This window comes from Marinobacterium sp. NO-S09 (assembly GCF_059179545.1).
In genome coordinates, this window is record NZ_CP168954.1 from 1 (window position 1) to 57671 (window position 57671).

Annotated in this window: 55 protein-coding genes and 3 rRNA genes (1 of these 58 running past the window's edge); 22 read left to right on the forward strand and 36 right to left on the reverse strand. The window is 56.3% G+C overall.

Annotated elements, in window-relative coordinates:
- Nucleotides 1-5: 5 nt before the first annotated feature.
- The 8 genes from rrf to O3C79_RS00040 all read right to left on the reverse strand — a co-directional run bounded on the left by rrf (nt 6) and on the right by O3C79_RS00040 (nt 9283).
- Nucleotides 6-121, reverse strand: a 5S ribosomal RNA gene (rrf, locus tag O3C79_RS00005).
- 130 nt (nt 122-251) lie between these two features.
- A 23S ribosomal RNA gene (locus O3C79_RS00010) occupies nt 252-3136 on the reverse strand.
- A 241-nt stretch (nt 3137-3377) separates the two neighbouring features.
- Nucleotides 3378-4917 (reverse strand): 16S ribosomal RNA (locus tag O3C79_RS00015).
- The 16S, 23S and 5S rRNA genes sit together here, the layout of an rRNA operon.
- A gap of 597 nt (nt 4918-5514) precedes the next feature.
- Nucleotides 5515-6120, reverse strand: coding sequence for a Yip1 family protein (locus tag O3C79_RS00020; RefSeq protein WP_010321589.1), 606 nt, complete (start codon nt 6118-6120; stop codon nt 5515-5517).
- Nucleotides 6121-6222: 102 nt separating this feature from the next.
- Nucleotides 6223-7128, reverse strand: coding sequence for a heme o synthase (gene cyoE / locus O3C79_RS00025; protein WP_494384363.1), 906 nt, complete (start codon nt 7126-7128; stop codon nt 6223-6225).
- On the reverse strand, nt 7106-8110 hold the full coding sequence (locus O3C79_RS00030; protein ID WP_494384364.1) for a COX15/CtaA family protein: 1005 nt from the start codon (nt 8108-8110) through the stop codon (nt 7106-7108). The genes cyoE and O3C79_RS00030 overlap by 23 nt, the downstream gene beginning before the upstream one ends.
- Nucleotides 8110-8553 carry a redox-active disulfide-containing membrane protein gene (locus O3C79_RS00035; protein ID WP_494384365.1) on the reverse strand — a complete coding sequence of 148 codons (444 nt, stop codon included), beginning with the start codon at nt 8551-8553 and terminating at the stop codon, nt 8110-8112. The genes O3C79_RS00030 and O3C79_RS00035 overlap by 1 nt, the downstream gene beginning before the upstream one ends.
- Entirely contained in the window at nt 8546-9283 is a 738-nt protein-coding gene (locus O3C79_RS00040; RefSeq protein WP_494384366.1) for an SURF1 family protein, read from the reverse strand. The genes O3C79_RS00035 and O3C79_RS00040 overlap by 8 nt, the downstream gene beginning before the upstream one ends.
- Before the next feature lie 11 nt (nt 9284-9294).
- Here O3C79_RS00040 and O3C79_RS00045 point away from each other — a divergent pair, with 11 nt between their 5' ends.
- Nucleotides 9295-9498: a DUF2909 family protein gene (locus O3C79_RS00045; RefSeq protein ID WP_494384367.1), complete on the forward strand. Its 204-nt coding sequence runs from the start codon at nt 9295-9297 to the stop codon at nt 9496-9498.
- Between the two features lie 3 nt (nt 9499-9501).
- Here the strand turns inward: O3C79_RS00045 and O3C79_RS00050 are convergent, their stop codons facing one another.
- The 12 genes from O3C79_RS00050 to ilvC form a co-directional block, all read right to left on the reverse strand.
- Complete coding sequence (locus O3C79_RS00050; protein ID WP_494384368.1) at nt 9502-10386, reverse strand: cytochrome c oxidase subunit 3; 885 nt, start codon at nt 10384-10386, stop codon at nt 9502-9504.
- On the reverse strand, nt 10383-10946 hold the full coding sequence (locus O3C79_RS00055; protein WP_010321596.1) for a cytochrome c oxidase assembly protein: 564 nt from the start codon (nt 10944-10946) through the stop codon (nt 10383-10385). The genes O3C79_RS00050 and O3C79_RS00055 overlap by 4 nt, the downstream gene beginning before the upstream one ends.
- Nucleotides 10943-12544, reverse strand: a complete 1602-nt coding sequence (gene ctaD, locus O3C79_RS00060; RefSeq protein ID WP_494384369.1) for a cytochrome c oxidase subunit I — start codon at nt 12542-12544, stop codon at nt 10943-10945. The genes O3C79_RS00055 and ctaD overlap by 4 nt, the downstream gene beginning before the upstream one ends.
- Nucleotides 12541-13686, reverse strand: coding sequence for a cytochrome c oxidase subunit II (gene coxB, locus O3C79_RS00065; RefSeq protein WP_494384370.1), 1146 nt, complete (start codon nt 13684-13686; stop codon nt 12541-12543). The genes ctaD and coxB overlap by 4 nt, the downstream gene beginning before the upstream one ends.
- 113 nt (nt 13687-13799) lie before the next feature.
- Nucleotides 13800-14003, reverse strand: a complete 204-nt coding sequence (locus O3C79_RS00070; protein ID WP_010321600.1) for a DUF2970 domain-containing protein — start codon at nt 14001-14003, stop codon at nt 13800-13802.
- A gap of 5 nt (nt 14004-14008) precedes the next feature.
- On the reverse strand, nt 14009-14617 hold the full coding sequence (gene msrQ / locus O3C79_RS00075; RefSeq protein WP_494384371.1) for a protein-methionine-sulfoxide reductase heme-binding subunit MsrQ: 609 nt from the start codon (nt 14615-14617) through the stop codon (nt 14009-14011).
- Nucleotides 14608-15615 (reverse strand): protein-methionine-sulfoxide reductase catalytic subunit MsrP, encoded by a 1008-nt coding sequence (gene msrP / locus O3C79_RS00080; protein WP_494384372.1) that lies wholly within the window; start codon nt 15613-15615, stop codon nt 14608-14610. Before msrP ends, msrQ begins: the two co-directional genes overlap by 10 nt.
- Nucleotides 15616-15723: 108 nt before the next feature.
- A complete protein-coding gene (gene pssA, locus O3C79_RS00085) occupies nt 15724-16500 on the reverse strand; it encodes a CDP-diacylglycerol--serine O-phosphatidyltransferase (RefSeq protein WP_494384373.1) in 777 nt (258 codons plus the stop codon).
- A 65-nt stretch (nt 16501-16565) separates the two neighbouring features.
- Entirely contained in the window at nt 16566-17150 is a 585-nt protein-coding gene (locus tag O3C79_RS00090) for a protoglobin domain-containing protein (protein WP_494384374.1), read from the reverse strand.
- A 139-nt stretch (nt 17151-17289) separates the two neighbouring features.
- Nucleotides 17290-17862: a protoglobin domain-containing protein gene (locus tag O3C79_RS00095; protein ID WP_494384375.1), complete on the reverse strand. Its 573-nt coding sequence runs from the start codon at nt 17860-17862 to the stop codon at nt 17290-17292.
- A gap of 173 nt (nt 17863-18035) precedes the next feature.
- A complete protein-coding gene (locus O3C79_RS00100) occupies nt 18036-18605 on the reverse strand; it encodes a protoglobin domain-containing protein (protein ID WP_494384376.1) in 570 nt (189 codons plus the stop codon).
- A gap of 430 nt (nt 18606-19035) precedes the next feature.
- Nucleotides 19036-20061: a ketol-acid reductoisomerase gene (ilvC, locus tag O3C79_RS00105; RefSeq protein ID WP_417534792.1), complete on the reverse strand. Its 1026-nt coding sequence runs from the start codon at nt 20059-20061 to the stop codon at nt 19036-19038.
- 147 nt (nt 20062-20208) lie between these two features.
- Between ilvC and ilvY the strand changes: the two genes are divergently transcribed.
- Both ilvY and O3C79_RS00115 read left to right on the forward strand, forming a co-directional pair.
- On the forward strand, nt 20209-21105 hold the full coding sequence (gene ilvY, locus O3C79_RS00110) for an HTH-type transcriptional activator IlvY (RefSeq protein ID WP_494384377.1): 897 nt from the start codon (nt 20209-20211) through the stop codon (nt 21103-21105).
- Complete coding sequence (locus tag O3C79_RS00115) at nt 21102-22922, forward strand: SLC13 family permease (RefSeq protein WP_494384378.1); 1821 nt, start codon at nt 21102-21104, stop codon at nt 22920-22922. Before ilvY ends, O3C79_RS00115 begins: the two co-directional genes overlap by 4 nt.
- 14 nt (nt 22923-22936) lie before the next feature.
- Here O3C79_RS00115 and O3C79_RS00120 read toward each other — a convergent pair whose 3' ends face one another.
- On the reverse strand, nt 22937-23767 hold the full coding sequence (locus O3C79_RS00120) for a dienelactone hydrolase family protein (RefSeq protein WP_494384379.1): 831 nt from the start codon (nt 23765-23767) through the stop codon (nt 22937-22939).
- A 245-nt stretch (nt 23768-24012) separates the two neighbouring features.
- Here O3C79_RS00120 and O3C79_RS00125 point away from each other — a divergent pair, with 245 nt between their 5' ends.
- The 5 genes from O3C79_RS00125 (at nt 24013) to O3C79_RS00145 (ending at nt 29414) form a co-directional block, all read left to right on the forward strand.
- A complete protein-coding gene (locus O3C79_RS00125) occupies nt 24013-25104 on the forward strand; it encodes a polyamine ABC transporter substrate-binding protein (RefSeq protein WP_494384380.1) in 1092 nt (363 codons plus the stop codon).
- A 264-nt stretch (nt 25105-25368) separates the two neighbouring features.
- Nucleotides 25369-26469 carry a polyamine ABC transporter substrate-binding protein gene (locus tag O3C79_RS00130; protein ID WP_494384381.1) on the forward strand — a complete coding sequence of 367 codons (1101 nt, stop codon included), beginning with the start codon at nt 25369-25371 and terminating at the stop codon, nt 26467-26469.
- Nucleotides 26470-26560: 91 nt separating this feature from the next.
- The gene (locus O3C79_RS00135; protein WP_010321623.1) at nt 26561-27700 is read left to right on the forward strand and encodes an ABC transporter ATP-binding protein; all 1140 of its coding nucleotides are present in this window, start codon (nt 26561-26563) and stop codon (nt 27698-27700) included.
- On the forward strand, nt 27697-28599 hold the full coding sequence (locus tag O3C79_RS00140) for an ABC transporter permease subunit (RefSeq protein WP_494384382.1): 903 nt from the start codon (nt 27697-27699) through the stop codon (nt 28597-28599). Before O3C79_RS00135 ends, O3C79_RS00140 begins: the two co-directional genes overlap by 4 nt.
- Entirely contained in the window at nt 28596-29414 is an 819-nt protein-coding gene (locus O3C79_RS00145) for an ABC transporter permease subunit (protein ID WP_010321625.1), read from the forward strand. The genes O3C79_RS00140 and O3C79_RS00145 overlap by 4 nt, the downstream gene beginning before the upstream one ends.
- Before the next feature lie 209 nt (nt 29415-29623).
- Here O3C79_RS00145 and ilvN read toward each other — a convergent pair whose 3' ends face one another.
- Complete coding sequence (gene ilvN / locus O3C79_RS00150; protein ID WP_010321626.1) at nt 29624-30115, reverse strand: acetolactate synthase small subunit; 492 nt, start codon at nt 30113-30115, stop codon at nt 29624-29626.
- Between the two features lie 2 nt (nt 30116-30117).
- The gene (locus O3C79_RS00155; protein ID WP_494384383.1) at nt 30118-31839 is read right to left on the reverse strand and encodes an acetolactate synthase 3 large subunit; all 1722 of its coding nucleotides are present in this window, start codon (nt 31837-31839) and stop codon (nt 30118-30120) included.
- A 414-nt stretch (nt 31840-32253) separates the two neighbouring features.
- On the opposite strand from O3C79_RS00155, the gene O3C79_RS00160 reads away from it, so the two are divergent.
- The gene (locus tag O3C79_RS00160) at nt 32254-32520 is read left to right on the forward strand and encodes a hypothetical protein (RefSeq protein ID WP_010321628.1); all 267 of its coding nucleotides are present in this window, start codon (nt 32254-32256) and stop codon (nt 32518-32520) included.
- A gap of 28 nt (nt 32521-32548) precedes the next feature.
- Here O3C79_RS00160 and O3C79_RS00165 read toward each other — a convergent pair whose 3' ends face one another.
- From O3C79_RS00165 to O3C79_RS00190, 6 genes are all read right to left on the reverse strand, one after another.
- Nucleotides 32549-33388: a 23S rRNA (adenine(2030)-N(6))-methyltransferase RlmJ gene (locus O3C79_RS00165; protein ID WP_494384384.1), complete on the reverse strand. Its 840-nt coding sequence runs from the start codon at nt 33386-33388 to the stop codon at nt 32549-32551.
- A 17-nt stretch (nt 33389-33405) separates the two neighbouring features.
- Nucleotides 33406-34092, reverse strand: a complete 687-nt coding sequence (locus O3C79_RS00170) for a hypothetical protein (protein WP_494384385.1) — start codon at nt 34090-34092, stop codon at nt 33406-33408.
- Nucleotides 34092-34877, reverse strand: coding sequence for a response regulator (locus O3C79_RS00175; protein ID WP_010321631.1), 786 nt, complete (start codon nt 34875-34877; stop codon nt 34092-34094). The genes O3C79_RS00170 and O3C79_RS00175 overlap by 1 nt, the downstream gene beginning before the upstream one ends.
- A gap of 149 nt (nt 34878-35026) precedes the next feature.
- A complete protein-coding gene (locus O3C79_RS00180; RefSeq protein ID WP_494384386.1) occupies nt 35027-35341 on the reverse strand; it encodes a cupin domain-containing protein in 315 nt (104 codons plus the stop codon).
- Between the two features lie 60 nt (nt 35342-35401).
- Nucleotides 35402-36565: an AAA family ATPase gene (locus tag O3C79_RS00185; protein WP_494384387.1), complete on the reverse strand. Its 1164-nt coding sequence runs from the start codon at nt 36563-36565 to the stop codon at nt 35402-35404.
- 61 nt (nt 36566-36626) lie between these two features.
- Complete coding sequence (locus tag O3C79_RS00190) at nt 36627-36962, reverse strand: TfoX/Sxy family protein (RefSeq protein WP_494384388.1); 336 nt, start codon at nt 36960-36962, stop codon at nt 36627-36629.
- A 180-nt stretch (nt 36963-37142) separates the two neighbouring features.
- Here O3C79_RS00190 and O3C79_RS00195 point away from each other — a divergent pair, with 180 nt between their 5' ends.
- Both O3C79_RS00195 and O3C79_RS00200 read left to right on the forward strand, forming a co-directional pair.
- Nucleotides 37143-37559, forward strand: a complete 417-nt coding sequence (locus O3C79_RS00195) for a hypothetical protein (protein ID WP_494384389.1) — start codon at nt 37143-37145, stop codon at nt 37557-37559.
- A 20-nt stretch (nt 37560-37579) separates the two neighbouring features.
- On the forward strand, nt 37580-37870 hold the full coding sequence (locus O3C79_RS00200; RefSeq protein ID WP_494384390.1) for a hypothetical protein: 291 nt from the start codon (nt 37580-37582) through the stop codon (nt 37868-37870).
- On the opposite strand, the gene O3C79_RS00205 is transcribed toward O3C79_RS00200, so the two are convergent.
- From O3C79_RS00205 to O3C79_RS00215, 3 genes are read right to left on the reverse strand one after another with little or no spacing between them, the layout of a single operon-like run.
- Entirely contained in the window at nt 37867-38568 is a 702-nt protein-coding gene (locus O3C79_RS00205; RefSeq protein WP_494384391.1) for a response regulator transcription factor, read from the reverse strand. The genes O3C79_RS00200 and O3C79_RS00205 overlap by 4 nt on opposite strands.
- Nucleotides 38565-40379 carry a sensor histidine kinase gene (locus O3C79_RS00210; protein WP_494384392.1) on the reverse strand — a complete coding sequence of 605 codons (1815 nt, stop codon included), beginning with the start codon at nt 40377-40379 and terminating at the stop codon, nt 38565-38567. The genes O3C79_RS00205 and O3C79_RS00210 overlap by 4 nt, the downstream gene beginning before the upstream one ends.
- Before the next feature lie 56 nt (nt 40380-40435).
- Nucleotides 40436-41764, reverse strand: a complete 1329-nt coding sequence (locus tag O3C79_RS00215; RefSeq protein ID WP_494384393.1) for a vWA domain-containing protein — start codon at nt 41762-41764, stop codon at nt 40436-40438.
- A 255-nt stretch (nt 41765-42019) separates the two neighbouring features.
- On the opposite strand from O3C79_RS00215, the gene O3C79_RS00220 reads away from it, so the two are divergent.
- Nucleotides 42020-42265, forward strand: coding sequence for a hypothetical protein (locus O3C79_RS00220; RefSeq protein ID WP_010321638.1), 246 nt, complete (start codon nt 42020-42022; stop codon nt 42263-42265).
- A 76-nt stretch (nt 42266-42341) separates the two neighbouring features.
- Nucleotides 42342-42761: a YidB family protein gene (locus O3C79_RS00225; RefSeq protein ID WP_494384394.1), complete on the forward strand. Its 420-nt coding sequence runs from the start codon at nt 42342-42344 to the stop codon at nt 42759-42761.
- 61 nt (nt 42762-42822) lie between these two features.
- On the opposite strand, the gene O3C79_RS00230 is transcribed toward O3C79_RS00225, so the two are convergent.
- From O3C79_RS00230 to O3C79_RS00240, 3 genes are all read right to left on the reverse strand, one after another.
- Entirely contained in the window at nt 42823-43542 is a 720-nt protein-coding gene (locus O3C79_RS00230) for a spermidine synthase (RefSeq protein WP_494384395.1), read from the reverse strand.
- Between the two features lie 109 nt (nt 43543-43651).
- On the reverse strand, nt 43652-44422 hold the full coding sequence (locus tag O3C79_RS00235; RefSeq protein ID WP_494384396.1) for a class I SAM-dependent methyltransferase: 771 nt from the start codon (nt 44420-44422) through the stop codon (nt 43652-43654).
- Nucleotides 44423-44480: 58 nt separating this feature from the next.
- Nucleotides 44481-45788: a diguanylate cyclase domain-containing protein gene (locus O3C79_RS00240; protein WP_494384397.1), complete on the reverse strand. Its 1308-nt coding sequence runs from the start codon at nt 45786-45788 to the stop codon at nt 44481-44483.
- Nucleotides 45789-46342: 554 nt separating this feature from the next.
- On the opposite strand from O3C79_RS00240, the gene O3C79_RS00245 reads away from it, so the two are divergent.
- The 9 genes from O3C79_RS00245 (at nt 46343) to hisD (ending at nt 57244) form a co-directional block, all read left to right on the forward strand.
- On the forward strand, nt 46343-47335 hold the full coding sequence (locus tag O3C79_RS00245) for an ABC transporter substrate-binding protein (protein ID WP_494384398.1): 993 nt from the start codon (nt 46343-46345) through the stop codon (nt 47333-47335).
- A gap of 12 nt (nt 47336-47347) precedes the next feature.
- Nucleotides 47348-48151, forward strand: coding sequence for an ABC transporter permease (locus O3C79_RS00250; protein WP_494384399.1), 804 nt, complete (start codon nt 47348-47350; stop codon nt 48149-48151).
- Nucleotides 48152-48156: 5 nt separating this feature from the next.
- Nucleotides 48157-48990, forward strand: a complete 834-nt coding sequence (locus O3C79_RS00255; protein WP_494384400.1) for an ABC transporter ATP-binding protein — start codon at nt 48157-48159, stop codon at nt 48988-48990.
- A 24-nt stretch (nt 48991-49014) separates the two neighbouring features.
- On the forward strand, nt 49015-50691 hold the full coding sequence (locus tag O3C79_RS00260) for a GMC family oxidoreductase (protein WP_494384401.1): 1677 nt from the start codon (nt 49015-49017) through the stop codon (nt 50689-50691).
- Complete coding sequence (locus tag O3C79_RS00265; protein ID WP_494384402.1) at nt 50688-51359, forward strand: DUF1028 domain-containing protein; 672 nt, start codon at nt 50688-50690, stop codon at nt 51357-51359. Before O3C79_RS00260 ends, O3C79_RS00265 begins: the two co-directional genes overlap by 4 nt.
- Nucleotides 51360-51538: 179 nt before the next feature.
- Nucleotides 51539-52696: an acetylornithine deacetylase gene (gene argE, locus O3C79_RS00270; RefSeq protein ID WP_494384403.1), complete on the forward strand. Its 1158-nt coding sequence runs from the start codon at nt 51539-51541 to the stop codon at nt 52694-52696.
- A gap of 126 nt (nt 52697-52822) precedes the next feature.
- Nucleotides 52823-54250 (forward strand): APC family permease, encoded by a 1428-nt coding sequence (locus O3C79_RS00275; protein ID WP_494384404.1) that lies wholly within the window; start codon nt 52823-52825, stop codon nt 54248-54250.
- 194 nt (nt 54251-54444) lie between these two features.
- The gene (locus O3C79_RS00280; RefSeq protein ID WP_494384405.1) at nt 54445-55839 is read left to right on the forward strand and encodes an aminotransferase; all 1395 of its coding nucleotides are present in this window, start codon (nt 54445-54447) and stop codon (nt 55837-55839) included.
- Nucleotides 55840-55939: 100 nt separating this feature from the next.
- Entirely contained in the window at nt 55940-57244 is a 1305-nt protein-coding gene (gene hisD, locus O3C79_RS00285) for a histidinol dehydrogenase (protein WP_494384406.1), read from the forward strand.
- 79 nt (nt 57245-57323) lie between these two features.
- On the opposite strand, the gene O3C79_RS00290 is transcribed toward hisD, so the two are convergent.
- Nucleotides 57324-57671: the end of a molybdopterin-dependent oxidoreductase gene (locus O3C79_RS00290; protein ID WP_494384407.1), read on the reverse strand. 1734 nt of this gene lie beyond the right edge of the window; only the last 348 of its 2082 coding nucleotides appear in the window; its start codon lies off the right edge, out of view; the stop codon is at nt 57324-57326.

Here is a 57671-nt window from a genome sequence, read left to right on the forward strand (position 1 = left end):
TAAATGCTTGGCGATGACCTACTCTCACATGGGGAAGCCCCACACTACCATCGGCGATGACGCGTTTCACTGCTGAGTTCGGTATGGGATCAGGTGGTTCCACGGCTCTATGGTCGCCAAGCAAAACTGGAACAAACTGGATCTGAAATTCTTTCGACTGTCTGTTTTGTCGCTACAAGCGCTCAACCGGTGCTCTTGCGAGCCGATAATCTTTAACGTCTAACCATTCATCCAAACGCCTTGGGCGTTATATGGTCAAGCCTCACGAGCCATTAGTACAGGTTAGCTCAATGCCTTACAGCACTTACACACCCTGCCTATCAACGTCCTGGTCTCGGACGGCTCTACAGGGACCTCAAGGGTCCAGTGAGATCTCATCTTGAAGGGGGCTTCCCGCTTAGATGCTTTCAGCGGTTATCCCGTCCGAACGTAGCTACCCGGCAATGCCACTGGCGTGACAACCGGAACACCAGAGGTTCGTTCACTCCGGTCCTCTCGTACTAGGAGCAACTCTTCTCAAATCTCAAACGCCCACGGCAGATAGGGACCGAACTGTCTCACGACGTTCTAAACCCAGCTCGCGTACCACTTTAAATGGCGAACAGCCATACCCTTGGGACCGGCTTCAGCCCCAGGATGTGATGAGCCGACATCGAGGTGCCAAACACCGCCGTCGATGTGAACTCTTGGGCGGTATCAGCCTGTTATCCCCGGAGTACCTTTTATCCGTTGAGCGATGGCCCTTCCATACAGAACCACCGGATCACTAGAACCTACTTTCGTACCTGCTCGACGTGTCTGTCTCGCAGTCAAGCACCCTTCTACTCTTGCGCTCATTGGCTGATTTCCGACCAGCCTGAGGGTACCTTCGTGCTCCTCCGTTACACTTTGGGAGGAGACCGCCCCAGTCAAACTACCCACCACACAATGTCCTCGATCCCGATCAGGGACCTGAGTTAGAACCTCAACAGTACCAGGCTGGTATTTCAAGGACGGCTCCACACTGGCTAGCGCCAATGCTTCAAAGCCTCCCAGCTATCCTACACAAATAATGTCAAAGTCCACTGTGAAGCTATAGTAAAGGTTCACGGGGTCTTTCCGTCTAGCCGCGGGGACGCTGCATCTTCACAGCGAGTTCAATTTCACTGAGTCTCGGGTGGAGACAGTGTGGCCATCGTTACGCCATTCGTGCAGGTCGGAACTTACCCGACAAGGAATTTCGCTACCTTAGGACCGTTATAGTTACGGCCGCCGTTTACCGGGGCTTCGATCAAGAGCTTCGCCGAAGCTAACCCCATCAATTAACCTTCCGGCACCGGGCAGGCGTCACACCCTATACGTCCACTTTCGTGTTTGCAGAGTGCTGTGTTTTTAATAAACAGTCGCAGCCACCTGGTATCTTCGACCGACATCAGCTTAGGACGTAAAGTCCATCACCAACATCGGCGTGCCTTCTCCCGAAGTTACGGCACCATTTTGCCTAGTTCCTTCACCCGAGTTCTCTCAAGCGCCTTGGTATTCTCAACCTGACCACCTGTGTCGGTTTGGGGTACGGTCACACATAACCTGAAGCTTAGAGGATTTTCCTGGAAGCATGGCATCAACCACTTCACTCCATAAAGGAGCTCGTCATCAGGTCTCAGTCTTAAGAAGCCGGATTTGCCTAACTTCTCAACCTACACCCTTAAACACGGACAACCAACGCCGTGCTGGCCTAGCCTTCTCCGTCCCCCCGTCGCAGTTATGCGCGGTACAGGAATATTAACCTGTCTCCCATCGACTACGCTTTTCAGCCTCGCCTTAGGGGCCGACTCACCCTACCCTGATTAGCATTGGATAGGAACCCTTGGTCTTCCGGCGAGGGGGTTTTTCACCCCCTTTATCGTTACTCATGTCAGCATTCGCACTTCTGATACCTCCACGGTGCCTCCCGGCTTCCGCTTCAACGGCTTACAGAACGCTCCTCTACCATGCCCTAAGGCATCCGCAGCTTCGGTGTCTAGTTTGAGCCCCGTTATATCTTCCGCGCAGGCCGACTCGACTAGTGAGCTATTACGCTTTCTTTAAAGGATGGCTGCTTCTAAGCCAACCTCCTAGCTGTCTGAGCCTTCCCACATCGTTTCCCACTTAACTAGAACTTTGGGACCTTAGCTGGCGGTCTGGGTTGTTTCCCTTTCCACGACGGACGTTAGCACCCGCCGTGTGTCTCCCATGATTGCACTCTTGGGTATTCGGAGTTTGCATCGGGTTGGTAAGTCGGGATGACCCCCTAGCCGAAACAGTGCTCTACCCCCCAAGGTGAGACATGAGGCGCTACCTAAATAGCTTTCGAGGAGAACCAGCTATCTCCGGGCTTGATTAGCCTTTCACTCCGATCCACAGGTCATCCGCTGGCTTTTCAACGACAGTCGGTTCGGTCCTCCAATTGATGTTACTCAATCTTCAACCTGCCCATGGATAGATCGCCCGGTTTCGGGTCTACTCCCAGCGACTAAACGCCCTATTAAGACTCGGTTTCCCTACGCCTCCCCTAAACGGTTAAGCTTGCCACTGAAAGTAAGTCGCTGACCCATTATACAAAAGGTACGCAGTCACCGTCCGAAAACGGCTCCCACTGCTTGTACGTACACGGTTTCAGGGTCTATTTCACTCCCCTCACAGGGGTTCTTTTCGCCTTTCCCTCACGGTACTGGTTCACTATCGGTCAGTCAGGAGTATTTAGCCTTGGAGGATGGTCCCCCCATATTCAGACAGAATATCACGTGTTCCGTCCTACTCGATTTCACTGCGTATAGGTTTTCGTGTACGGGGCTATCACCCACTATGGCCACACTTTCCAGAGTGTTCCACTAACCACAACACAGCTTAAGGGCTGGTCCCCGTTCGCTCGCCGCTACTAAGGGAATCTCAATTGATTTCTTTTCCTCCGGGTACTTAGATGTTTCAGTTCCCCGGGTTCGCCTCTCAAAGCCTATGTATTCAGCTAAGAGATACCCGCAAGCGGGTGGGTTTCCCCATTCGGAAATGTTCGGATCAAAGCTCGTTTACCAGCTCCCCGAACCTTATCGCAGGTTACAACGTCCTTCATCGCCTCTGACTGCCAAGGCATCCACCGTGCACGCTTATTCACTTGACCATATAACCCGAAGGCGTCTGGCAAATGAATGGTTCGTAACGATTATCGCCGGTTGGCGCTTGTATCAAACAATACAAGACAATCTTTCAGATCCAATTTGTTAAAGAGCGTTTAAAGCGTTGAAGCTTTAAAAGATGAACTCGCGACCCGAGGGTACAAGCACAGTTTTTAAAGCTCACATCAGCTTCAACAGTTCGATCAGGTAATATGTGTGAACGCTTGCCAGAACTTCGCAATCGTTTAAGGAGGTGATCCAGCCCCAGGTTCCCCTAGGGCTACCTTGTTACGACTTCACCCCAGTCATGAATCACACCGTGGTAACCGTCCTCCCGAAGGTTAGACTAGCTACTTCTGGTGCAACCCACTCCCATGGTGTGACGGGCGGTGTGTACAAGGCCCGGGAACGTATTCACCGCGACATTCTGATTCGCGATTACTAGCGATTCCGACTTCACGCAGTCGAGTTGCAGACTGCGATCCGGACTACGACCGGTTTTCTGAGATTTGCTTACCCTCGCGAGTTCGCGGCCCTCTGTACCGGCCATTGTAGCACGTGTGTAGCCCTACTCGTAAGGGCCATGATGACTTGACGTCATCCCCACCTTCCTCCGGTTTGTCACCGGCAGTCTCCTTAGAGTTCCCACCCGAAGTGCTGGCAAATAAGGATAGGGGTTGCGCTCGTTACGGGACTTAACCCAACATTTCACAACACGAGCTGACGACAGCCATGCAGCACCTGTCACTGCGTTCCCGAAGGCACCAAGCTATCTCTAGCAAGTTCGCAGGATGTCAAGAGTAGGTAAGGTTCTTCGCGTTGCTTCGAATTAAACCACATGCTCCACCGCTTGTGCGGGCCCCCGTCAATTCATTTGAGTTTTAACCTTGCGGCCGTACTCCCCAGGCGGTCAACTTATCGCGTTAGCTGCGCCACTAAAGGATCAAGTCCCCCAACGGCTAGTTGACATCGTTTACGGCGTGGACTACCAGGGTATCTAATCCTGTTTGCTACCCACGCTTTCGCACCTCAGTGTCAGTATCGGTCCAGGCAGTCGCCTTCGCCACTGGTGTTCCTTCCGATCTCTACGCATTTCACCGCTACACCGGAAATTCCACTACCCTCTACCGTACTCTAGTCTGGCAGTATCAGGTGCAGTTCCCAGGTTGAGCCCGGGGCTTTCACATCTGACTGACCAAACCACCTACGTGCGCTTTACGCCCAGTAATTCCGATTAACGCTTGCACCCTCCGTATTACCGCGGCTGCTGGCACGGAGTTAGCCGGTGCTTCTTCTGATGTTAACGTCACAGTATGCGGGTATTAACCACACACCTTTCCTCACATCTGAAAGTGCTTTACAACCCGAAGGCCTTCTTCACACACGCGGCATGGCTGGATCAGGGTTGCCCCCATTGTCCAATATTCCCCACTGCTGCCTCCCGTAGGAGTCTGGGCCGTGTCTCAGTCCCAGTGTGGCTGATCATCCTCTCAGACCAGCTACGGATCATCGCCTTGGTGAGCTTTTACCTCACCAACAAGCTAATCCGACGCGGGCTCATCTGATAGCGTAAGGTCCGAAGATCCCCTACTTTCCCCCGAAGGGCGTATGCGGTATTAGCAGTCGTTTCCAACTGTTGTCCCCCACTACCAGGCAGATTCCCACGCGTTACTCACCCGTCCGCCGCTCGTCAGCAACTAGCAAGCTAGTTCTGTTACCGCTCGACTTGCATGTGTTAGGCCTGCCGCCAGCGTTCAATCTGAGCCATGATCAAACTCTTCAGTTCAAATCTTTGTGAGTCATATTAAGAGGGAGGAATGATCCCTCAGACTCGGCTCAAGGTATTACACAACGCTAAATGAATATTCAGTTAGGTTGCTTGCCTTGATTAAGCTTTGTGTGCTCAATCCTGACAAGCGCCCACACATATTACCTGATCAATTTGTTAAAGAGCGGGCTTGATCAACCTGCCGTGTGGCAGAACATGTTGTCTCAAGCGAGGCGCGTATCTTACCGCATCCTCATTCGGTGTCAACCGTTTTTTTCGTTTTTTGTTTCAGTGCCGAAGCACTCAAACAACGAAGCGGTTAAAACCAAGGAGGCAAATTCTACATCAGAAATCTAAGTGATTTCAAGAGCTTATCTCCTTCTCTCCCGAGCCGTTCAGTGTTGCGTGAACCCCGTCGTCTCAAGCGAGGAGGCGAATTCTACAGACATGAGATGGGGCGTCAACTGTTTTGTGTAAAATAATTTCAAAAAGGTGAACCAGACTTACAGTGTGGTTAAAAAGCCTGGATATAAGCGCCCTCTTCTTACCCTTCTCTTCTCGTAACAACGGGCACCCACAAGGGTGCCCGTCTATTCATGTTTACCAGCAATCGCGTCAGGCGCCGGTGTAGCTCAGCGGCACTAAAGTGCTCCACAGAATGACGGTTGTCGCAATCAAGCCAACCAGTACACACAAACCAACGGTCAGGATGGAGGTTGAGAAGAAGAATGCACGGTCTTCAGGAATCTGCATGATCTCCGGTACACCGGTGTATAGAAGATAGACGGTATAACTCAGAGCGATCATGCCCACGATCACGTTAAACCAGAGCATGGGGTAAAGACCGGCAAGGCCGGACAGGAAAAGAGGTGTTGCTGTAAAGGTCGTAAGCGCCAGGCACTCTTCATAGGTAACGTTGCCGCCGTAGGTTTTTTCCATCCAGTGGATCGACCAGGCAATGAACCCGACGGCTACCCACATGGCAACATAAAAGGCCAAAGCGGCTGGCAAGGCACTGGCAACACTCAATTGGACAAACTCGCCGCCCCCCAGGCTCCAGCCTATCTGTGTAGTACCAATAAAGAGTGATATGGCCGGAATTGCCGCAAGGACACTTATTTGGGCCAGAAAGATGTGCATTGCGGAATAGTGCTCATTTCGAATCGAGCGCCATTCCTGTTTTGGGTGATAGAACACACCCATCATGTGCTGCAGGAACATATTACTATCCTCCTTGCAGTCCGGACTCGCACCGGGCTACATGTTTATATTTATTTGGTCAGAGACCGAGTCCTTTCGTTGATTGTGTTTATCTCCGTTGGGTTATACGAACGCAGGCCAATAATGGTCTACAAGAAGTATGGCAAACAACACCATTATGTACACAATGCTGTAACGAAACATTTTCATCGGGATACTGGCGTCACTTGAGCGCTTTAGAATCAGTGCCCACTGCAGTAAACGCAGGTTAATCAGCGACACACCCACCAGATACAACCAGCCACTCATTCCCGTCAAGAACGGCAACAACGTCGCCAGAATGGTCAGCAGTGTGTACAGCAGTATTTGGGTGTGGGTATACGCCACCCCATGGGTGTTGGGCAGCATGGGCACACCTGCGCGGGCATAGTCATCCCGTCGGGCTATACACAGCGCCCAGAAATGAGGCGGGGTCCAGGCGAATATTATCAACATCAATAACAGACCCTGGAAATCCACACTCCCCGTCACTGCCGTCCACCCCAGCAAAGGAGGTGCAGCGCCTGCAACACCGCCAATGACAATATTCTGAGGCGTGGCCCGTTTGAGAATTGCTGTATAGATGCCGGCATATCCAATCAGTGATGCCAGTGTCAGCCATGCCGTGACTGCATTAACTGCCAGATTAAGCAGGGTGATCCCCAGGCATCCCAATACGGCAGCAAATATAAGGGCGTTTCGTTGGCTGACTCGTCCTTGAGGCAAGGGACGACGGGCCGTTCTGGCCATGCGGCTATCGATACTGGCATCCAGTACGTGATTAACCGCAGCGGCAGAGGCCGCCGCCAGCCCTACCCCAAGTGACGTCAGGGCAAGTAGCCAAGCATCCGGAGCAGCAGGCGTTGCCAGACAGAAACCAACCACCAGCGTAATCAACATTACGGCTACAACCCGTAATTTGCAAAGCGCCAGATAATCCCGCCAGGATGTAGAGCTTGCCCGGCCTTCAGTGAGCGATAGCGTAGTCATGTTTCACCTCCTGATGCGCAACTCGAGCCTGCGCATTCAACTGCAATAAGGCGAGCAGTACGGCAACTGCACCTGCATGGTGAGCCACCGCCAGCCCCAGCGGCAGCATCCAGATAACATTGGCAATACCCAGCAAGGCCTGGGTAATCAGTGCAAACCAATACAACGACAGTGTTTTTTTGAGCATTCTGTTCTGCCACAGCTGCCGGGTAGCCAAAACTGATATCAGTATGAGCAGCACTGCCCCGCCCCGGTGAGTGACTTGAATGGCTGCTCGAGCATCCGCGGGCAATAAGCCGCCCTCATAGTTGGGCCCCACCGCCATGACCGGATTCAGGCCACTGGCAAAGTCGTAGCCGGGATGATCACTCTGATGACAATACAGCCAGTCGCTGCATGCCCAGCCTGCGTAGTTGGTACTGGTCCAGCCACCCAGCGCCAGCTGCAGGAACAGTGCAGCCAGCATGATTCTTACCCAGGGATGGGGGACTGTCGGTACCTTCTCGCCAGCCACTACTCGCTTCAGCCTTTGCCGCAACACAACCAGCAACGACAAGGTTGTCAGCCCACCCAGTAGATGCAGCGTCACAATGATCGGCAGCAGCTGCAGTGTAACCGTCCACATGCCAAAGATGCCTTGAGCAACTACCAACACGAGCAGCCCCAGCGACAGACTGACCGGGTACCCGTGTTCACGCCGGTTCTTTATCGCCAGGGTCGCCAACGCCAGCACCAGTAGTCCCAGCAGACCTGCTGCATAGCGGTGAATCATTTCGATCCAGCCCTTGCGCAAATCAATGAGAGCGTCGGGGTGCGCGACAGCCAGCTCGGCATGATCATCAGGTAACACCCAGGTGCCATAACAGCCGGGCCAGTCCGGACACCCAAGCCCGGCATCATTGAGCCTTGTCCAACCACCCAGCAAGACAACGACCAGCGCAAGGCCAATGGCAAGATTGACGATTCGCATAGAGACTTTCATCAGCCCAACCTCGATGCTTTCAGCAGGCGCTTCATATCACCCAGCAAGGCCTTGCCCTCAAAACTCAGTGGATGGCGTAACACCAGATTACCCAAGGGATCGATCACCCAGATACCCGCGCCGATTTCCAGCTCTGCTGCCGGCATCACTCGCACACGATCCGACTCACGTCCCAGCGCATCATGTACACGCTTCAAAGCCTCCAGCTCTTCTTCGCAGACAGAGTCACAGATGCCTTGAGGCACCAGCAACAAGGACCAGTGCCCCGTATGCTGCTCAGGGTCACCGCCCCATTGCACCAAGGGCAATGCGGGATCAACCAGCTCACCCTTGTTTACCCGCCCATCAGGAATACCAATACCCGTCACCCACATCAGGATCGCCAGGATTACCGGCACCAGTGCTACCAGCCAAATGGACCAAAACACACTGCGGTTAGACATCAGCTGCTCTCCCTCTGCGTTCTTTCAGACCGGCCCATACCAGCCAGATGATCAGCGCCAGCGCCAGTCCGAACCACTGTACGGCGTAGCCGGTGTGGCGCTGGGGCGGGATACCGGTATAGATGTGTGCACGTGGCATAATCGAATCACTGACGGCCGTTTTCAGGTGCAGCACCAAGGGCTCAACCGACAATGCCAAGGAGCTGCGAATCTGTTCCATATCCAGTGACTGGATGCGTCTGGGCCACCCCTCTTCAAACTGAGTGCCGGTCAGCGTCAGCGACTCCAGTGGCCGTGACAGAACAGCTTCAGCCAATAACCACTGCCGCTTCAGGTTGATCTCAGGCAGATCATCCCGCCGTGGCGGGGCGGCTACCCACCCCAGACTGCCCAGCCAGAATGGTCCCTCATCGACGCGCACCGGAATAACGACCTCATACCCCGCCTTGCCTTCATGGGTTCGGTTATCCAGCAGGAACACCTTGAGAGGCATCAGCTCCAGATCAAAACGCACCGGGACCCAGTCACTGACTTCAAGTCGTTGCAATGCCACTTCAGGGGTAGTCGCCGGAGACTGCTTCAGTTGTTCCAGCCAAACCTGTTTTTGCTCAGCTCGCTGCAACTGCCAACTGCCCAGGGCCAGCAGCAAAGGAACACCCAAAAACCAAAGCCCAAGGCGCAGCCATTTGAATCGGCGCCGGCTATCCGCTTTACTGACCTTGTCAGTCAAGGAGACCTCCCATGCTGCGCATTCTGATTCTGGTACTGTTTATTGCGATTGTGATCGCCCTGTTCAGCAGTCTTTGGTCGCTGCTGAAATATCCCGCCGGTGACGGCCGCACCGCCAACCGGCTGCTTTGGCGTGTCATTCTCAGCGCGTTACTGATTTTGCTGCTGGTTTATGGTTTCAACACCGGTCAACTGCACTCTCATGCTCCCTGGTAGTAGCTAGAGGACATAGACAAACAGGAACAGGCCAATCCAAACCACATCTACAAAGTGCCAATACCAGGCAACTGCTTCAAAACCGAAATGCTGACGGGAGTCGAAATGCCCCAGCACGACACGCCCGAGGATGATGATCAGCATCAACGTCCCCAGCGTCACATGCAGACCATGAAACCCGGTCAGAATAAAGAAGGTGGCGCCATATATACCGGCTTCCAGAGTCAGGCCCAGATCATGGTAGGCCTCGACATATTCGTAGATCTGAAAGCCCAGAAAGATCAACCCCAGTACAATGGTCAGGAACATCCAGCGGCGCACCTGCATCAACTCATCTTTCAGCAGGGCCTTGTGGGCAAATGTCAGGGTGAAGCTGGAGGTAATCAGAAGACAGGTATTTAGCAGTGGAATATGCCAGGGGCTGATGACGGCATCCGGCCCAGGAAAGCGCTCGGCATCCGGCGGGTTGAACAAGGGCCACTGGGCGGTGAATTCAGGCCAGAGCATCTGGCTGACACCCTTGTCCCCTTCCCCGCCCAGCCAGGGCACGGCCAATACGCGCACATAGAACAGGGCTCCGAAGAATGCCGCGAAGAACATGATTTCGGAGAAGATGAACCAGCTCATCCCCCAACGGAAGGAACGGTCCATCTGCGAGGAATAGAGTCCGCCCCTGCTCTCACGAATGACATTGCCGAACCAGCCCACCAGAATCAGCCCCATCATCAAGGCACCGGCCAGCAACAGCGCCAGCCCCAGGCCGCCTCCGCCGTCCGCACTGAGGGCATTCATCAAGGTCCCCGCACCAAAGGCCAGCAGGAACAACGCAATTGACGCCAGAATCGGCCAGCGACTCTGTTCCGGTACGTAATAGGTTGAGCTGCTCATAAGCGTTGCTCCTTATTGGTCTGATCGGCTGCACTCACCTCGGGCGATATATCGAACAGGGTGTAGGACAGCGTCAGCGAGCGGATATGCTCGGGCAGTTTCTTGTCAATCACGAACAGCAACGGCATTTCGACCGACTCACCGGCCATCAACGGTTGTTGCTCGAAACAGAAACAGTTCACCTTGTGCAGGTACTCGGCGGCTTCAGCCGGGGCAACTGAGGGCACCGCCTGGGCCACCATTCGACGCCCAGTGGGGTTAGTTGCCATAAAAGCTGTCTGCTTCATTTCACCGGGGTTCACTCTAAGCACCCCATCCTTGGGACTGAACTCCCAGGGCATGCCTTCGTTATGAACGGCGATCAATCGTACTTTCACCGAGCGACTGGTATCCGCAGGGGCCACTGCCACCGGCCCGGTATTGGTGATTTTCCCGTTCAGTCCGGTCACTTCACAGAACACGTCATACAGGGGCACCATGGCAAAGCCGAAGCCAAACATCAGTACCGCGCCCATCACCAGGCGGCGCACCAGTCGACGATTGGCCTCTTGAGTGCTCATCGCAGTGACTCCGGCAGTTTGGGCGGCTCACTAAAGGTATGGTATGGCGCCGGTGAAGGCACTTCCCATTCCAGCCCTTCCGCGCCTTCCCAGGCACGCGCCTCAGCCTTGCGGCCACCTCGCACACAGGCAATCACATTCCACAGGAATACCAGCTGGGAAAGACCGAAAATAAATGCCCCGACGGTCGCCACCATATTGAAGTCGGCAAATTGCAGCGCATAGTCCGGTATGCGGCGCGGCATGCCCGCCAGGCCGATAAAGTGCATGGGGAAAAAGGTGATATTGACGCCAATAAAGCTGAGCCAGAAATGCAGCTTGCCCATGCGTTCATCCAGCATGTGTCCGGTCCACTTGGGCAGCCAGTAATAGGCACCGGCCATGATAGAGAACACCGCGCCCGGCACCAGTACATAATGGAAATGTGCCACCACGAAGTAGGTGTCGTGATACTGGAAGTCCACCGGCGCAATGGCCAGCATCAGGCCCGAGAAGCCGCCGATGGTAAAAAGCACCACGAACGCCAGTGCAAACAGCATCGGTGTTTCAAAGGTCATGGAGCCACGGAACATGGTCGCTACCCAGTTGAACACCTTCACCCCGGTGGGCACAGCGATCAGCATGGTGGCAAACATGAAGAACAGCTCACCGGCCAACGGAATGCCCACGGTGAACATGTGGTGTGCCCAGACCAGGAATGAAAGGATCGCAATGGATGCCGTCGCATACACCATGGAGGCATAGCCGAACAGGCGCTTGCGGGCAAAGGTGGGAATGATCTGACTGATAATGCCGAACGCCGGCAGAATCATGATGTACACCTCAGGATGACCAAAGAACCAGAACACATGCTGGAACAGTACCGGGTCACCACCACCACCGGCATCAAAGAAGCTGGTACCGAAGTGGATATCCATCAGCATCATTGTCACCACCCCCGCCAGCACCGGCATGACAGCAATCAGAAGAAACGCCGTGATCAGCCAGGTCCAGCAGAACAGCGGCAGTTTCATCATGGTCATGCCCGGCGCACGCAGGTTGAGGATGGTCGCGATAATGTTGATCGCCCCCATGATCGAGCTGATGCCCATCATATGAATGGCAAAAATAAAGTAGGTCACGCTGGGCGGCGCGTAGGTAGTGGAAAGGGGGGCATAAAAGGTCCAGCCGAAGTTGGGACCACCACCATCCATGAACAGGGTCGAGATCATCATGGCGAAGGCAAAGGGCAGAATCCAGAAGCTCCAGTTGTTCATCCTTGGCAATGCCATGTCCGGTGCGCCAATCATCATCGGCACCATCCAATTGGCCAAACCGACAAAAGCCGGCATCACCGCACCGAACACCATGATCAAGCCGTGCATGGTGGTCATCTGGTTAAAAAAGCCCGGCTCAACCAGCTGCAGCCCCGGCTGAAACAGCTCGGCGCGGATCATTAATGCCATGCAGCCGCCAATGAAGAACATCAACAGACTGAACCAGAGGTACATGGAGCCGATGTCTTTATGGTTGGTGGTAAACAACCAGCGTCCCAACCCCTTGGCTGGCCCATGGTGGGCATGCGTATCCTGCTCCAGAGTCGTATCCAGCGTGCTCATTGCTCAGCCTCCCCTGTTGACGGCTCCAGCAGCCGTGCGATCTGGGCCGGCGATAACGCCTCGCCCAAACTGTTGCCCCAGGCATTACGCTCATAGGTAATCACGGCAGCCAGCTCGGTGGCGCTGAGCTGATCACGGAAAGCCTGCATGGCTGTACCGCTCTTGCCGTTGAGGACAATGTCGATGTGCGCGGCCACATCCCCGGTGGCAACCGGGCTGCCCTTCAACGCCGGGAAGGCACCGGGTACACCCTCACCGTTGGGCAGGTGGCAGGCAGCACAGGCACGGACATACACCTGCTCGCCCTGCTGCATCAGTTCATCCAGCGTCCAGGTCCGTTCGGCAGCGGCGGCTTCAGCCTGTTTCTCCGCTTGAGCCTGTGCCAGCCATTGCTGGAACTCGTCCTTGCTGACTGCTTCCACTACCACTGGCATGAAGCCGTGATCCTTGCCGCACAGCTCGGCACACTGGCCACGGTAAATACCCGGCTCATTAATCACCGTCCAGGCTTCGTTGATGAACCCCGGAATGGCGTCCTTTTTCACCGCCAGTGCCGGCACCCACCAACTGTGGATAACATCATTGGAAGTGAGCAGGAAACGGATTTTGGTATCGATCGGCAGCACCAGGTGACGATCAACTTCCAGCAGGTAGTGTTCCTGCTTGTCGGCTTCGTTGCTGATCTGTTCACGGGGGGTCGACAGGTTACTGAAGAAGTTCAGGTCCTGATCAAGGTAGTCATAACGCCACTTCCACTGGTAGCCGGTGATTTGCACGTCCAGCTCGGCTTCATCGGTGTCGTACATTTCCACCAGCGTCGCTGTGGCTGGCACCGCCATGGCGACAAGAATCAGTATCGGGATGACCGTCCAGATCACTTCAACCAGCGTGTTTTCATGAAAGTGGTGTGCTTGAGCACCGCGTGATTTGCGGTGATGAAAGATGGACCAGAACATGACACCGAACACCACCAGGGCGATGGCAACGCAGATCCAGAAGATCGTCATGTGCAGGTCGAAAACCGAACGGCTTATATCCGTTACGCCAGGCGTCAGATTGACTTCCCACTCTGCGGACACAGCTCCCGAGTACAGTGCCAATGCTAACCCTGAAACGATGGTTTTTATTATTGTCCTTCCCATCCTCAGGCCTCCCCGTGTTAACCCCGAGGAAGGCTCATCGTGCTCCCTCACAGGTGATCCGGTTAAGTCGAGTATAGCAGGGGATCTGAAAGCGCAAGTTTGATTGCAGGCTGTCAGGCACCTGCCAGACTTAACGCCCAGCGCACCAGCAGAATCACCACAATGACGAACAGGGCCGCCATCAGCAGCCCCGTGAGGATGTAATGCAGAGGCCGGCCAGTGCGAAAATCGCGCTGCCGGTTGCGTTCGGATTGAACGCCAAGAAAACTGGCAAGCACACTCATCAGTGTCTGCCAGAACGTGGGTTTATCGGACATGATACTCACCTCATCTTGAGGTATAGGCGATACCCCAGCAGGAACGCCAGTATCAAGGCATAAATCAGTACTTCCAGATAACCGGCACGAATCAGCCAGGCGAAATGCAAAAGCACCAGCAGGGCGATCGGATATACCAGCCAATGCAGCTTTTTCCAGCGTTTGCCCAGCCGTTTCTGCCAGCCCTGCGTTGAGGTTACCCCCAGCGGCAGCAGCAGAAGCCAGGCGATAAAGCCAACGATGATATAGGGCCGTTCGGTCAACTCCCGAAGTAACAAGTCAGGCCGCCACCCCAGGATGAAGCTAGCGACCGCCAGCAGATGCAGGCTGGCATAAAACAGGGCATAAAGCCCCAGCATGCGCCGATATCGCTGCAACCAGTTAACACCCAACAAGCGCCTGGCCGGTGTCACTGCCAAGGTTATCCACAGATACCTGAGCGCCCATATACCCAAAAAGGTAACTACCACCTGAGCAGGGTCTGGCCCCAACTGCTGCTGAACCGCCTGCCAGCTGACCCAGCCCAGCGGTATCAGGCTGCCAAAAAACAACAAAGACCAGAAACACCAGCGCCCAACCGGATGACGATGGAGCGCCGCGATACTTAATACCATTTGCGCAGATCCATGCCCTTGTACAAGTGAGCCACCTGATCGGCGTAACCGTTAAACGGTTGCGTATCGATGATATTGGGACTGAACAGGGACGACGGCAGGCGGCGTTCGGTCGACTGGCTCCAGCGCGGGTGATCCACCGCCGGGTTCACATTGGCATAAAAACCGTATTCCTGAGGTGCTGTGCGATTCCAGCTGGTCGGTGGCATCTCTTCACTGAGGTGAATACGCACAATCGACTTGATGCTCTTGAAGCCATATTTCCAGGGCACTACCAAACGCAGGGGTGCACCGTTCTGAGGAGGCAGAGCGTCACCGTAGATGCCGACCGCGAGCAACGTCAGCGGGTGCATGGCTTCATCCACGCGCAGCCCCTCGACATAGGGCCAGTCGATGGTGCCGAAACGGGAACGTTGACCCGGCATCTGCTGAGGGTCTTCCAGGGTGGTGAACGCCACATAGCGCGCATTTCCCTTGGGATCGAAGCGCTTCAAAAGATCTGCCAGCGGAAACCCTACCCAGGGGATAACCATCGACCAGGCTTCCACGCAGCGCAGGCGATATATTCGCTCTTCCAGGTCGACACCTTTGAGAATATCTTCCAGCTGATAGGTGCCCGGCTTATGTACTTCGCCGCTGATTTCCACACTCCAGGGGTCTGTTTTCAAACCCTGAGCACGGGCCTTGGGATCCTCTTTGCCGAGGCCGAATTCGTAAAAGTTGTTATAGCCCGTGACATGCTCGTAGGGGGTGAGCTTTTCGGCTGTGGAAAACTCGCCGGACTTGCCTGCAGCCCGGAGCTTCTGTTGTAACCAGTCCGGTCCCGGGTAGCGCTGCTGCTCATCATCCAATGCATAACGGGCCAGGGCCGACGCCTGTCCACTCATAAGCATCGCACTGCCTGCCGCCAGCCCCTTGATGAACTGGCGACGCTGCCGGTAAATCGACTCCGGAGTAATTTCGGATGCGCGAACATCCCTGGGTTTACCTATCAACATGACTGCCCCCTGCTTGCTGACTCTGTGAAAGTTTAGATTCCCGCTGAGCCTCAGGTTCCCCACAGCAAGGAGCAGACACAAAAAAGCAGGCCTGAGCCTGCTTTCGAATCAACCGCGATGACGCATTTTGCGCCAGCTCCACAGCAGTGGCCCCGAGGCCGTATACAACAGGAACAAAAGCCAGAGTGAAACCGACGTACTGATGGAGATTACACCCACTGCCAGCACAATCAGCGCCAGAATCCAGAACGGCACCTTGCCGCGAAAATCCACATCCTTGAAGCTGTAGTACAGTGTATTGCTGACCATCAGAACCCCGCAGACAGCCACAAAACCGGCAATCAGGACTTCCAGGCCTGCCACTGACAACTGGAATTCATCGCACACCCATACGAGTCCTGCAACAGTGGCTGCAGCAGCAGGACTGGGTAGGCCAATAAAGTAACGCTTGTCCACCGAGCCTATCTGGGTATTGAAGCGGGCCAACCTGAGAGCCCCACCTGCAGCATAGACAAAGGCTGCAAAAAACCCCAGTTTGCCCAAGTCACCCAACGCCCAGCTGTATGCCAACAGCGCCGGCGCGACACCAAAGGACACCATGTCGGCCAGAGAGTCGTACTCAGCACCAAATTCACTCTGTGTATTGGTCATACGGGCAACACGGCCATCCAGACCATCCAGCAGCATGGCCACAAAGATGGCGATGGCGGCGGCCTCGAACTGGCCATTCATGCCAGCCACGACAGCATAAAAGCCGGAGAAAAGTGCGCCGGTGGTGAACAGGTTGGGCAACAAGTAGACCCCGCGTCGCCGGCGTCCCCCGGTCGCACCTGCGTCGCTCGATTCGGATGAAACGGCTTCAGGCTCCTGCGGTTGGTCAGTCATGTCATACCCCTCTGTCTAAACACTGATGGTGCATTCTACTCGACCAAAGCAGCCTAGCCCAAACATCAGGCCGCTGCGTCGTCCTTGGTATCACCATAGGCAGATGCCAGGTTATTGAACAGGGCACGGCTGATACCGGTAATGGCCATGAATTTATCCAGTTCCTGCGCCAGCAGTGAACTCTGGTAGGACTCCTGCATCACGATCAGGCAAAAGCCGGTAACGGCATTTACGGCTTTCATCATCTGGCCCAGCTTGACGGCATCGTCGGAGTAAACATGGGTGAGGATAGGCACCAGGTGCTTTTTGATCAGCAAGGTACCGCTGGACATGAACTCCACAGGCAATTTTACCTGTACGTGCACCTCACCGACACGGTGCATGCGGGCAGCGAAATGCTCGTCATAAGGGCCACTGAAGACGCTCTCCAGCCAGGCAAGGTGGGTCGCTTTCAGCGCATCAACACGGCCTTCGAGAAAAGGCGCAGCAGCGGGGATCTGCTGCAGCTCAGCGTAGAACTGTTCGGTCACCTTGGGCAGATGAGGCAAAAGCTTATGGCCATCACTCAACAGCAACTGTTCATCTTCAGCATCAAAACCGGAACAGACTTTACTGCGCTGACAAAGGGCGACGAAATCTACCTGGCTCATGGGGGCATCCTTGATCATAAAAGTGTCATGCAGCCATGATAAAGGCCTGCAAAAGCCGCCATTTTCGCATGGGTTTTAGAAACATCAAGGATTTCTAATAATTCTACCTGTTGGCCGCCCTTAAAGCGGCCAATCTGTTTTACTCTGCCGACACACCGTTTTTCTCGCGATAGGCAGCCGCCAGGTTGGCATAAAGTGCTTCACTGATACCGGTGACTTCCATGAAACGTTCCAGTTCATGTTCACGGTAGGAGGTTTGCATGATAATCAGACAGTAAGTTGTGACACCATTTACTGCTCGCATGACTTGAGAGAGTTTGACGGTATCATCCTGATAGGACTGTGCCAGTACCGGCATCAGGTGCTTACCGATCAGGCCGATGCCACTGGCCATGAATTTTTCCGGCAATCGAACCTGCACATGCACCACGCCAACCTGGTGCATATAGGCTGCGAAGTCCTCGTTGTAGGGGCCGGTGAATATTTTTTCCAGCCATTTCCGATGGGTCGCCTTGAGCGCATCCAGGCGCCCATCGAGAAAGGGCTTGGCCTCTTCGATCTGCATCAACTCGGCGTAAAACGCCTCGGTGACCTGATCCAGGTGTGGCACCAGCTCGGCACACACCGCATTAAGAAGTGTTTCATCATCCTGTTCAAAACCGGCAAACAGCTTTGCCTGCTGGTTCAGTTCAGTAAAGTCGATTGTTCGCATCCTGCGTTTCCCAATTGTTGTTCTTTCCGCCTGGCGGGTATGTTGCTGATACTAGACCATCGCACTCGTCCCTGCCTTGATCAATGGCAGGTTTGCACAAGGCCCAGTCATCTTCCACGCCATGTAAACCGACTTTTACTGTAGGTACGCGTACTTCAGTTCACTTTTAATTATTAAGCTGCCTGCCCCCGTGCACTGCGATAGGCAGCTGATAAATTGTTGTACAGCACCCTGCTGATACCGGTGACTTCCATGAAGCGTTCCAGCTCATGGCCACGGTAGGATTCCAGCATAATCAACAAACAATAGCTGGTCGCCGCGTTCAAGGCTTTCAGCAAGGCACCGATGCGCAAAGCATCACCGGGGTAAATTTCCGGCAGCAAGGGAATCAGATGCTTGTTGATCAGGCCGATACCGCTGGTCATGAATTTTTCCGGCAGCTTCACCTGCACGTGCACAACGCCAACCTGATGCATATAGGCCGCAAAGTCCGCATCGTAAGGGCCGTGAAAGATTTTACGCAGCCAGGCAGTATGGGTGGTTTTCAGCGCATCGATACGCCCTTCGAGAAAGGGAGCCGCTTCAGGAATCGTTTGTAACTCGGTGTAGAACGCATCGGTTATGCGCTCCAGGTGGGGTTCCAGTCGCGCAGCTTCGGCAACCAGCAGCGCTTCGTCTTCGGCTTCAAAGCCGGCATAGGCTTTCGCCTGTTCACTCAGAGCAGAAAAGTCAATTTCACTCATTGTATGCATCCTTGACTTGAGACAGTACGCAACTGCATCCGGTCAGCTTTGCTTTAAAGCCGATACGCACTGTCAGATGTTATTTTTATTAGTCATCTGATAGTTAGCGCGTTCAAAACCGAATGCAACCCGACAAATTCAGATCCACGACCTGGATCAATAAATAGCTCTTGTGGGTGTTCAACTTTGGCAGCCCCTGGCCTACCCAAAGTAAGTACCCCCTTTGAGCCTCAGGTAAAACCATGCAGACAACATGCCATAACCCTGCGCGGAGTATGGAATTGAAATATTACGGGAAAATGTCAGATCTGCGACACTTCAAACAGAATGAAATGCTCTCTTTTGATGCAGACCGCACACAAAACGGGCATAAAAAAGCCCCGCAGGCTTGCACCGGCGGGGCTGACTGAATCAGGTTAGATCAACCGGATCAGTTCTTTTCCTTGTCGACCAGCTTGTTAGCTGCGATCCACGGCATCATCGCACGCAGTTTCTCACCGGTCTGTTCGATCGGGTGAGCAGCGTTGTTACGACGACGTGCAGTCATGGACGGGTAGTTGGTCTGGCCTTCAGCGATGAACATCTTGGCGTATTCACCGTCCTGGATGCGCTTCAGAGCGTTACGCATGGCTTCACGAGACTGCTCGTTGATCACCTCAGGGCCGGTTACGTACTCGCCGTACTCAGCGTTGTTGGAGATGGAGTAGTTCATGTTCGCGATGCCGCCTTCGTACATCAGGTCGACGATCAGCTTCAGCTCGTGCAGACACTCGAAGTAAGCCATTTCCGGCGCGTAGCCCGCTTCGGTCAGGGTTTCGAAGCCCATTTTAACCAGCTCAACAGCACCACCACACAGAACAGCCTGCTCACCGAACAGGTCGGTTTCAGTCTCGTCCTTGAAAGTCGTTTCAATGATACCTGAACGGCCACCACCAACGCCCATGGCGTAGGACAGAGCAACTTCTTTAGCGTTGCCGGAAACGTCACGGAAGATCGCGATCAGGTCAGGGATACCGCCGCCTTTTACGAACTCGGAACGTACAGTGTGGCCCGGTGCTTTCGGTGCAACCATGATTACGTCCAGATCAGCGCGCGGCTCAACCTGGTTGTAGTGGATGGAGAAACCGTGAGCAAACGCCAGGGTAGCGCCCTGCTTGATGTTCGGCTCGATTTCGGACTTGTACAGCTGGCCCTGGAATTCGTCCGGAGTCAGGATCATAACCAGGTCAGCAGATGCAACAGCGTCAGCTACGTCAGCCACTTTCAGACCGTGCGCTTCAGCTTTGGCACGGGAAGAAGAACCGGCACGCAGACCAACAGTTACGTCTACACCGGAATCTTTCAGGTTGCACGCATGCGCGTGGCCCTGAGAACCGTAACCGATGATGGAAACTTTCTTGCCCTGGATGATGGAAAGATCACAGTCTTTATCGTAATAAACCTGCATGGTTCTGATCCTTTGACTTGAATTGAATGATTCGGGTGCTGTTTGTCTCAGCAGCCCTTGGCCGCAGTGACTATAGCAATGGTGGCTAGATTAAGGGATCAATCTTGTTGCGTAAAATGATATATTTGCAATACAACATTGCACAAAGTGAAATACATGGATACCCGCGCCCTTCGCCTCTTTCTCAACCTGACCGAGACCCTGCACTTCGGTCGCAGCAGTGAGGCCTGCCATGTCAGCCCGTCGACACTGAGTCGCGCCATCAAGCAGCTGGAAGACGACCTGGGTGTCGCCCTGTTCCTGCGTGACAACCGCAGTGTACAGCTGACCGCCGAGGGTACCCGTTTTGCCCAGTATGCCCGTGACGCATTACAGCAATGGGAACAGGTACGTAATTCACTGCTGGAAAGTGCCGATGAGCTGCACGGCGAGATCAGCGTCTATTGCTCGGTTACGGCCAGTTACAGCTTTTTGTACTCACTGCTGAGCCGCTTCCGCAAACTCTACCCGCGCGTGGAAATCAAGCTGCATACCGGCGATCCTGAACATGCGGTAGCGCGAGTACAAAGCGGCCGTGAAGAGATCTCCATCGCGGCACGCCCCGGCCAACTGCCGTCCGGTATCGCGTTTCGGCCGATGGACCGCACGCCTCTGCTGTTTATAGCGCCTGTACACATGGAATTCAGCGAAGCAGACTGGCGCCGACGGCCGATGATCCTGCCCGAGAGCGGGGTTTCCCGCGAGCGGATCAACCAGTGGTTTGCCAACCAGCAGATTCAGCCGGATATCTATGCCCAGGTAACAGGTAATGAAGCTATCGTCAGCATGGTCAGTCTGGGCTTTGGCATCGGTGTGGTACCCCAGATCGTGCTGGATAACAGCCCCCTGTCGGATCGTGTTGAAGTCTTGCCCACGGAACCGGCACTGGAACCTTACGAAATCGGTTTGTTTGCCCAGGAGCGCAAGCTGCGCTCCCCTATTATTAACGCCTTCTGGTCACTGTTGGACCCGGACGCTTCAAGCCCTGTTGCCCTCGGAGAGGAGCCCTCATGACAACGGACATGTTGACTGTTTTCGTTCTGCTCGGCATCACCATTGTGCTATTCCTGAGTGATCGCATCCGTATGGATCTGGTCGCGCTGCTGGTCGTCGTCAGCCTGGCACTCAGCGGTATCATCACGCCGGCAGAGGCCGTATCCGGCTTCGGTGAGCCCGTGGTCGTCATGATTGCGGCGCTGTTCGTGGTCGGCGAAGGCCTGCTGCGAACCGGCATTGCCAGCGCCACCGGCAGCTGGCTACTGAAAGTCGGCGGTGACAGTGAAACCCGGCTGCTGCTGTTCCTGCTGCCGGTGGTGGCGCTGCTGTCAGCCTTTATGAGTTCAACCGGTGCGGTCGCCCTGCTGTTGCCTGTAGTGATGAGCCTGTCACGGCGCTCAGGATTTGCGCCCTCTCGGTTACTGATGCCACTGGCCTTCGCCGCCCTGATCGGCGGCATGCTGACCCTGATCGGTACCCCGCCCAACCTGATTGTCAGTGGCCAGATGCGCAGTTCCGGACTGGAGCCCTTTGGCTTCTTTGACTTTACCCCGATCGGGTTCGCCATTCTGGTGGTGGGAATGGCCTATCTGATACTGGTTGCCCGACGCTTATTGCCGCAGCATCAGGCCACTGCCAGTAAACAGGAAAGTCCGGGGCTGCGCACCCTTTATACCCGCTACGACCTGTCGCGCCAGCTGCATAAACTGGAAGTGCGCCCCGGCAGCCCCTTGGCACAGAAGACACCTGCGGAAGCGGCGCTGAGATCCGAATATGAAGTTACCGTGATTGCCATAGCGCGCAGCGGCGGCTGGCTGCCCAGCCTGATTCCGGTCCTGGCCAACACTCGCATGCGTTACCGTGACCAGATGCTGGTATACGCGGATGACGCCCAGATTGAACGCCTCTGCGCGGAACAGTCTCTGACCTGTCTGGATTGCCCCGCCAGCGAAATTGCACGACTGGAAAAAAATGCCGGTCTGGCCGAAGTATTGGTGCCGCCGGAATCCAAGTTCTGTGGCAAAACGGTAAAACAGGTTCGCTTGCGCGAGCGCCTGGGTTTGAGCGTGATCGGCATCCGCCGCAATCAGGAGCTGATCGACCTGCACTTTGCCAGCACTGAACTGGAAGCGGGCGACACGCTACTGCTGGCAGGCAGCTGGGAGCAGATTCGCAACCTGAACCGCAGCCGCGACCTGGTAGTACTGAATACGCCGCCGGAACTGGAGGAAGTCCCCACCCACGGCAGCCGTGCACCCGTCGCACTGGGCATTCTGGGTGCCATGCTGGTCTGCATGACCACCGGCTGGCTGGACAACCTCAGCGCCATTTTGCTGGCGGCTTTGGCGATGATTCTGAGCGGCTGCGTCAATCTGACCGAAGCCTATCGTTCACTCAACGCTACCAGCCTGATTCTCATTGCCGGCATGCTCCCCATGGCCCTGGCGATGGAACGCAGCGGCGCGCTGGATTACCTGGTGCAACACCTGGTCAACCTGATCGGGGACAGCAGTCCGCTGATGCTCTGCGCCAGCCTGTTCCTGGTGACCTCGGTGCTCAGCCAGTTCATCTCCAATACCGCCACGACCGTACTGGTAGCACCGGTGGCGCTGAGCACCGCCCAGCTTCTAGGCGTAAACCCCGAGCCGGTGATGATATCGGTGGCCATAGCGGCCTCAACCGCCTTTGCCACGCCCATCGCCTCACCGGTGAATACACTGGTGCTCACAGCGGGCAACTACCGATTCGCCGATTTTGCCCGCGTAGGTATCCCCCTGCAGCTGTTGGCACTGGCACTGACACTGGTACTGACGCCACTGCTGTTTCCCTTCTAAACCGGTTACCGGGATCAGCCACTCAAGTGCTGATACAGGAATGACAGGGAGCGCGACCACGCCAGGGCCGCGTTCTCTTCGTCATAGCGCGCCCCGGTCGGGTTGGCGAAGGCATGATCGGCCACATACCAGTGAACCTTGAGGTCGATTTTGCCTGCGGCCGCCATGGCACGCTCGAAACTGCCCACCATTGCCTCATCGATGCTCTTGTCCAAAGTACCAAAGTGGCCCAGTACCGGACTCTTCAGCGCAGCCAGCTGTTCTGGCGTACGACGCACATTGCCGTAATAAATGATGGTGGCATCCACCGGGACCGCCAGAGACGCATCCAGCGACCAGCCACCGCCAAAGCACCAGCCCAGGGTGCCGACCTTGCCGGTGCAGCGTTCATGATTTCGCAGCCAACCAATCCAGCCCACCAGCGTTTCGGTTGCCACCCCTTCATTCACCCCGTCTTTCAGCGCCATGGCTTCGTCACGGGTGGTGCCCACGCCACCGCCGTAGAGGTCGACGGCCAGCGCGATGAAGCCCTGTTCAGCCAGGTCGGCGGCCACAGCCTTGATCTGGTCATTCAATCCCCACCACTCATGAATCAAAACCACCGCCGGGAAAGGGCCCTCGCCCTTGGGCATCGCCAGGTGCGCACCGACTTGAGCACCACCGCTGAGTGTGCGCTGTACCGCCTGGGTTCTATCACCGGCCGCTTGTGCCAGCAGCGGGTCGGCCAGCACGACTGCCAGCGGCAAACTGAGCATGCCCTTGAGGAACTGGCGCCGCTGCTCTGAGCTGGCCTTGGGCAAAGGGCGTGTATCCGTAGACGTGTTACAGCTTTTCAGGTCACACATGTCGCACATCCTCACTGACTGGGTTCACAACACTATAGACCAAAGGGTACGCCGTTAGCCGGGGAATGGAGCTTTCCGCCGCAGTGCAAAAAAGTTCTTCTATACTGTGCCAAAAGGCTTTTTTTTGAGCCCTTTTTGTTTCATATTTCGCGGTTTAACCGTCTGCCGTGTTCGCGGCTGCTTTTCGCTCGGGAGAGAGAACCCTGCTCCCACCACTCACCCTGCATTGCCGGAGACCTGTGGCGATGAAAAAACTGTTCCAAACCCTGCTGCCCTCTCTGCTCCTGACCGGCGCCACCGCCAGTGCCGCACAAGAGCTGCACATCTATAACTGGTCCGACTATATCGCCGAAGACACCATTGAGAACTTCGAGAAGGCAACCGGTATCGATGTGGTCTACGACGTCTACGATGCCAACGAAGTAATGGAAGCCAAACTGCTGGCCGGCCGCAGTGGTTATGATCTCATTTTCCCCACCGCCCGCCCCTTTGCCGAGCGTCACATCAAGGCTGACCTGTACCAGCCACTGGACAAGAGCCAGCTGGAAGGCCTGGATAACCTGGACCCGGTGATCATGAAATCCCTGGCCAGCATCGATGCGGATAATGCACACCTGGTGCCTTACATGTGGGGTTCCAGCGGCATCGGCTACAACGTCGAGAAAGTACGGGAAGTGCTGGGTGACGACATGCCCAAGGATACCTGGCGCCTGCTGTTCGACCCGGAAATCGTCGCCAAACTGGCCAGCTGTGGTGTAACCCTGATGGATGACCCCACCGAAGTGCTGGTTGCGGCCAACATCTACCGTGGTGCTGACGCTGATGACTTCAGCAAGGCAGGCATTGCCGGTGCCAGCGAAACCGTCGCCGCCGTGCGCCCCCACATCCGCTATTTCCACAGCTCGCAGTACATCAATGACCTGGCCAACGGCGATATCTGTGTTGCCCACGGCTACTCCGGTGATGTACTCCAGGCCCGTGACCGTGCTGCCGAAGCCGGCAATGGTGTCGAAATTGCCTATGCCGTTCCGTCTGAAGGCGCGCTGGTTTGGACAGATGTGATGGCGATCCCCGCTGATGCCCCTAACCCGGGCCCGGCGCACACCTTCATCAACTACCTGCTGAAGCCGGACGTGATTGCACCGATTACCGACTACGTGGCCTACGCCAACGCCAACCGTGCCGCCACCGAACTGGTGGATGAAGAGATCCGCAACGACCCGGGTATCTACCCGCCGGCCAACACCCAGGCCAAGTTGCAGGAAACCCCAACGCCTTCAGAGCGTGAAATTCGCGCCCTGAACCGCAGCTGGACCCGTGTTAAAACCGGTCAGTAACAGCTCCGGTGTGCCCACACTGCCCCTGCTATCGGGGGCAGTGTATGGATCGCGATTCAGGGCACTGGCAAGCGTGCATTCCGCGCCTGAAAGCCCACCGCAAAGCCGCGTGAAAAAGTTTATTTGGCGGTGCAAAAAATGCTTTTTTTTGACGGTTTTTTGCTCCATATTCTCGCTTTGTACTGCACCTGCTGCATTCGCAGCCGCATCTCTTGGGGCCGTCCCGTCCCCAACCATCCACAGCGTTGCCGGAGATCCTTGGCGATGAAAAAAGTTTCTAGCGGATTCAAATACTTATTCCCTTCCCTGCTGCTGACGACTGCCACACTCAGCAACGCTGAAGAGCTGCATGTGTATAACTGGTCGGATTACATTGCCGAAGACACCGTCGCACAGTTCGAGCAGGAGACCGGCATCAAGGTCATCTACGATGTCTATGACTCCAACGAAGTGCTGGAAGCCAAGCTGCTGGCGGGCCGCAGTGGTTATGATTTGGCCTTTCCCACGGCTCGCCCCTTTGCCGACCGCCATATCACGGCCGGTCTGTACCAGCCACTGAACAAGGACAAGCTGAGCAATCTGGACAATATCGACCCGGTGATTCTGCAATCACTGGCCGATATCGATGCCGGCAACCAGCACCTGGTGCCTTATATGTGGGGCACCACCGGTATTGGCTACAACGTGAAAAAGGTGCGCGAAATCCTCGGTGATGAAATGCCGCTGGATACCTGGCGCCTGGTGTTTGATCCCGAGATTGTCGCCAAGCTGGAAGGCTGTGGTGTCAGCCTGATGGACGACGCCACCGAAGTATTCATCGCGGCCAGCGCCTACCGGGGGCAGGACACTGCTGACTTCAGCAAGGCAGCTATCGAAGTGGCTGCCAATACGGTGCAGGCTGTGCGTCCATACATTCGCTACTTCCACAGCTCGCAGTACATCAATGACCTGGCCAACGGCGATCTCTGCGTTGCGCACGGCTACTCCGGCGACGTGCTGCAGGCACGTGACCGTGCCGCTGAAGCCGGCAATGGTGTCGAAGTGGCCTATGCAGTCCCGTCCGAGGGCGCGGTTGTCTGGACCGATGTGATGGTGATTCCCAAGGATGCCCCCAACCCGGACGCGGCCCATCGCTTCATCAACTACCTGATGCAGCCTGAAGTCATCGCGCCAATTACCAACTATGTCGCTTATGCTAACGCCAACGCAGCGGCGACCGACCTGGTCGACGCAGAGATTCGTATGGATCCGGGGATCTACCCGCCGGCACAAACACGGGAAAAGCTCATCATGATCAAGACACCCGCTGAGCGCCAGCTTCGCGACATGAACCGAAGCTGGACCCGAGTCAAAACCGGCCAATAAGCCTTTAAACCGAAACACCTTGCCCCTGACTTCAGGGGCATATTTTTTGGCAGGTCGCAGCGGCGGCCTGTGATGGGAGAAACACGCTACGATGAATCGCGTACGTCAGTTCAAGCCCGAAGAACCCTGGCAGGCCCCTGAAGAGGAGCCCATTGTCCGCATTGAGAACGTCACCAAACGGTTTGGCGCCTTTTATGCTGTCGACGATATCAGCCTGCATATCCACCAGGGAGAGTTCTTTTCGCTCCTGGGCTCTTCGGGCTGTGGTAAAACCACCCTGCTGCGCATGCTGGCCGGCTTTGAAACCCCGACCAGTGGCCAGATCTTCATTGATGGCCAGGATGTAACCAACATCCCGCCCTATGAGCGACCGGTCAACATGATGTTCCAGTCATACGCCCTGTTTCCGCATATGAATGTGGCCGACAACATCGCCTTCGGTCTCAAGCAGGAAGGCATGGCCAAGTCCGAACGTCAGGACCGGGTTGCCGAACTGCTGTCACTGGTCCAGATCGAACAACTGGCCAAACGCAAACCGCATCAGCTGTCCGGCGGCCAGCGCCAGCGTGTGGCACTGGCACGTTCACTGGCCAAGCACCCGAAAATCCTGTTGCTGGATGAGCCTCTGGGCGCTCTGGATAAAAAGCTGCGCGAGCAGACCCAGTTTGAGCTGGTCAATATTCAGGAGCGCCTGGGCATCACCTTCGTGGTGGTGACCCACGACCAGGAAGAAGCGATGACCATGTCATCACGCATTGCGCTGATGCACGAAGGCCGTATCGAACAGGTCGACCCGCCGCGCCGCCTGTATGAATTCCCCTCCACGCGCTATGCCGCCAGCTTCATCGGCTCGGTCAACCTGTTTGACGGCTATGTGGTGCAGCAGGATGACGACCAGGTACTTGTCCAGTGCGACGAGGCGGACAGCCTGCTGCAGGTACGCCACAGTCAGCCCCTGGTCCCCGGCATGGCCGTGACCCTGGCGTTGCGCCCGGAGAAAGTCCGGGTACTGAAAGACTTTGATGAAGAGGCCCCCAACCAGCTGCGCGGCCAGATCAAGGAGATTGCCTACCTGGGCGATGTCTCCATCTACCATGTTCAGCTGCCGGGCGGAAAATGGGTGCAGTTTACCCAGCCCAACGTACAGGCACTGGCCGAGCAGCCGCTGACCTGGGATGAAGAGGTAACACTGGGCTGGTCTGCCAACAGCTGCGGGGTACTGACCGAATGAAGCTGAAACCCGGACTGCCGCCGGCACGTAACCTGATCATAGCCGTTCCCTGGTTCTGGCTGGCCCTGTTCTTCCTGCTGCCGTTTCTATTCGTGCTCAAGATCAGCCTGTCCGAACCGACACTGGCACAGCCGCCCTACATGGACCTGATTCGTGAGATCGAGGACGGCTTTGTCACGCTGGTGATCAACTTCAGCAACTACCAGCTGCTGCTGGAGGATTCGCTTTACCTGAGTGCCCTTTGGGGCTCACTCAAGGTGGCCGGCATTTCCACACTGTTCTGCCTGCTGATCGGATACCCCATGGCCTATGCCATTGCCCGTTCACCGGTACATTGGCGTCTGCCCCTGCTGATGCTGATTATCCTGCCGTTCTGGACCTCGTTCCTTATCCGCATCTACGCCTGGATCGGCATTCTCAAGACCAACGGCCTGCTCAACAATCTGCTGATGGGCATGGGGCTGATCGACAGCCCACTGGAGATCATGCATACCCCGATCGCGGTCTATATCGGCGTGGTCTACAACTATCTGCCGTTTGTGGTGTTGCCACTGTATGCCACCCTTATCCGACTCGACCTGACCCTGCTGGAAGCTGCTGCCGACCTTGGCTGCCGCCCGTGGAAGCAGTTCCTGCTGATTACCCTGCCGCTGTCGATGCCGGGCGTATTGGCCGGCTCCATGCTGGTATTTATCCCGGTAATGGGCGAGTTCGTTATTCCGGACCTGCTGGGAGGACCGAATACGCTGATGCTGGGCAAACTGATGTGGACCGAGTTCTTCAGCAACAAGGACTGGCCACTGGCCTCTTCACTGGCCGCATTGCTGCTGGTCGTACTGATACTGCCCTTTGTGCTGCTGCGCCACTTTGAGCGCCGTGCCGAGGAGGCCAGCACATGAAGCGACGCATGCCTCTGTTGATCAGCATCCTGCTGTTCGGTTATGCCTTTCTTTATATTCCGATTGCCAGCCTGATCGTCTACTCGTTCAACGAGAGCCGGCTGGTGACGGTCTGGAGTGGTTTCAGTACCAAGTGGTATGGCGAGTTGCTGCAAAACGACCAGCTGCTCGGTGCCGCCTGGCTCAGTGTGCAGATCGCCGCACTCACCGCCAGCCTGTCAGTCGTGCTGGGTACACTGGCGGCATTGGCGCTGGTAAGGTTCCGTCGCTTTCGCGGCCGTGGTTCGCTGGAAGTGATGGTCACCGCGCCACTGGTGATGCCGGAAGTGATTATCGGTCTGTCACTGCTGCTGTTGTTTGTCGCCATGGAAACCGTCATTGGCTGGCCTGCGGGACGTGGCATGAACACCATCGTCATCGCCCATACCACCTTCGCCATGGCCTATGTGGCGGTAGTGGTGCAGAGCCGGCTGGCGCACATGGACCTGTCGCTGGAAGAAGCGGCATTGGATCTGGGCGCTCGCCCGCTGAAGGTGTTCTTCACCATCACCCTGCCGATCATTGCACCGGCACTGGTGGCCGGCTGGCTGCTGGCGTTTACCCTGTCGCTGGATGACCTGGTCGTCGCCAGCTTCGTCTCCGGCCCCGGTGCGACAACCCTGCCGATGGTGGTGTACTCCAGTGTGCGTCTTGGCGTCAGCCCCGAGATCAATGCGCTGGCCACCATTATCGTGGGGCTGGTCAGTGTCGCCGTGTTGATTGCCGGCTTTATCCTCTGGCGTCAGGAAAAGCGCAACAGCATGGACAGCAACTGACCCGAACAACAGGCAACAAAAAACCGCTGGCCGTTTGCACGGACAGCGGTTTTTTTTGTGGGAAAGTAAAGGGCTACTAAAGCGTCATCGAGGCAGCCGAGGCAAGCGGAACGCCGCCCGGGCAAAAGCAGGCGAAAAAGCGCAGTTTAGTAAACTAAATGAGCATTTTGAGCCTGCTTTTAACGCAGCATCGGCAAAGCAGATAGCTTTTAGAGGCTCAGCACCTTCTCGCCACGTGCGATACCACAAACACCGGAGCGCACCACTTCCAGAATGGAAGCGCTGCCCAGCGCACTGATGAAGGCATCCAGCTTGTCGGATGCGCCTACCAGCTGCACGGTGTAAGTCGTCGGGGTCACGTCGATGATCTGACCACGGAAGATGTCGCAGGTACGCTTGATCTCCGCACGCATCTGGCCACTGGCCTTCAGCTTGATCATCATCACTTCACGCTCGATGTGCTCGCCTTCAGAAAGGTCGACCACTTTAACCACGTCAATCAGCTTATTCAGCTGCTTGGTGATCTGCTCAACGACACGGTCATTACCGATGGTGGTGACGGTCAGACGGGACAGGGTCGCGTCTTCGGTCGGTGCCACGGTGAGTGACTCGATGTTGTAGTTACGCTGGGAAAACAGACCTACCACGCGTGACAACGCACCCGGTTCGTTCTCCATCAGGACGGATATGATATGGCGCATGCTCAGGTCCTCTCTGTCTTGCTCAGCCACATGTCACGCATGGACCCACGGGGTACCTGCATCGGATATACGTGCTCGAACGGGTCGACCGCGATATCCATGAACACCAGGCGATCCTTGAGTGCGAAGGCTTCACGCATGGCGCCTTCCAGGTCGGAATACTTGTCGACCTTCATACCCACATGGCCGTAGGACTCAACCAGCTTGACGAAGTCCGGCAGGGACTGCATGTAGGACTGGGAGTGACGGGACTCGTAGTTCATGTCCTGCCACTGACGTACCATGCCCAGCGACTGGTTGTTGAGACAGAGAATCTTCACCGGCAAATCGTACTGATTACAGGTGGAGAGCTCCTGAATGTTCATCTGGATGCTGCCTTCACCGGTCACGCAGGCTACGTCGTCATCCGGGAAGTTCATCTTCACACCCATGGCGGCCGGCAGACCGAAGCCCATGGTGCCCAGACCACCGGAGTTGATCCAGCGGTTCGGCTTGTTGAACTTGTAGTACTGCGCCGCGAACATCTGGTGCTGACCTACGTCCGAGGTCACGAACGCATCGCCGTTGGTGACCTTGCTCAGCATCTCGATAACCTGCTGCGGTTTCATCAGCTCGGAGTCATCGGTGCGGAAACGGCCGCCATGACGCTGACGCCATTCGTCGATCTGCTGCCACCAGGCATGAAGTGCATCCGCATCCGGCTGCTTCTTGCTGCCTTTGACCAGCTGGATCATCTCTTCCAGTACCACCTTGGCCGGGCCCACGATAGGGATATCCGCCTGGATGGTCTTGGAGATGGATGCCGGATCGATATCGATGTGCACGACCTTGGCCGTCGGACAGAACTTGTCGCAGGCGTTGGTCACACGGTCATCAAAACGCGCACCCACTGCCAGAATCAGATCCGCGTGGTGCATCGCCATATTGGCTTCGTAGCTGCCGTGCATGCCCAGCATGCCGATGAACTGGCGATCCGTACCCGGGAAACCACCCAGACCCATCAGGGTATTGGTGACCGGGAAGTTGAGTAGACGTGACAGCTCGGTCAGCTCGGTGCTGGCATCACCCATGATGACGCCGCCACCAGTGTAGATGACCGGACGCTTGGCGTTCAGCAGCAGGTCGGTGGCCTTCTTGATCTGACCGGTATGACCGCGGGTGATTGGCGTGTAGGAACGCATTTTCACCTGCTTCGGATATTCATACGGATAACGCTCGGTCGGCGTGGTCATGTCCTTGGGAACGTCGATCACGACCGGGCCCGGACGACCGCTCTCGGCGATATGGAACGCCTTGCGTACGATCGACGGGATATCCTCTGGACGCTGCACACTGAAGTTGTGCTTCACCACCGGGCGAGAGATGCCCAGCATGTCAGTTTCCTGGAACGCATCTTCACCAATCAGGTGACTCATGACCTGACCGGTAATCACCACCATGGGGATGGAGTCCATAAATGCAGTCGCGATGCCGGTTACGGCATTGGTTGCACCCGGGCCGGATGTCACCAGCGCGACGCCGGCCTTGCCGGTAGCACGCGCATAAGCATCCGCCATGTGAGTTGCAGCTTGCTCATGGCGCACCAGAACGTGCTGTACATCTTCCTGCTGGAACAGAGCGTCGTATACATGTAGCAACGAGCCGCCCGGATAGCCGTAGATGTACTTAACACCCTCGTCTCGGAGGGCGCGTACCACCATTTCTGCGCCTGAAAGTAATTCCACTGTTGTACCCTCTATCAGCATCGGCACCCTGCCGATGACTTACAGTTTCAGCGTTTCTGCAACGATGAACACGGCCTTCCGCGGTCTGATGTTGTCGCTACCACGGTTCCTGCAAAACGCGGGATTCTGTTTACTGGCACGTGTTCGGGTGCTGGCCAGGCGAGGATCTTCTTACCTGACAGACCTGTCTGAGACTTAAGCCGGGTAGCGCTTAAAACCACCCGCGGTCTCGGGATTTCCTACCACCGCAAGCCTAGAAAACAAATAGCCTTCCATTCTCGCACCTTGACAACCTTCGATCAACCGCCTACACCGCGTGAAACGGCCATTTACAACCAAGGTTAGAGACTGGGCGTACCCAAGTATTGGCGGTATAGTAGAAGCGATTAAAGATTCTGCGCCGGAGAGCACGACATGAGTATTGCCGAGATTAAAAACAAGGAGCGCGTGATCAACGAACTGTTGCGCTTTATTCGCAAGGTTCTGGTGGAGCCGGATATCAGTGAAAAGGCACTGGAGATTGCCCGTAAACACTTCAATGAAGAGAACGCGGAAGTCCTGATCGCCGAAGAACTGACCTCAACTACCAACGTCAAGATTCCGATTGAACACAGCGACGCCGACCGTCTCTTCCTGGAGCTACTGGTCGACGTGGTACGTGACGAAAAGGCGCTCTACTAAGCACGCCTCTTCCCGGAATGGCTGGGCCTTATTCAGGTACCAGCCAGTCCAGACGCCAGCTCCCGCTGCCCTTCTCCACTTCCAGCTGCTGCGCCAGCCAGGGCGATACCTCGGCCAGGGTTTCATCCAGCTGCCAGGGTGGATTGATCACCAGCATTCCGCTGCCATACATGCCCCGCTCACCCTCTGACGCACGGATATCCAGTTCGGAACAGAGAATCTTGCGAATCCCCGTGGCTGCCAGATCCCGTTTCATCTGCTGCCAGAGTCCTGCCGGCAACAACGGGTACCAGATGGCATAACAGCCGTTGGGCCAGCGCTTGTACGCCTTGGTAATAAACTTCACCAGATCGCGATATTCCTGCTTCACCTCAAACGCCGGATCGACCAGCACGACGCCACGGTTGGGCTTGGGTGGCAGCAGCGACAGTACACCCTCATAACCGTCACGATGATGCACGTTGACACGCTCGTCACCCCGGAACACATTTTTCAGTGCATCGGCTTCGGCCGGGTGCAGCTCCATCACACTGATCACATCCTTGTCCCGCCCCATCTGAGCCGCCATCAGAGGCGAGCCCGGGTAGGCCAGCAGCTGCTGGTCGTTAACCGCCGCAACCTGTTCCAGATAGGGCTGTACCGCCTCCGGCGCCGACTGCTGCCAGAGCCGCGCGATGCCGTCACGGTACTCCCCGGTTTTCAGTGCCTGCTCACCTTCCAGATCATAACGCGCCCGGCCACCATGGGTTTCCAGATAACTCCAGGGTTTGGCCTTGCGATTAAGTGACTGCAACAAAAGGGTGAGCAGCAGATGCTTGTGCACATCTGCAAAGTTGCCGGCATGGAAGCCGTGCTGGTAACTGAGCATAAAGGGTACCGATTCAATTATTGGATGCGGGGCACATCCAGATGCGGGAAGCGTTGTACCAGACGTGTCGCCAGGGTACGCAGCTCATTCCAGTTGCGCCCATACAACACGGTATCACCGGCCTCGACATACGGCCCCAGCAGTCCCGGCAGGCCTGAGCCCAACTGGAACAGCGAGCCCCGTGTCTGGCCACTGCACTCGAAGCGGCCCGGCCGCGTCTGCGAGAACATCCAGCGGCCATCCTGCCAGCGCGGAGGCTGGTCAGCGCCGGCATTGAGACAGATGCGCACACGTTTGAACACCAATGCGTAGGCTGTTTCACCCTCGCGCTGCACGCGGAAGGCATTCATGATGCTGCCCTGGGCGGCGGTCACCGCCAGGCTGCCCCAGTTGTTGCCCTGTCGGTAGAGCATCATCAGGCGACGCGGGTCACTGACCGGTGCTGCACCCAGAGGTTGATACTGCTGCGCCAACACCAGTGGCAGCGACATGCGATAGTGCGGGCCTTGCAGGTAGTGATTCACCAGCTCCTGCGCCAGTGCGTCCGTGGTCCGGGTGGCGGCGACCGGCATTAAAGGCCGCAGCGACAGCGGCGTCACGGTCAGTTCCTGTTTCGGCTCAGGCGGTGGTGGCGGAGGTGCGGCACAGCCTCCCAACAGCACAGCCAGAACCAGGGGAACACGGAGCCGGGCAAGAATATTCATCAGCGTACACTAGAAATGTATTTGGACAGATGAGCCATTTTATCGGGATCTTCATCCATAAAGCTGACCAACACATCCACATAGGCGGCATCCAGCTTTTGCTCGGTGGCCTGTACCGAGGTGACAAAGCCGTTGATACGGGCCACGCTATCACCGGACAGCTGCTCGATATCCACCACGACCTGCTCCAGCACCTGCGGGAAGGCACCTTCATTCTTGATCACGACTTTGACTTCACGCAGGTTCAGATCCTTGATGGCACAGCGGAAGGTCTGCTTGCTGTTACGCAGCTGCGCCAGCCCTTTGGGCTTGGCCACGGATTTGGCAGGAGCCGACTGCGGCTTGGCCTTCTTGTCATCATCCAGCATCGCCTTGGCGCGGGCCTGCTGCTCGGGACTGAGCTGCTGACGCTTGCTCAGCGCCTTGACCATTTTCTGCACCAGCTGCTCACGGGTAAACGGCTTGCCCAGATAGTCGTTAACGCCCGACTGGATCGCCTTGAGCACATATTCGCGCTCACCACGGCTGGTCACCATCAGAAAGGGCGTCTGTTTATAGGCATCCTGGGCACGGCACCACTGCAGCACGTCCAGGCCGCTGGTTTCGGGCATTTCCCAGTCGCAGAGAATCAGGTTGAACTGTTTCTGCTGCATGGCTTGAATGGCCTGGGTGCCATTTTCAACCGCCATGACGGTAAAATCGGGAAAGGATTCCCGAACCATGGATGTCACACGCTCACGAATGAAGCGGGCATCATCCACGACCAGAATATTAAGTTTGCTCATCGATAGCTGTTTGTCCGAACAACGCTTTAACTGAGCACACTGTCCCACAAACTAGCGCCTGACTGAACCCCCAGCCCTTGTTTCGGGGCAAAAAACAGGCGTTTAAACGGCCTGTAAGTGCAGATTCCCACTCCGGGCTTCCCGCACGCTTAACCATAGAATACCGCCAGCCATACACTGGTCTGCTCAGGATCGGTCCAGCTGACACGATGGCGCCGATGCGCGGGAATATTGAGGTAATCGCCAGGTCCCAGGCGCACCACCTCGCCATCCTCAAAGGTCAGCTCGCTCGCGCCCTCAAGCAGCAACACCCACTCATGTTCATCCTGGTCATACCAGCCACTATCGGGTGAGGTTTGCCCGCGGGACAGAATACGCTCGATGCGACAGCCAGGCATGTTCACAAGGTCCCTGAACACCTCCTGCGGCAGATTAGCGGGAATATGATCGCGGATATTAGGCATACCTATTCTTCTTTCCCTTCGTCAGAATAACATCAATAAAGAACTCGCACGTGAAACATGCTAGTCCGGCCAGTACCAGGCAGGTATATCAAACTGGCCCAGATTCGCCGCTCGGGTTTCGCCCAGCTCCTTGTCCAGCTGAATCGAACAGCAGCTCTCACTTTGCTCCAGCGTGGCAATCAGACGCGAAGCATGAGACACCACCCAGACCTGGCAGTGTTCGGATGCCTGCAGAATAAGTCGCCCCAATGCCGGCAGCAGGTCCGGATGCAGACTGGTCTCCGGTTCATTCAGCACCATCAATTCAGGTGGCCTTGGCGTCAGCAGGGCCGCGACCCAGAGAATATACCTGAGGGTGCCATCCGAGAGTTCTGATACCGACAGAGGCCTGAGCAAGCCTTCCTGCTGCAGCTCCAGAAAGAAACGGCCATCATCTTCACGGCGCACTCGCAGGTAAGCCCCCGGAAAGGCATAGCTGATCGCTTCATCCAGAGCGGCTTCATCGCCGATTTCACGAATCGTTTGAATCGCCGCGGCCAGATCCCGGCCATCATGATGTAACACCGGCGTACGTGTACCCAACTGGGGCTGGCGAGCCGGGGCATCACGGTCGGTACGGAAATGGTCATAGAAGCGCCAGCGGCGAATGTTCTCGCGCAGCTGAAACACCTCCGGTGTGCTCTGGACATCAGCGACCTGATCAAACAGGGAGTCGAACCCCGGCATGTGCTGCGCCGCCACCTGCCATTGGCGTCCGTCCCGCACCCGTACAGCAGGCCCCTTGCGATCCACCAACAGACTGGCAGGACGATAGAATTCACCGTACCAGATGCCTTCGCGTTTGATTTCCGGGTCCAGGTTGAAAACCGACCGAGGAACAGGCTCCGGCAGCCCCAACGAGATGGCATAGCCATAATCATCACCAGCAAAGCCCATGCGCAGACGCTTCACCTGCTGACGCGGCCCGCCCTGCACCGGCACCTCACCCCGACGCATACGCGCACTGATTTTCTCCGGCCCGGCCCAGAAGACGGAGTCCAGTCCGCCATCAGCAGCCAGTGCACTCACTACACCACCACGGCCCACCTGGGCCAGCAGACGCAGAGCCTTGTAGAGGTTGGATTTGCCGCTGCCGTTGGGCCCGGTAATCAGGGTCACCTGCCCCATCGGTAAAGTGAGCTTTAAAATGGAGCGGTAGTTTTCAATGGCGAGGGTTTTCAGCATCCTGGTGTTACATCCCTGTGGGTTCGATCAGCAAGCCCCTGCCTCCTGAAAGACAGACGGCTCAGGATTTGCGACCTCTCAAGGCCGCCGCATAAGCCAAAGACGCCCACTCGCGCGCCACTTCAGCATCTTCAAAGATTTCGTCCGGTGCCAGGCAGTAGGACATTTTAATTGGCTTGCCGTTTTTCACATATTCAAACGGCGTAAGCCCCTGAGCTTCAAACGCTGCTCGGGATAGCTTATCGGTTTTGAGATAGAGCATATTATCAGCCACCAGCGCGAACATCAGGCCATCGTGATAAATGCCATAACCACCAAACATGCGCCGAGTTCGGATCGAGCCAAATAGAACAAACACTTCGTGCAGGTTATCCACAAACTCATGTGAAGACGACACCCTGATACCTCCTGCAAAAATGGTGCAACGCACTCAAGCGACCGGGCTCTTAACTACAACCAACGTCCATGCAAGGGAGTATAGCCGCCTGTACTTTAGACTCGTTTTGCTGTGCATGGATTGAACAGCTGCCCGGCGAAGACTAAAAAACATAACACTCCACCCTCAAAAGGATTTGCCATGCTGGGTTTATTTGCGGATCAAAGCTATTGGTATCTACTGGCACTCATGTGCAGTACGACTGTGTTATTTGCTCTTCCCATTTTCCTGACGCCCCTGTCCTGGGCACATTTGATGCTATGGAAAGTGCCTGATGAAACGGACCTGGCCGTGTACTTCGGTCGCTGCCTGGGCGCATTCATTCTGGTCATCGAGTTGTTGATGCTGAGAGGGATACTCGACTCCGGTTCAAGACTCTTTGTCTTCGATTCACTCTATGCGGTCTTTTCATTGATGTTCGTTGTTCACATCTACGGCGCGTTTAAGGGTATACAGCCCATTACCGAGACCCTGGAAATCGGGCTCTGGTTTGCGCTACTGGTGCTGAATACCCTGTTTTATCCCGCTCAACAGTTGAGTTTTATGCATCTGAATTGACACCTGGGGAAACTCTAACCATGTACTCCCGCACCCTGCTGACACTTGGTTGCCTGACCCTGTTATCCCTGCTAACAAAAGCCAGCGATCTCAGCTATGAGGCCTATATCGATTCGGACAAGCGCATCAAATGCCTTTACGGCTATGCCGCCGACAAGACAGGTGACCATGCTGCTGCCATTAAGATTTTCGAGGACTGCATTGAACGCTGGAATGATGTCTATTCCATGATCTGGCTGGCCCAGATCTATGAATCCGGCATTGGCGTGCCTCGAGATATGGAGTACGCAACAGCGTCCACGCAGTACTAACCATCATAGCGATACCCCATACCATGCACCGTCTGAATAATCTGTGGTGACTGGGGGTCAAGCTCCACCGCCTTGCGCAGTTTGGAGATGTGCTGATCAAGCGTGCGACTGCTGGGCAGATATTGGCGCCCCCAGCACTCATCAAAGAGTTCATCCCGGCTCAGCACCCGGCCGGGGTTGCGGTGCAACAGCTGCAGAATGCTCAGGTCGCGCAGGCTCAGGTCGATCTTCTGCCCTGCCCGCTCGGCACGCAGCTGATCCGGAAACACCCGGAGGTCGCCCATCTGAAAGCCCGACTGCGCCGACTTTGTGGCCGTCTGCGCCAGACAGCGGCGCGTAACCGCATGGATACGTGCCACCACCTCACGACTGCCGAACGGTTTCTTGATGTAATCATCCGCACCCAGTTCCAGCCCCAGCACCTGATCAATTTCTTCCGATTTTGCGGTAATAAAGATCACCGGCAGTTGCTGGTCCTGCTGGCGAATACGGCGGCAAAGGGCGTATCCATCCAGCTTGGGCATCATGATGTCGAGTAGAACCAGTGCCGGGCCTGTTTGAGCGGCTATCTTTTCCTGATACAGCGCCCAGGCCTGCTCGCCATCTGCGGCCTCCAGACAGTCGTAGCCTTCAGCTTCCAGCAGGTCACGCAGGCCCAGGCGAATATTGAGATCATCCTCGGCGATCAAGATTTTCATGCCTGTGTCTCCAGTCGTATCTCAAAATGGGTGCCTTTCTCGCTCGCCAGCAAGACCAGATCACCGCCATGGGCACGGGCGAGATCGCGCGCCAGCCCCAGCCCGATTCCCGTACCGGTGATGCCGTCGGTCAGGCGGTTACTGCAACGATAGAAGGGCTCGAATACCCTCGCCCGTTCAGATGCGGCAATACCCGGCCCCTGGTCCTGCACGGACACACATAGCTTGGTCCCCTCCAGCCAGCTGGCGATGCGCAACGCACCGCTGTCGGGGGCGTATTTTTCACAATTACTGAGCAGGTTGTTGAGGATCTGCTCCAACAGGGCCGGATCATACCGGAGGCGTTGACCAACACCGGGGGTGAATTCGGGTTCGATTAAACGTTGCTTGAGCAATGGCGCAAAGGTTTCCAGAATGCGGGTGATCTGTGGGTCGGGATCCTGGCATTCCAATGACAATGTCAGCTGCCGGCGCTGCAACCGTGACAAGCTCAGCACATTATCGATCAAACGGGACAGGCGCTGGCTTTCATTACTGATAACGCCCAGATAACGTCCCACGGACGGGTCGTCATCACCGTCCAGGCGCTGTTCCAGCATTTCGGCATAGAGTCGCACATTGGTGAGCGGTGTTTTCAGTTCATGGGAAACCTGGTTCACGAAGTTAACCCGCTGTGCTGCCAGCTGCATTTCCCGGCGATGTTCGCGATAAAACAGATAGCCCAGCCCCGCCAGCCCCAGGCCGAGCAAGACAAGCGGAAGGGTTAGCGTCAGCCAGGCTGGTGGCCCTCCTCCCTGCAGGGACGGGGCGTGGTACTCCAGGCTCCAGCTGCCCAGTGGGTGACTCAAACCCAGGCTGCGCAGCGGCGCGCCGTTCTCCTGATAATCCCCCCAGCGGTACAGCGTATTGGCCTGACTGTCGAGCAGTTGAATCTGCGCGTCGCCCAGTACGTCACGCCCAGCCCCGGCATCAGGCAAGCGGTTAATCAAATCTGACAGCAGGCGTGCATCATTGAGCACAAAGCCCAACGTGCGGCCCTGGGGGTCACGCCACCAATAAATATGTATCAGGCGCGCATCCACATACCAGGCGATCCAACCGCTGTCAGTGATATCAGCTTCGCTCTCAACGGACCTATCGGATGCCGCCTCGGCCTGCTCCGCCGCGCGTGCATTCCGGCGTGGCTCGGCCTTGGCCAGACTGGCGGCCGGGGCCTGGGATTCAGCCGCATCGGCATCGACCTCACTAGCATAATCACTCAGGTTATCGACCAGTTCGGCAGGTGCCCGTTGCGCCAGCTGACCGCTGACAAAGTAATCACCGGAACGCTTTGCTGCAGGTGTGTCACTGGCCGCAGCCGAGGGTGGCGGCACTGTTTGAGGGTCCGCATCCTTGGGTCGTAGCAGGCCCGGCGATTGCCACAGAGGCTGGAGACGTTCCACCAGACGTTGCTCTTCCCGACTCAAGGGTTCATTCCGAGGTGGAAACTGGCGTTGATCAGACTGATCCAGCACAAACAGCTGTTGTACCTGCGCGGATCGCTTGATGAATGTTCTCAGTGCATCGGCAGGATAGTCTTTGTCGGCCAGACGGTAGAGGTCCATGCCCTGCCGTTGCAACAGGGTTTCCAGTTGCTGAAAGTGACGCTGGAGCTGCTGGTCCACGGATTCCAGCTGCTGCTCGACCAGTTTCTGCAGCTGCAACCCGACCAGTTGCTGCTCGTTCTGCTGCAGGCGGTAACCCAACCATCCCAGCAGCAATAACGGCAGCAACACCAGCAGAATCAATAACAGGGTGGCGCGGTATTTCATGGCACTCCCGAGTGCAGCCAGGCCCGGTGTCGTTCAGGACCACACCGGGCCAGCGCTCAATAGCTTTGTTGGGTGGCGCGCTTGTACTGTTTCTCGCGCAGCTCCTTGCGCTGGCGGGTCCAGTCTTCTTCCGAGGATAGCGTATCTGCATCCTGCAACGCTTCCTTTTCCTGGGCTTTCAACGCGGGGGACGCCAAGGCTTCGGCCTGGGAGCCCAGATAGGCCGCGCTTTTTTCCAGCAGCTGGCGGGCACCGTCTACATCCCCACGATCACGACGCTCTACCGCTTCTCGACTGTACTCGTTGGCCACCTGCTCGACTGCAGACTCCAGTGCCGGCTTATCCACCGCGGCCTGCACTTCAACTTCCGATGCACTGAAGCTGGCCAGCACCCGTCCATCCAGTTGCGACGCACGCCGAGTCGCCAGATTGGCATAGTCGACCTGTACCCGGGCCAGCTCCAGTTCAGTGCCCGCACTTTGGGCCGGTACTTCCACTTCCAGCACCAGGTATTTTTCCTGCTCACTGTAAAGCTGATTGAGACGGGTGCGTACACGGTCGCCGATCACTTCGGCCTCACGCCCCAACAGACGCAGCGGCCTGACACCATTGAGACAACGAATCTCGATCACCAGATCCTGGGCTACCACCGAGAGTACATCGCCGAACTCATACTGGAACACCCGTGCCAGGTCGGAGGCATTTTCAACAAAGGCATGGTTGCCATCACTCATGCCAGCCAGCTGTGTCATCAGGTCTTCGTTGTACCCCAGTCCCAGTCCGATCGTGGTAACACTGATACCTTCAGTCGCCAGAGACTGACCCAGACGCCCCAGCTCAGAGGGCGACTGGGGCCCCACATTGGCCAGCCCATCGGAGAGCAGGATGACACGATTGACCCGGTTGCGATCAATGAACTTGCGCAGTTCCTGCCCACCCTTGCTGACACCGGCAAACAGTGCCGTATTACCGCGTGCATGGATACGGCGAATGGCCCGGTAGACCGGTTTTCTGTCCACTAGCCGGGTGGCCGGCACCACGACATCAACCTGAGAGTCGTAGGCCACCACTGAGACGATATCCCGTTCATCCAGTCGCTGGATCGCCATGATTGCCGCTTCCCGGGCATGACGAATCTTGTCACCGCCCATGGAACCGGAACGGTCCAGCACGATCGCCACATTGGCCGGCGTGCGTTCGCTGCGCCCCGCCAGCTCAAAACCATCCAGAGACAGTTTGATATAGGCTTTTTGCGTCGCATCAGCGGCCATGACCGGCGTTGCCAGGCTGAGGTCCAGCTCTACTTCCTGTGCCTGCGCCAAAAAGGACGTGCACAACAACAGGCCGGCAGCCAGAGTGCGTTTGAAAATATTGAGAGGACTCATGATCCGACTCCTTTGCAGCGTGATAGTAATAAACCTCGTGTCAGCTGCACTCTAGGCCGGGCAATGAAGGCGTTGGTCAGATGGATGTAGAGAGTATGTAAAAGATTTGTAAGCGAGCCGGAACTATTTTTTTGCACCTGCGTTATAGCACTTTCATCAAGCTGGTCTAAATTCAAAGACGGTGTTCAAAAAACGAACACCTCAATCTGATCACCTGTACGCATTTTTCAGGACCACTGACAAAGGGAAAATACCATGGCGTATGTAAGCATTGATGGCAAAAAGTATGAGAAAGAACTGCTCGAACTGGCCAAGGCTCACACCACCGGCCGCGGCGAGGGCAAGATTTCCAAGGATGAAGCCGCAGACCTGCTGAAATCGGCCAATGACGGCCAGGGCGTGACCGATACTGAGCTCGATACCCTTAAATACATTCGCGAAACCTTCGATTTTACCGATGCGGCAGCCAGCTTCTTCGACGACGAAATGGCCAAGCTCTGATAACACCCGCCCCGGGCTTTTGAGTCATTCGGCCCGGGCCTGTTCTCTCCAGCCAAAGAATCTCGAGAGGTACGATATGAGCCTGATCAACATGGCCGCACAGCTGTTTATCAGCAAACTGGGCGGCACTGGCGAACAACTGGATACCGGAAGCGTGGTTGCTGCATTGCAAAATTTATTGCCCACTGACGGTGGCGAACTGGATTTGAGTGCACTGGTTGGTCAATTTACCAGTGGCGGTGGCTTGGCAGACCTCGCCAGCTCCTGGCTTGGCGGAGGCGACAACGAAGCGATATCGCCCTCGACCCTGATAGACGTACTGGGTAATGACCAGGTATCAGAATTTGCCGGCCAGCTGGGACTGGGCGAAGACACCGCTGCCGAAGGCCTCGCTCAGATGATTCCTGAATTGATTGATGGCAACAGCGAAGGCGGTGATCTGCTGGGTGGTGCCGTTGGTGATATGGCTAAAGGTGTGCTGGGCAAGCTGTTCTGAATGTTCTTAAAAGGGCCAACCCTTGTGGCTTGGCCCACACCTCAATGCTGGTTCTGACGGATCACTTCACGCACACATATACCGAATTGGTGGCTTCACCGCCCTGGAAGGGGTTATCAAAGGTCACCACATGCGACTCGACACGAGTAAATACGGTTTTCAACAGCGCTTCAAATTCAGCGTCGGGCAGGTTCTGTGACCACATGGCAAACACGCCTTCAGGTTTGAGTTGCTGTGCCATCAGGGGCAGATTTTCCGTAGTGTAGAAGCTGGCATTGGCCGGGTTCAGGTACTCGCTGGGGGAGTGGTCGATATCCAGCAGGATGGCATCGAAGGTTTTGCCCGCATGCTCCGGATCAAAGCCGGTCTGCGGGTCCGTGGCCAGGTCGAAGAAGCTGCCCAGCACATAACGGTTGCGCGGATCGGCATTAAGCGTTTTACCCAAAGGCACCAACTCATCACGATGCCAGCCGATCACGGTTTCCAGCGCATCAACCACCAGCAGCTCAGCGATACGCTCATCATTCAGAGCGGCAACGGCGGTATAACCCAGCCCAAGGCCACCAACCACAACACTGAGGGAGTCGCCCTGCACGGCCGCCAGCCCCAGTGTCGACAGGGCTTCTTCTGCCGCAACGAACATGCTCGACATCAGAAATTCGTCACCCAGTTTCACTTCATAGATATCCCGATTTCCCAGTGCCGGAATGGTACGACGGCGCAGGGAGATCTGACCCAGAGGAGAGGCCTGGCTATCAATTTCTTCAAACAGTCGAGACATGGCGAAAGCGGTCCTGAAAAGGTGAGCGAGGATATAGATCCAGTTGGATGCGGGACAGGATAACGCCTGACGCCATGGACGGAAATGGGTGCGACGCTAACCTGAGCTGCTAACACTTCTGTGCGATGAAGAAAGCGTACCCGTAATACTGCCCGTAACGGCGATATAGATCGGCTTCATGACGCTGCTCGCGCACCAGATCAGCGGCCGCTGCGTTGTCTGGATGCAGTCGCAAAAAGGCATCCTGGGTGGCAACCTGAGGCGTGTAGAAGTGTTCAGTCCAGCACTGCGCCGGCAGGATGAATGTGGCTACAGGCAGGTAACCGGACCGCTGTACCTGTTGCACCTTGTTGGCCAGGGTGTCAATCTCCGGATAGGCCTCGACCCAGAAACGCTCAATCTCCTCGGGCCGGCTTTCGGTAAACCAGCAGGCTTCGGATACCGCCAGATAGCCACCCGGTTTGAGAAAACGGCGCCATTCCCGAAGGCCACGTTCAAAGCCAATATTGTAGATGGCGCCTTCCGACCAGATCAGGTCCAGCTCTTCATCCGCAAACGGCAACGCCGCCATTGAGCCGACAATCCCGCGTACCCTGTCATCCAACCCTGCTTGCCGTGCCTTGTCATTGAAGCGGCGGATAAAGTCAGGGAAGAGATCCAATGCAGTAATGGACCCGGGCGCTTGTCCGGCCAGCACCCGTGTTTGGCCACCAGTGCCACAGCCTATATCGGCAATACGTGAGTCAGCATCCAGCCCCTCGATAAAGCTTAGCGCCCTCAGTGTTTGTGCCGGACTGCCCGGCCCCTGCCGTTCCAGCAGGGCAAAGTACTCACAGATCAGACTGTAATCGAAATCATGGATACTCAGGTCTTCACTCATACACACTCCCGGATACGCCGCCAAAGGCTGCGTTGCATGCTAAGGGGACGCAACCGGCTTACTCGCTACCCGCCTTATTCTGAACATACACAAAATCGTTTTTACCGCCTTTCTTCACACGGTACATGGCTGCATCGGCTGCTTTCAGCAGCGCTTCAAGGTCCGCGCCATCCTGTGGATAACGTGCAATGCCGATACTGGCACTGACACGGGCCTGAGTATCCACAACCTGAATCGGCTCCTGCAATACTTCCAGAATGCGGCTTGCCACCGAGGTCGTATCTGCTTCCTTGTGATCATGAGACAGTAGCACCACGTATTCATCACCACCGATTCGCGCCAGCAGGTCTTCCGAGCGGATCACCGATTGCAGCCGTTGTGCCACTTCGCACAGCACTTCATCACCGGCACTGTGGCCCAGGGTATCGTTAACGGACTTGAAGCCATCGAGGTCGATAAACATCAGCCACAGGGTCTGGCCATTGCGCTCGGCATGGGCGATCTCGGTTTTGGCTGCTTCCTGCATATAGTGCAGGCTGTGCACGCCGGTCAGGGCATCCTTCATGGCGATGTCGTGCAGTTTGGCACGGGCCGCTTCCACTTCATCCAGCGCGTGGTACAGCTCGGTAAAGTCGTACTCCACCACCAGAAACAGGAAGTCGCCATTCAGCGGATGACGGGTGCGGCGAATATCCAGACTGTGCCGACGCAGCCCTTCGCTGGTCTGCATAATGTAATCACAACGCCCTTCTTCACCGGCCTGAATCTTCTTGAGACGCTCACGCCCCTCGTCCGGATTGGCAAAGCGGGCCACAAAGGCACAGTCGCTCTGGGCTTTACCCTGTTCATAAAGAAAGTTGTACGCATCGGTGGCCGCCGGGTTTTCCACCACCGGCTCACCTGCAAGGGTAAAGGTGGTGGCCGGTACGCGGGTGTAGCGCATGGCCTCCATCAGCAGCAGGTTCTCCGGCTGCTCACCCAGATTCACCTGTTCATTAATGTAGGCGATGATGCCGCGATGTTTTTCCGGCCCCAGGAGTACGGCACGGTGCATCATCAGTAGCGTTTTGGGCTTGCCATTGGGGTAGGTGGTCCAGGGGTCCACGGTGAGGCCGTCTTTGGCTGCCAGCTCAAAGGTTTGCAGCGTACGGTCACGCGCGCCCTGGGTATCGCCAGACAAGTCCTTGTCGATCAGTTGCTGCAGGCAGTCCAGCCCCCAGAACTCCACGGCCGCGGAGTTGCCCCACCACCAGCCGTGCTTGTCCAGATCGAACACCCAGACCACGTTGGGAATCAGCTCGTAGAGACGCAATTCCGCATGGGTTTCGATATGAACCAGATGGTCATACTGACTACTAAATGTCATTCTTTAACGACGACCTCAACAACATCAGACAGGATTTCACTATATGCGCTCAGGGCCAGAAGCTCCACTTAAAGCCAGCTTTTGCGGGCAATATTGACCACCTGTAACAGAACGACCCTGTTTTATTGAACATCAACATTTCCAATACAGGTATCAGAAAAAAATAATGTTACACGGACCCGATACCCTCTAGTATTTTGCCCCCTTTTTTTAAACCTCCCCTTCGGTTTTAAGAAACCTCTCATTCCCCCATTGATAAAAACAAAATAAACTCAAATAAAAAAATCCATAATCACGCCATCACCACCAAGAAAACCAAAAGCAAATAAATCTAAAAAAACAAATAAAATCAAATACTTAAAAATTATAAAATTTATTATCCCGCACCAATACTGAACAATAACCAAAAAACCGCACCAATAAAAAGCACAAAACCATTTGAATAAATAAACATTATTCCATGCTTAGTTTAATTGTAATTGTTGATCGTTTTCCTGATGGATAGGTTAGTGACATTCCGATGTACACCCTTAAACATCACGGAGTCACAACAGATGAAAACACCTACACGCAAGGCAATGTTCAAAACGCTGGCGGGTGCCAGCCTGCTGGCGACCACTATGGTTTCCGCACCCAGCATGGCCGGTAAACTCTCACTCGGTCATACCACCTGGGTCGGGTATGGCACCCTGTACCTGGCACGGGACATGGGCTTCTTTGCCGAGGAAGGCCTGGAGCTGGAACTGCAAACGATTGAAGAGTCATCCATGTACATGGCGGCGGCCGCTTCGGGTCGTCTGGATGGCTCCGCTTCCACCATCGATGAGATCCTCAAGTACCGCCCTCAGTTCTGCTTCAAGGCCGTGGCCGCACTGGACGAGAGCTTTGGTGGTGACGGTGTTCTGGTGAACGATTCCATCGCCTCCATGCAGGACCTCAAGGGCCAGCGTGTCGGGGTCAATGAAGGTTCGGTGTCCCAGTTCTGGCTGTCCTACCTGCTGAGCCAGAACAACATGGACATGAGCGACATTCAGGTGGAAAACATGACCGCCGATGATGCGGCCAGTGCCTTCATTGCCGGCCGAATCCCGGCTGCGGTCACCTGGGAGCCTCACCTGTCACTGGTGCGCTCACACGACGCCGGCAAGGTACTGATCGACAGCAGTACCACACCGGGGGTCATCGTGGATGTGGTGGCACTCAACTGCGATGTCATTGAGAACCAGCCGGAAGACGTGGCCGCTCTGGTGAAAGGCCTCTACAAGGCGGTCGATTACACCAAACAGCACCCGCAGGAAGCCTACAAAATCATGGCCAAGGGTGTGGGCGGTTATCTGTCCGACCCGGCAGAACTGGAAGCCGCCGCCCAGTCCGTGCGCTTTTATGACAGCAGCATGAGCAAACAGCTGCTGGGCAGCGATGGCAACAGCGGTGATATCGCCGATATCATCAGCCTGGCCAATGACACCTGGAGCAAGCTGCAGGGCAAAACCTTCGACGTGAAATATGAAGACCTCGTCGACACCCGCTTTGTCAGCGCTGAATAAAGGTAACCGGTCATGTCACAGCGTAGCTCTATCGTACGCGACTGTCTGACCCCCAAGCATGAGCTTCCCCGGAAGCTCGTGCTCGGTACAGGCATCGCCGGCTGGTTAGCCGTTATCTCCATCTGGATGATTTTCTCGGTCGGGGACCTGGTTCCCGACATGTTTCTCCCCTCACCCTTTGATGTCTTCGACGCCGGTGTGCGTCTGATTAACGACGGCTCGCTTATGGGCCATGTCTGGGCCAGCCTCGAAGTGGTCCTGATCGGCTTCTTTGTATCCTCTCTGGTTGCCGTGCCGCTGGGCCTGATGATGGGCAGCTTCCGCATTGTGCAGGCACTGCTGGATCCGCTGGTCAACTTTGTACGTTACCTTCCGGTGACTTCGTTCGTGCCGCTGTTCATTCTGTGGATCGGCATCGGTATCGAGCAGCGTGTCACCGTGATTATCTTCGGCGTCTTCTTTCAGCAGCTGGTCATGATTGCCGACGTGTCTCGTGGCGTTTCCAAGGACCTGATGCAGGCCGCCTATACGCTGGGCTCCAGCCGCAAGGATGTGGTCATGCATGTGATTGCACCCGCTTCCATGCCAGGCGTACTGGATGCACTGCGCGTCACCATCGGCTGGGCCTGGACCTATCTGGTCGTCGCTGAGCTGGTCGCTGCTTCCAGCGGTCTGGGCTACATCAGCCTGAAAGCCATGCGCGGTTTCCAGGTCGACGTCATCTTCCTCGCCATCGTCATTATCGGCCTGCTGGGTCTGATCACCGATCAGGCATTCCGTTTCCTGCGAATGAGATTAGGATCATGGGACAAATGAAATCAATGAGTGCACCGCTCGACACCACGCTCACGGAAGTGACAACACCGCTGGTTGATGATCGCCCCGTTCAACTGAGCATCGACAATGTCAGCCTGCGATTTCCCAAACCGGACGGCGGTGAGTTTACGGCACTGGAAAATGTCTCGCTTGAAGTGAAAGACCAGGAGTTTGCTGTCATCGTCGGCCCCTCCGGCTGCGGCAAGTCCAGTCTGCTGTACCTGACCGCCGGGCTGAACACGCCCAGTGACGGCGAGATCCGCGTCGCCGACGAGCTGGTCACCGGCCCTGGCGCAGAGCGCGGTATGGTATTCCAGAGCTACACCCTCTTTCCCTGGCTCACCGTGGCGCAGAACATCGAGTTTGGTCTCAAGCGCAAGAAAATGCCGGCTGCGGAACGGAAGGAAACAGTCGATTACTACCTGAATGAGGTTGGCCTGACCGGGTTCGCCGATAACTTCCCGACCCAGCTCTCCGGGGGCATGAAACAGCGTGTGGCCATTGCTCGCGCCCTGGCCAATGACCCCAAGATCCTGCTGATGGACGAACCCTTTGGTGCCCTGGATAGCCAGACGCGCCTGCAAATGCAGCAACTGTTGCTCAGGGTCTGGGAACACCGCAAGAAAACCGTGGTGTTTGTCACCCACGATATCGATGAAGCGATTCTGCTGGGTGACCGGGTGTTCGTCATGGGCTCCAAGCCCGGTCGCATCCAGCAAATTCTGGATGTGGACATCCCTCACCCACGTACGCTCGACATGGTTATGGAGCCGGAGTTTATCGCCCGCAAACGCGAGATTCTTTCCCTGCTGCATGACGACCTGGAAGAGATGCATTAAGGCCCGCTGGCAACCGGAGATCCCATGGTCAATAACCTTACCAACTCGTCTTACGACTACCTCATCGTGGGGGCCGGCTCTGCTGGCAGCGTCCTTGCCAACCGGCTCAGTGCAGACCCTGCGATCCGCGTATGCCTGATCGAAGTCGGCGGCAGTGATGCCAGCCCACGCGTGCAGACGCCTGCTGGCACCATCACCTTGTACAAGAGCCCGAGGTTCAGCTGGAATTACTTTTCCACACCCCAGAAGGAACTGAACAACCGCCAGCTCCACTGTCCCCTCGGCAAGGCCCTGGGTGGCTCGGCCTCGATGAACAGCATGATTTACATTCGTGGCCATGCCAGTGACTACGACCGCTGGGCAGAATCAGGCTGCCCGGGCTGGAGCTGGCAGGATGTACTGCCCTTTTTCAAGAAGTCGGAGCGTAACCTGATTGGACAGGACCCGACACTCCATGGTCAGGAGGGCGAGTTACTGGTCGACGCTGCCAAAGATCCGAATCCGTTTTCCCGGCGCTTTGTGCGCGCCGCCCGTAATATTGGCCTCCCCGTCAACGATGACTTCAATGGTGCCACTCTGGAAGGTTGCGGTATCTACAACCTGACCCAGAAAAACGCCAAACGCCTCTCCAGCTACCGGGCCTTTGTTGCGCCTGTGCTGACACAGCGCCCAAACCTTCAGGTTATGACCGGTTGCGAAGTCGATAGCCTGATACTTGAGGGTAATAGCGTCCGGGGCCTCAAACTGCAGCATCAGGGCGAAACCCTGAGTTTGCATGCCAACCGCGAGGTTATCCTGTGTGCCGGTTCCATTGGTTCTCCGGCCATTCTGCTGAAATCCGGTATAGGCCCTGAAGCTGAACTAGCTCAGGCCGGTGTGACCAGCCGTCACCACCTTCCGGGCGTGGGCAAGAACCTGCAGGACCATCTCGACGGTCTGGTCACCGTGCGCTCCTCCAGCAGTCAAACTCTGGGCTTTTCGCTGGGATCCCTGCCCGCGGTACTGACCTCGCCCTTCAAGTACTGGCTCCAGCGCAAGGGCTGGCTGACAACCAATTACGTGGAAGCCGGCGGGTTTGCCAAAACCCCGCTCAGTCAGGATCTGCCCGACGTCCAGTTCCATTTTGTACCGGGTTACCGCAGCCATCGCGGCCGTCTTTTCGAGTGGGGCCACGGCTATGCCATTCATACCTGTGTACTGCGCCCCAAAAGCATCGGCGAGCTGAGACTCAATGCCAACCGGGAACTGGAGCTGGATTACAACTTCCTCGCCAACAAGGAGGATGCCCGCATCCTCATTGAAGGCATACGTCTGGCCCGGAAAATACTGGCTGATACCGAGTTTGACGGCTTCCGTGGCACAGAGATGCTGCCGGGCGCAGAGGTACAAAGTGATGAGGAACTGCTCGCGTACATACGCGAGCATGCTGCGACCGTTTTCCACCCCGTCGGCACCTGCAAAATGGGGCAGGATGAGAGCGCCGTGGTGACGCCCGACCTGAAAGTCAGGGGAATCGACAATCTGCGCGTTGCAGACGCCTCGATCATGCCGACTCTGGTCAGCGGCAATACCAATGCCCCCTGCATCATGATTGGCGAAAAAGCCGCCGACCTGATTCTGAACCCGGAGCCACTTGGCGGTTCAGCGCCATCGCAACAGACACAGCCAGCGGCAGACCTGCCCACCAAGGAGCCGGCATGACCTTTTCCATCGCCGGCGTTTGCCCGGATACCGGCATGCTGGGATGTGCCATCAGCTCATCCAGCATCGCCGTTGCCAGCCGATGCGCCTTTGTTCGTACCGGAACCGGTGTCGCACTCAGCCAGAATGTGACCAATCCGAACCTGGGCACCATGGCACTGGACTATCTGCAGCGGGGGCACTCGCCGGATCGCGTCATGCAGCTGCTGCACCAGGCTGACCCTCACATCCAGTGGCGCCAGCTGGGCCTGCTAAACGCCCGGGGAGAAGGCCTCACGTTCAGCGGCCAACACTCTCTGGGTATCCACTGCACCCAGGTGAACCAGAACTGTCTTGCGATGGGGAACCTGCTCGCCAATGAAGAGGTGCCCCAGGCCATGCTGGATGCCTATCTTGGCAGTACAGGGCACCTTGCCGACCGCCTCCTGGCAGGGCTGTCTGCCGGTCTTGAAGCCGGAGGTGAAGCAGGGCCGGTACATTCGGCGGGCCTTATTCTTTGCGCGGAGCCGCTTTGGCCGGTGGTGGACTTAAGGGTGGACTGGCACATAGATCCGATCCATGAGCTCAACATGCTCTGGCGCACCTATGCGCCCCAGATGCAGGCCTATATTACCCGTGCAGAAACCCCGGCAGATGCCGAGCGGTACGGGGTTCCAGGCGACGAATAGACTCAATGCAAAGGCCCGCGAGGCCCCGTTGCCAGAAGGGTAACGGGGCCTTTTATTCCGTCCAATATAGGTTTTTTGAATGCAGAACAGAAATTAATAATATTTTAAGAATGATATGCGCCGCCCTATGCTGAGTTCTCAATAAAAGCTTACTTATTACTCTCAGTTCAGGACGCGACATGGCGAATGCATTAACTCTCGAGATTCTTCGTAGCCTGATTGGTTTCGATACCACCAGTGCCAACTCCAACCTGGCACTGATGAGCTATATCCAGACCTTTCTCGAAGAGCACGGCGTCCAGAGTCACCTGATCTACGATCAGGAAGAAAACAAGGCCAACCTCTACGCCACCCTGGGTCCTCAGGACAAGGCGGGGGTGATGTTGTCCGGCCATACCGACACGGTCCCCGTCACCGGCCAGAACTGGCACAAAGCTCCCTACGCGCTGAGCGAAGAAGACGGTCGCTTTTACGGGCGTGGCACCAGTGATATGAAAGGCTTCATGGCGGTGGTCCTCGCAGCAGTACCCGAAATCGTCAAGCAGGACCTGCACACGCCCATTCACCTGGCGTTCTCCTACGATGAAGAGATCGGCTGTGTGGGTGTACGCCGCATGATCGATACCCTGAAACAACACCCGATCAAACCGGCGATCTGCATCATTGGTGAGCCCACCAGCATGCAGGTCGTCACCGCCCACAAGGGCAAGCTGGCCGCTCGCGTCAACGTGCGCGGCAAGGAATGTCACTCCGGCATGGCGCCCAGGGGCGTCAACGCGGTGAACTATGCCGCCCGACTGATCACCTGGCTGGAACAGCTGGCACAGAAAAAGCAGAAACTGGGCCCGTTCGAGAGCGGCTATGACATCCCCCACAGCACCGTACATACCGGTACGGTTCAGGGCGGTACGGCACTCAATATCGTGCCCAACCTCTGCTCCTTCGTCTTCGAAATCCGCAATATCGCGGCAGAAGATCCACACGCCATGCTGGCGGATTTTCGCGCCTACGCCGACGGTCTGGAGGAAGAAATGCGCCAGACCAGTGCCGACTGCGCCATCGATATCGAGATCACCACGGAATACCCGGGTCTGAGCACCGCCGATGATGAAGAAGTGGTCGCTTTTGTGCGCCGCCTCACCGACGACAGCAGCGCCGGCAACATCAACTTCGGTACCGAAGGCGGCTTGTTCAGCCAGGTGCTGGGCGTCCCCACCGTGGTCTGCGGTCCCGGCAGCATGGACCAGGGCCACAAACCCGACGAATTCATTCATGTCAGCGAGCTGGAGAAGTGTGAAACCTTCATGGCACGCCTGATGCAACAACTCACCCAATAACCGGCCGAGGCAGGCTTAACATACAACAGATGCAACCAGGCCTGAACGGGTAGATGCCCGTATCGGCCACCAACCTTCAAGTACCCACCTGAGGGTATACAATAAAAAGTGAATCAGGAGCGAAAAATGTCTGAAACCCTAACATGCACAGCTGACACCGAAAGTCAGTCGTCCAGCCGAACAGGCTTCAGCCGGGTGCTGGGCCTAGGCGCACTGCTGGCGGTTGCCGTCGGTCTCGTCGTCTCCCAGGGCGTTATGGTACTCATGCTGCAAGGCGCGGGTATCGCAGGACTTGGCTTCATCATCCCCCTTGGCATTGGCTATTTGCTGGCCCTGACCTACGTATTTTCCTTTTCTGAACTCTCATTGATGATTCCCCGCGCAGGGAGTCTCAGTAGTTATACCGAAGTGGCCATCGGGCACTTCCCCGCCATCCTGGCCGTATTCTCCGGGTATGTCGTGGTCGCCATGTTTGCCCTGTCGGCGGAACTCCTGCTGGTCGACTTCATCATCGACAAGATCTACCCGGGTGTATTCCCCCACATGTCGCTTGGCTTTGGCCTGCTGGCGGTATTTACCGTCCTCAACCTGATGGGCATCGACGTCTTCGCCAAACTGCAGTCAGCCCTCGCCTTCATTATGGTCGTGGTCCTGCTGCTGCTCGGCATCAGTGCAGTTGGCGGCTTCGGTTTTGCCAACCCGCATCCAGAGGGCATCGATCTGACCTCAAACTGGAACCCGCTGGGCAGTGAAGTGATCACCCTGACGGCGCTGGCCATCTGGGGCTATGTGGGCGCCGAGTTTGTCTGCCCGCTGGTAGAAGATGCGAAAAAACCGGAACGCAATATCCCCCGTGCGATGATCATCGGCGTTACCGTAATCTTCGCCACCATTGCCATCTACTGCCTGGGTGCGCTGTTCTACATCCCCGCAGACGACCTGGCGGCATCCCCGCTGCCCCATTACGACTTCGCCAAGGCCGTGTTTGGTGATGCCGGCCTGATCTTCCTGGCTGTGGCAGCCATCACGGCCACCTGCAGCACCGTGAACACCTCACTGGCCGCCATTCCGCGCATGCTTTACGGCATGGCACAAAACGGCCAAGCGTTTCCGCAGCTGAAAAAGCGCATGCCCGGAACCAACACGCCCTGGGTTGCAGTACTGTTTGTTTCGGCCATCACGGGTATACCAATGCTGATACTGGGCAACAACCCGGATGCCGTTGGCCTGCTGCTGATCTCTGCCGCCATCGCCTGGCTGCTCGCCTACATCATTACTCATATCAATGTGATGGTGCTGCGCAAGCGCTACCCGGAGCTCAAGCGCCCCTATAAAACGCCGTTCTACCCGCTGCCGCAGATTCTCGGTATTGCCGGTATGGCTTACGGTGTCTACTACGCCTCTCCGGCACCCGAGTTAACCACACAGATCTTCACTGCAGCCGGCGTTGTACTGGGCATTGTTTCAATCATTGGCGTCATCTGGGTGAAGCTGGTAATGAAGAAAGATCTGTTCAAGCCTGAACCTATCGAGAAGGTACTGAACGCGGAATAACCTGGCCGAACCTGTTTCAGGCTGTTTACCCCTTGCCCCGCATTGTTGGGGCAAGGGCCGTTTGGTTAATACGCCCTTGGATCAGTTTTTATAATCCTAGATAGCAAAAAATTATATTTTATTTATAGCTTAGCTCTCAGTAAGTTTGTAGGTGAGAAGCAGCTAATAATAGAAATTCAGGAGTACTCTCGAAAATGCCCAACAAGCAAAAGACCGACATGCAGCAAGTGTGGCAGCAGGACAGAGACCACTACATTCATCCATGGACCGACTTTTCTACTTTTAAAGAAGAAGGCTCTCTGGTTTTGGCCGACAGCGATAACGTTCACGTCAAAGATGGCGAAGGACGTGAATACCTGGACGGTATCGGGGGTCTCTGGTGCGTCAACATCGGCTATGCCCGTGAAGAGATGGCACAAGCGATTGCCGATCAGGTACGCCAGATTCCGTATTACTCCTGTTTTGGTCACCATACCACCGTGCCGGCTGCCCAACTGGCAGCCAAACTGGCTGAGCTGGCACCGGGCAACCTGAACCACGTGTTCTACGGCTGTGGTGGTTCTGTTGCCAACGATACCGCCGTTCGCATCATCCACTTCTACTTCAACCAGCTCGGCAAGAAGAGCAAGAAGAAGATCATTTCACGCATCGACGGCTACCACGGCAGTACCTATATGGCCATGTCGATCACCGGCGTGAAGTTCGACCATATCGGCTTCGATATCGACGAGCAGCTGGTATCCCACATCTCCTGCCCTAACCCCTACCGTCGCACTGCAGGCCAGAGCCTGGAAGAGTTCTGTGACGAGAAGGTACAGGAGCTGGAAGACAAGATTCTGGAACTGGGCCCGGACAATGTAGCCGCGTTCTTCGCCGAGCCGATCATGGGTGCCGGCGGCGTTATCGTTCCGCCCGAGGGTTACCACAAGAAAACCTACGACGTATGTAAGAAATACGGCGTCCTGTACGTATCCGACGAGGTGGTTACTGCCTTCGGTCGTCTGGGCCACATGTTCGCATCCGAAGCCGAATTCGGCATCGTGCCGGACATCATCACCTGCGCCAAGGGTCTGACCTCCGGCTACCTGCCGCTGGGTGCGACCATTCTGTCTGATGACATCTATGAAGTGATCAGCAAGCCGCAGGCGGATGGCGCCCTGTTCACCCACGGTTTCACCTACTCCGGTCACCCGGTGAGCTGTGCCGCGGGTGTGAAAAACATCGAGATCATGGAACGCGAAAACATCTGCGGCCATGTGAAGGATATGGGTCAGTACTTCGAAGATCAGGTCAAAACCCTGATCGACCTGCCGATCGTGGGTGATGTACGTGGACGCAAGTTCATGATGTGCCTGGAGAACGTGGCAGACAAGGAAACCAAGGAACTGATCAACCCGGACGCGCGCGTGGGTAACCGCATCGCCGACCACTGCCAGGCACGCGGCCTGATCGTGCGTCCGCTGGCACACATGAACGTGCTGTCTCCGCCTCTGACACTGAGCAAAGAGAATGTCGACTTCCTGGTCGCCACCCTGCGTGAAAGCATTCTGGCCACCATGGAAGATCTGAAAGCAGACGGCTATCTCTGATAAGCCCGCACTGCACGATCAAGGAGGAGCCTCAAGGCTCCTCTTTTTTGTCTGTAATACCGAAACACACCGCGCTCAGCGCATACGTTGAGGACCCTGTATGAGTTTCAATATGCGTCGCCTTAACCGCAACACCGCCGACTTTGATCAGGTACTGGACCAGCTGCTGGCTTGGGAAAGCGTATCTGACACCAAGGTCAACCGCATCGTCGACGAAGTCATTGCCCGCGTTCGCGCCGAAGGCGATGCCGCACTGGTGGAATACACCAACCGCTTTGACCGTACCTCCGCCACCAGCATGCAGGAGCTGGAACTGGGACAAGCCCGTTTGCAGCAGGCGCTGGCTGGTCTGCCGGCTGACCAGCGTGAAGCACTGGAAGTAGCTGCTCAGCGTGTACGTGATTACCACCAGCGCCAAAAGGACGAATCCTGGCGCTACACCGAAGCTGATGGCACCCTGCTGGGCCAGCAGATCACTCCTATGGACCGCGTCGGCATCTACGTGCCCGGCGGCAAGGCAGCCTATCCATCATCCGTATTGATGAACGCCATTCCGGCCCATGTAGCGGGTGTGGACGAGATCATCATGGTAGTGCCAACGCCGGATGGCGTGCTGAACGAACTGGTGCTGGCGGCTGCGGCACTGGCCGGAGTCAATCGCGTGTTTACCCTGGGCGGTGCTCAGGCGGTTGCCGCACTGGCCTACGGTACTCAAACCGTTCCCCGTGTGGATAAAATCGTCGGCCCCGGCAACATCTTCGTGGCCACGGCCAAGCGTGCGGTATTCGGCACTGTGGGGATCGATATGATCGCCGGTCCATCGGAAATTCTGGTGATCTGCGATGGCCAGACCGACCCGGACTGGATCGCCATGGATCTGTTCTCCCAGGCGGAGCACGATGAGGATGCCCAGTCGATTCTGATCTGCCCGGATGCGGACTATCTTGATCAGGTGGAAGCCAGCATCAATAAACTGCTGCCCACCATGGAACGTCGCGAGATCATCGAAATGTCACTGCAGAACCGCGCCGCGCTGATTCAGGTGGAGAATCTGGAACAGGCCGCCGAGCTGAACAACCGTATCGCACCCGAGCATCTGGAGTTGTCGGTGGAAGACCCTGAAGCCCTGCTGCCGCTGATCCGTCACGCCGGTGCCATCTTCATGGGACGCTACACCGCAGAGGCGCTGGGCGACTACTGTGCCGGCCCCAACCACGTGTTGCCCACGTCCGGCACGGCACGCTTCTCTTCGCCGCTGGGAGTGTATGACTTCCAGAAGCGCTCGTCACTGATCATGTTCTCCCCTGAAGGCGCGTCCGCGATTGGACCTATAGCGTCTTCACTGGCGCGTGGCGAAAGCCTGACGGCCCATGCGCGTTCGGCGGAGTACCGTATCAAGCGCTAAGCCCGGAGCAGTGCCCGGCAGTATCCCGCCATCTAGCCGGGACTGCCGTTTTTCAGAGGAGCCCCGTGGCTCCTCTTTTTTATGCCACTGCCGCCTTTACCCACACCTTGGTGTCATGGAACACCGCACCGCCGGCAGGGGCTGCCGCTTCTGCGCTGGTGAGGGTATTTATGCCCCGGCCATCCACAAAGGCGCTGTTGGGCCAGATGCCCTCCACAATCACGACACCTTGCTGCACGCCGGCAAACAGATCCACATGCACCTTCACCTGCCCCTTGTGATTGCCCAGGCATATCAGGTCACCGGCTTCCACACCCAGACTTTGCGCATCCTCGGGATGGAGCATGACGGTGGGCCGTTTCTCCTTGCGCTGTGACCCCGGAGTTTCGGTGAAGCTGGTATTAAGAAAGGTACGCGCCGGGGCGGT

Coding starts and splice junctions, on each gene's coding strand:
- O3C79_RS00020 (WP_010321589.1), bottom strand. CDS start 6,120: ATGTTCCTGCAGCACATGATGGGTGTGTTCTATCACCCAAAACAGGAA.
- cyoE (WP_494384363.1), bottom strand. CDS start 7,128: ATGACTACGCTATCGCTCACTGAAGGCCGGGCAAGCTCTACATCCTGG.
- O3C79_RS00030 (WP_494384364.1), bottom strand. CDS start 8,110: ATGAAAGTCTCTATGCGAATCGTCAATCTTGCCATTGGCCTTGCGCTG.
- O3C79_RS00035 (WP_494384365.1), bottom strand. CDS start 8,553: ATGTCTAACCGCAGTGTGTTTTGGTCCATTTGGCTGGTAGCACTGGTG.
- O3C79_RS00045 (WP_494384367.1), top strand. CDS start 9,295: ATGCTGCGCATTCTGATTCTGGTACTGTTTATTGCGATTGTGATCGCC.
- O3C79_RS00050 (WP_494384368.1), bottom strand. CDS start 10,386: ATGAGCAGCTCAACCTATTACGTACCGGAACAGAGTCGCTGGCCGATT.
- O3C79_RS00055 (WP_010321596.1), bottom strand. CDS start 10,946: ATGAGCACTCAAGAGGCCAATCGTCGACTGGTGCGCCGCCTGGTGATG.
- ctaD (WP_494384369.1), bottom strand. CDS start 12,544: ATGAGCACGCTGGATACGACTCTGGAGCAGGATACGCATGCCCACCAT.
- coxB (WP_494384370.1), bottom strand. CDS start 13,686: ATGGGAAGGACAATAATAAAAACCATCGTTTCAGGGTTAGCATTGGCA.
- O3C79_RS00070 (WP_010321600.1), bottom strand. CDS start 14,003: ATGTCCGATAAACCCACGTTCTGGCAGACACTGATGAGTGTGCTTGCC.
- msrQ (WP_494384371.1), bottom strand. CDS start 14,617: ATGGTATTAAGTATCGCGGCGCTCCATCGTCATCCGGTTGGGCGCTGG.
- msrP (WP_494384372.1), bottom strand. CDS start 15,615: ATGTTGATAGGTAAACCCAGGGATGTTCGCGCATCCGAAATTACTCCG.
- pssA (WP_494384373.1), bottom strand. CDS start 16,500: ATGACTGACCAACCGCAGGAGCCTGAAGCCGTTTCATCCGAATCGAGC.
- O3C79_RS00090 (WP_494384374.1), bottom strand. CDS start 17,150: ATGAGCCAGGTAGATTTCGTCGCCCTTTGTCAGCGCAGTAAAGTCTGT.
- O3C79_RS00095 (WP_494384375.1), bottom strand. CDS start 17,862: ATGCGAACAATCGACTTTACTGAACTGAACCAGCAGGCAAAGCTGTTT.
- O3C79_RS00100 (WP_494384376.1), bottom strand. CDS start 18,605: ATGAGTGAAATTGACTTTTCTGCTCTGAGTGAACAGGCGAAAGCCTAT.
- ilvY (WP_494384377.1), top strand. CDS start 20,209: ATGGATACCCGCGCCCTTCGCCTCTTTCTCAACCTGACCGAGACCCTG.
- O3C79_RS00115 (WP_494384378.1), top strand. CDS start 21,102: ATGACAACGGACATGTTGACTGTTTTCGTTCTGCTCGGCATCACCATT.
- O3C79_RS00120 (WP_494384379.1), bottom strand. CDS start 23,767: ATGTGTGACCTGAAAAGCTGTAACACGTCTACGGATACACGCCCTTTG.
- O3C79_RS00125 (WP_494384380.1), top strand. CDS start 24,013: ATGAAAAAACTGTTCCAAACCCTGCTGCCCTCTCTGCTCCTGACCGGC.
- O3C79_RS00130 (WP_494384381.1), top strand. CDS start 25,369: ATGAAAAAAGTTTCTAGCGGATTCAAATACTTATTCCCTTCCCTGCTG.
- O3C79_RS00135 (WP_010321623.1), top strand. CDS start 26,561: ATGAATCGCGTACGTCAGTTCAAGCCCGAAGAACCCTGGCAGGCCCCT.
- O3C79_RS00140 (WP_494384382.1), top strand. CDS start 27,697: ATGAAGCTGAAACCCGGACTGCCGCCGGCACGTAACCTGATCATAGCC.
- O3C79_RS00145 (WP_010321625.1), top strand. CDS start 28,596: ATGAAGCGACGCATGCCTCTGTTGATCAGCATCCTGCTGTTCGGTTAT.
- ilvN (WP_010321626.1), bottom strand. CDS start 30,115: ATGCGCCATATCATATCCGTCCTGATGGAGAACGAACCGGGTGCGTTG.
- O3C79_RS00160 (WP_010321628.1), top strand. CDS start 32,254: ATGAGTATTGCCGAGATTAAAAACAAGGAGCGCGTGATCAACGAACTG.
- O3C79_RS00165 (WP_494384384.1), bottom strand. CDS start 33,388: ATGCTCAGTTACCAGCACGGCTTCCATGCCGGCAACTTTGCAGATGTG.
- O3C79_RS00170 (WP_494384385.1), bottom strand. CDS start 34,092: ATGAATATTCTTGCCCGGCTCCGTGTTCCCCTGGTTCTGGCTGTGCTG.
- O3C79_RS00175 (WP_010321631.1), bottom strand. CDS start 34,877: ATGAGCAAACTTAATATTCTGGTCGTGGATGATGCCCGCTTCATTCGT.
- O3C79_RS00180 (WP_494384386.1), bottom strand. CDS start 35,341: ATGCCTAATATCCGCGATCATATTCCCGCTAATCTGCCGCAGGAGGTG.
- O3C79_RS00185 (WP_494384387.1), bottom strand. CDS start 36,565: ATGCTGAAAACCCTCGCCATTGAAAACTACCGCTCCATTTTAAAGCTC.
- O3C79_RS00195 (WP_494384389.1), top strand. CDS start 37,143: ATGCTGGGTTTATTTGCGGATCAAAGCTATTGGTATCTACTGGCACTC.
- O3C79_RS00200 (WP_494384390.1), top strand. CDS start 37,580: ATGTACTCCCGCACCCTGCTGACACTTGGTTGCCTGACCCTGTTATCC.
- O3C79_RS00205 (WP_494384391.1), bottom strand. CDS start 38,568: ATGAAAATCTTGATCGCCGAGGATGATCTCAATATTCGCCTGGGCCTG.
- O3C79_RS00210 (WP_494384392.1), bottom strand. CDS start 40,379: ATGAAATACCGCGCCACCCTGTTATTGATTCTGCTGGTGTTGCTGCCG.
- O3C79_RS00215 (WP_494384393.1), bottom strand. CDS start 41,764: ATGAGTCCTCTCAATATTTTCAAACGCACTCTGGCTGCCGGCCTGTTG.
- O3C79_RS00220 (WP_010321638.1), top strand. CDS start 42,020: ATGGCGTATGTAAGCATTGATGGCAAAAAGTATGAGAAAGAACTGCTC.
- O3C79_RS00225 (WP_494384394.1), top strand. CDS start 42,342: ATGAGCCTGATCAACATGGCCGCACAGCTGTTTATCAGCAAACTGGGC.
- O3C79_RS00230 (WP_494384395.1), bottom strand. CDS start 43,542: ATGTCTCGACTGTTTGAAGAAATTGATAGCCAGGCCTCTCCTCTGGGT.
- O3C79_RS00235 (WP_494384396.1), bottom strand. CDS start 44,422: ATGAGTGAAGACCTGAGTATCCATGATTTCGATTACAGTCTGATCTGT.
- O3C79_RS00240 (WP_494384397.1), bottom strand. CDS start 45,788: ATGACATTTAGTAGTCAGTATGACCATCTGGTTCATATCGAAACCCAT.
- O3C79_RS00245 (WP_494384398.1), top strand. CDS start 46,343: ATGAAAACACCTACACGCAAGGCAATGTTCAAAACGCTGGCGGGTGCC.
- O3C79_RS00250 (WP_494384399.1), top strand. CDS start 47,348: ATGTCACAGCGTAGCTCTATCGTACGCGACTGTCTGACCCCCAAGCAT.
- O3C79_RS00255 (WP_494384400.1), top strand. CDS start 48,157: ATGAGTGCACCGCTCGACACCACGCTCACGGAAGTGACAACACCGCTG.
- O3C79_RS00260 (WP_494384401.1), top strand. CDS start 49,015: ATGGTCAATAACCTTACCAACTCGTCTTACGACTACCTCATCGTGGGG.
- O3C79_RS00265 (WP_494384402.1), top strand. CDS start 50,688: ATGACCTTTTCCATCGCCGGCGTTTGCCCGGATACCGGCATGCTGGGA.
- argE (WP_494384403.1), top strand. CDS start 51,539: ATGGCGAATGCATTAACTCTCGAGATTCTTCGTAGCCTGATTGGTTTC.
- O3C79_RS00275 (WP_494384404.1), top strand. CDS start 52,823: ATGTCTGAAACCCTAACATGCACAGCTGACACCGAAAGTCAGTCGTCC.
- O3C79_RS00280 (WP_494384405.1), top strand. CDS start 54,445: ATGCCCAACAAGCAAAAGACCGACATGCAGCAAGTGTGGCAGCAGGAC.
- hisD (WP_494384406.1), top strand. CDS start 55,940: ATGAGTTTCAATATGCGTCGCCTTAACCGCAACACCGCCGACTTTGAT.